This is a genomic window from Salegentibacter salegens (assembly GCF_900142975.1).
Taxonomy (GTDB): Bacteria; Bacteroidota; Bacteroidia; order Flavobacteriales; family Flavobacteriaceae; genus Salegentibacter; species Salegentibacter salegens.
The window spans coordinates 3,515,627-3,573,297 of the sequence record NZ_LT670848.1 but is presented as its reverse complement, the minus strand read 5'-3'; the positions used below and the strand labels follow the sequence as shown (position 1 = coordinate 3,573,297).

Annotated in this window: 53 protein-coding genes (2 of these 53 running past the window's edge); 19 read left to right on the top strand and 34 right to left on the bottom strand. The window is 35.7% G+C overall.

Features of this window, described 5'->3' with window-relative positions; all coding sequences use genetic code 11:
- From B5488_RS15880 to B5488_RS15855, 7 genes are all read left to right on the top strand, one after another.
- Positions 1-17: the final stretch of a T9SS type A sorting domain-containing protein gene (locus B5488_RS15880; protein WP_079736149.1), read on the top strand. It extends 490 nt beyond the left edge of the window; the window shows 17 of its 507 coding nt (coding positions 491-507); the start codon falls outside the window, past its left edge; it ends in the stop codon at positions 15-17.
- Between the two features lie 4 nt (positions 18-21).
- The gene (locus tag B5488_RS15875) at positions 22-720 is read left to right on the top strand and encodes a hypothetical protein (RefSeq protein ID WP_231919755.1); all 699 of its coding nucleotides are present in this window, start codon (positions 22-24) and stop codon (positions 718-720) included.
- A 60-nt stretch (positions 721-780) separates the two neighbouring features.
- Positions 781-2,019: an IS256 family transposase gene (locus tag B5488_RS15870; RefSeq protein WP_079733433.1), complete on the top strand. Its 1,239-nt coding sequence runs from the start codon at positions 781-783 to the stop codon at positions 2,017-2,019.
- Between the two features lie 192 nt (positions 2,020-2,211).
- A complete protein-coding gene (locus tag B5488_RS17910; protein ID WP_154045356.1) occupies positions 2,212-2,385 on the top strand; it encodes a hypothetical protein in 174 nt (57 codons plus the stop codon).
- Positions 2,386-2,539: 154 nt separating this feature from the next.
- The gene (locus tag B5488_RS15865; protein ID WP_079736147.1) at positions 2,540-3,706 is read left to right on the top strand and encodes a heparin lyase I family protein; all 1,167 of its coding nucleotides are present in this window, start codon (positions 2,540-2,542) and stop codon (positions 3,704-3,706) included.
- Between the two features lie 406 nt (positions 3,707-4,112).
- Positions 4,113-4,964: a polysaccharide lyase gene (locus tag B5488_RS15860; RefSeq protein WP_079736146.1), complete on the top strand. Its 852-nt coding sequence runs from the start codon at positions 4,113-4,115 to the stop codon at positions 4,962-4,964.
- A 728-nt stretch (positions 4,965-5,692) separates the two neighbouring features.
- Positions 5,693-6,571 (top strand): glycoside hydrolase family 16 protein, encoded by an 879-nt coding sequence (locus B5488_RS15855; protein ID WP_079736145.1) that lies wholly within the window; start codon positions 5,693-5,695, stop codon positions 6,569-6,571.
- Between the two features lie 255 nt (positions 6,572-6,826).
- On the opposite strand, the gene B5488_RS15850 is transcribed toward B5488_RS15855, so the two are convergent.
- The 11 genes from B5488_RS15850 to B5488_RS15800 form a co-directional block, all read right to left on the bottom strand.
- Complete coding sequence (locus tag B5488_RS15850; RefSeq protein ID WP_079736144.1) at positions 6,827-7,573, bottom strand: formyltransferase family protein; 747 nt, start codon at positions 7,571-7,573, stop codon at positions 6,827-6,829.
- Positions 7,574-7,805: 232 nt separating this feature from the next.
- Complete coding sequence (locus tag B5488_RS15845) at positions 7,806-8,804, bottom strand: glycosyltransferase family 2 protein (protein ID WP_079736649.1); 999 nt, start codon at positions 8,802-8,804, stop codon at positions 7,806-7,808.
- A gap of 129 nt (positions 8,805-8,933) precedes the next feature.
- Positions 8,934-9,728 carry a polysaccharide deacetylase family protein gene (locus tag B5488_RS15840; protein ID WP_170065323.1) on the bottom strand — a complete coding sequence of 265 codons (795 nt, stop codon included), beginning with the start codon at positions 9,726-9,728 and terminating at the stop codon, positions 8,934-8,936.
- A gap of 174 nt (positions 9,729-9,902) precedes the next feature.
- Positions 9,903-10,382: a glycosyltransferase gene (locus B5488_RS15835; protein ID WP_079736142.1), complete on the bottom strand. Its 480-nt coding sequence runs from the start codon at positions 10,380-10,382 to the stop codon at positions 9,903-9,905.
- Positions 10,383-10,403: 21 nt separating this feature from the next.
- Positions 10,404-10,880, bottom strand: coding sequence for a PssD/Cps14F family polysaccharide biosynthesis glycosyltransferase (pssD, locus tag B5488_RS15830; RefSeq protein WP_079736141.1), 477 nt, complete (start codon positions 10,878-10,880; stop codon positions 10,404-10,406).
- A gap of 37 nt (positions 10,881-10,917) precedes the next feature.
- Positions 10,918-12,804, bottom strand: coding sequence for an asparagine synthase (glutamine-hydrolyzing) (gene asnB, locus B5488_RS15825; RefSeq protein ID WP_079736140.1), 1,887 nt, complete (start codon positions 12,802-12,804; stop codon positions 10,918-10,920).
- 12 nt (positions 12,805-12,816) lie between these two features.
- Positions 12,817-13,812: a glycosyltransferase family 4 protein gene (locus B5488_RS15820; protein ID WP_079736139.1), complete on the bottom strand. Its 996-nt coding sequence runs from the start codon at positions 13,810-13,812 to the stop codon at positions 12,817-12,819.
- A 62-nt stretch (positions 13,813-13,874) separates the two neighbouring features.
- A complete protein-coding gene (locus tag B5488_RS15815) occupies positions 13,875-14,765 on the bottom strand; it encodes a polysaccharide deacetylase family protein (RefSeq protein ID WP_170065324.1) in 891 nt (296 codons plus the stop codon).
- Positions 14,766-14,803: 38 nt separating this feature from the next.
- Positions 14,804-15,877, bottom strand: a complete 1,074-nt coding sequence (locus tag B5488_RS15810; RefSeq protein WP_079736137.1) for a glycosyltransferase — start codon at positions 15,875-15,877, stop codon at positions 14,804-14,806.
- A gap of 40 nt (positions 15,878-15,917) precedes the next feature.
- Positions 15,918-17,171 carry a hypothetical protein gene (locus tag B5488_RS15805; protein WP_079736136.1) on the bottom strand — a complete coding sequence of 418 codons (1,254 nt, stop codon included), beginning with the start codon at positions 17,169-17,171 and terminating at the stop codon, positions 15,918-15,920.
- Positions 17,168-18,571: an oligosaccharide flippase family protein gene (locus B5488_RS15800; protein WP_106197170.1), complete on the bottom strand. Its 1,404-nt coding sequence runs from the start codon at positions 18,569-18,571 to the stop codon at positions 17,168-17,170. The genes B5488_RS15805 and B5488_RS15800 overlap by 4 nt, the downstream gene beginning before the upstream one ends.
- Positions 18,572-18,988: 417 nt before the next feature.
- Here B5488_RS15800 and B5488_RS15790 point away from each other — a divergent pair, with 417 nt between their 5' ends.
- Positions 18,989-20,227, top strand: a complete 1,239-nt coding sequence (locus B5488_RS15790) for an IS256 family transposase (protein ID WP_079733433.1) — start codon at positions 18,989-18,991, stop codon at positions 20,225-20,227.
- Positions 20,228-20,288: 61 nt separating this feature from the next.
- Here B5488_RS15790 and B5488_RS15785 read toward each other — a convergent pair whose 3' ends face one another.
- The 6 genes from B5488_RS15785 to B5488_RS18430 all read right to left on the bottom strand — a co-directional run bounded on the left by B5488_RS15785 (position 20,289) and on the right by B5488_RS18430 (position 27,160).
- A complete protein-coding gene (locus tag B5488_RS15785; protein WP_079736133.1) occupies positions 20,289-22,340 on the bottom strand; it encodes a GumC family protein in 2,052 nt (683 codons plus the stop codon).
- Between the two features lie 15 nt (positions 22,341-22,355).
- On the bottom strand, positions 22,356-23,180 hold the full coding sequence (locus B5488_RS15780; protein WP_079736132.1) for a polysaccharide biosynthesis/export family protein: 825 nt from the start codon (positions 23,178-23,180) through the stop codon (positions 22,356-22,358).
- A 37-nt stretch (positions 23,181-23,217) separates the two neighbouring features.
- On the bottom strand, positions 23,218-24,516 hold the full coding sequence (locus tag B5488_RS15775) for an exopolysaccharide biosynthesis polyprenyl glycosylphosphotransferase (protein ID WP_231919754.1): 1,299 nt from the start codon (positions 24,514-24,516) through the stop codon (positions 23,218-23,220).
- Between the two features lie 699 nt (positions 24,517-25,215).
- Entirely contained in the window at positions 25,216-25,902 is a 687-nt protein-coding gene (locus B5488_RS15770; RefSeq protein ID WP_170065304.1) for an MCP four helix bundle domain-containing protein, read from the bottom strand.
- A gap of 135 nt (positions 25,903-26,037) precedes the next feature.
- Entirely contained in the window at positions 26,038-26,724 is a 687-nt protein-coding gene (locus tag B5488_RS15765; protein WP_079736129.1) for an outer membrane beta-barrel protein, read from the bottom strand.
- Positions 26,725-26,989: 265 nt separating this feature from the next.
- Positions 26,990-27,160 (bottom strand): Hsp20/alpha crystallin family protein, encoded by a 171-nt coding sequence (locus tag B5488_RS18430; RefSeq protein WP_407690221.1) that lies wholly within the window; start codon positions 27,158-27,160, stop codon positions 26,990-26,992.
- A 26-nt stretch (positions 27,161-27,186) separates the two neighbouring features.
- Here B5488_RS18430 and B5488_RS15760 point away from each other — a divergent pair, with 26 nt between their 5' ends.
- Both B5488_RS15760 and B5488_RS15755 read left to right on the top strand, forming a co-directional pair.
- Positions 27,187-28,476, top strand: coding sequence for a DUF2254 domain-containing protein (locus B5488_RS15760; protein ID WP_079736128.1), 1,290 nt, complete (start codon positions 27,187-27,189; stop codon positions 28,474-28,476).
- Positions 28,477-28,509: 33 nt separating this feature from the next.
- Positions 28,510-28,767, top strand: a complete 258-nt coding sequence (locus tag B5488_RS15755) for a DUF1456 family protein (protein WP_079736127.1) — start codon at positions 28,510-28,512, stop codon at positions 28,765-28,767.
- 167 nt (positions 28,768-28,934) lie between these two features.
- Here the strand turns inward: B5488_RS15755 and ettA are convergent, their stop codons facing one another.
- The 3 genes from ettA to B5488_RS15740 form a co-directional block, all read right to left on the bottom strand.
- On the bottom strand, positions 28,935-30,626 hold the full coding sequence (gene ettA, locus B5488_RS15750; RefSeq protein WP_079736126.1) for an energy-dependent translational throttle protein EttA: 1,692 nt from the start codon (positions 30,624-30,626) through the stop codon (positions 28,935-28,937).
- A gap of 65 nt (positions 30,627-30,691) precedes the next feature.
- Positions 30,692-31,165 carry a DinB family protein gene (locus tag B5488_RS15745; protein ID WP_079736125.1) on the bottom strand — a complete coding sequence of 158 codons (474 nt, stop codon included), beginning with the start codon at positions 31,163-31,165 and terminating at the stop codon, positions 30,692-30,694.
- Positions 31,166-31,174: 9 nt separating this feature from the next.
- The gene (locus B5488_RS15740; RefSeq protein ID WP_075326058.1) at positions 31,175-31,354 is read right to left on the bottom strand and encodes a CAL67264 family membrane protein; all 180 of its coding nucleotides are present in this window, start codon (positions 31,352-31,354) and stop codon (positions 31,175-31,177) included.
- A 177-nt stretch (positions 31,355-31,531) separates the two neighbouring features.
- On the opposite strand from B5488_RS15740, the gene B5488_RS15735 reads away from it, so the two are divergent.
- Positions 31,532-33,160: an acyl-CoA carboxylase subunit beta gene (locus B5488_RS15735; protein WP_079736124.1), complete on the top strand. Its 1,629-nt coding sequence runs from the start codon at positions 31,532-31,534 to the stop codon at positions 33,158-33,160.
- 14 nt (positions 33,161-33,174) lie between these two features.
- On the top strand, positions 33,175-34,812 hold the full coding sequence (locus B5488_RS15730; protein ID WP_079736123.1) for a M1 family metallopeptidase: 1,638 nt from the start codon (positions 33,175-33,177) through the stop codon (positions 34,810-34,812).
- A gap of 92 nt (positions 34,813-34,904) precedes the next feature.
- On the opposite strand, the gene B5488_RS15725 is transcribed toward B5488_RS15730, so the two are convergent.
- The 7 genes from B5488_RS15725 to holA form a co-directional block, all read right to left on the bottom strand.
- Positions 34,905-36,224: a M24 family metallopeptidase gene (locus tag B5488_RS15725; protein WP_079736122.1), complete on the bottom strand. Its 1,320-nt coding sequence runs from the start codon at positions 36,222-36,224 to the stop codon at positions 34,905-34,907.
- 8 nt (positions 36,225-36,232) lie between these two features.
- Positions 36,233-37,330: an AMP-binding protein gene (locus B5488_RS15720; protein ID WP_079736121.1), complete on the bottom strand. Its 1,098-nt coding sequence runs from the start codon at positions 37,328-37,330 to the stop codon at positions 36,233-36,235.
- A 61-nt stretch (positions 37,331-37,391) separates the two neighbouring features.
- The gene (locus tag B5488_RS15715) at positions 37,392-38,333 is read right to left on the bottom strand and encodes a CPBP family intramembrane glutamic endopeptidase (protein WP_079736120.1); all 942 of its coding nucleotides are present in this window, start codon (positions 38,331-38,333) and stop codon (positions 37,392-37,394) included.
- A 3-nt stretch (positions 38,334-38,336) separates the two neighbouring features.
- Complete coding sequence (locus B5488_RS15710) at positions 38,337-39,371, bottom strand: o-succinylbenzoate synthase (protein ID WP_079736119.1); 1,035 nt, start codon at positions 39,369-39,371, stop codon at positions 38,337-38,339.
- Between the two features lie 27 nt (positions 39,372-39,398).
- Complete coding sequence (locus B5488_RS15705; protein WP_079736118.1) at positions 39,399-40,079, bottom strand: metal-dependent hydrolase; 681 nt, start codon at positions 40,077-40,079, stop codon at positions 39,399-39,401.
- Positions 40,080-40,163: 84 nt separating this feature from the next.
- Positions 40,164-41,066, bottom strand: coding sequence for a 1,4-dihydroxy-2-naphthoate polyprenyltransferase (locus tag B5488_RS15700; protein ID WP_079736117.1), 903 nt, complete (start codon positions 41,064-41,066; stop codon positions 40,164-40,166).
- The gene (gene holA / locus B5488_RS15695; protein WP_079736116.1) at positions 41,067-42,071 is read right to left on the bottom strand and encodes a DNA polymerase III subunit delta; all 1,005 of its coding nucleotides are present in this window, start codon (positions 42,069-42,071) and stop codon (positions 41,067-41,069) included. It lies immediately after the preceding gene.
- Between the two features lie 71 nt (positions 42,072-42,142).
- On the opposite strand from holA, the gene B5488_RS15690 reads away from it, so the two are divergent.
- The 3 genes from B5488_RS15690 to B5488_RS15680 all read left to right on the top strand — a co-directional run bounded on the left by B5488_RS15690 (position 42,143) and on the right by B5488_RS15680 (position 44,527).
- Complete coding sequence (locus B5488_RS15690; protein WP_079736648.1) at positions 42,143-42,610, top strand: type I restriction enzyme HsdR N-terminal domain-containing protein; 468 nt, start codon at positions 42,143-42,145, stop codon at positions 42,608-42,610.
- Positions 42,607-43,602: a glycosyltransferase family 2 protein gene (locus B5488_RS15685; protein ID WP_079736115.1), complete on the top strand. Its 996-nt coding sequence runs from the start codon at positions 42,607-42,609 to the stop codon at positions 43,600-43,602. The genes B5488_RS15690 and B5488_RS15685 overlap by 4 nt, the downstream gene beginning before the upstream one ends.
- A 91-nt stretch (positions 43,603-43,693) precedes the next feature.
- Positions 43,694-44,527 (top strand): OmpA/MotB family protein, encoded by an 834-nt coding sequence (locus B5488_RS15680; protein ID WP_079736114.1) that lies wholly within the window; start codon positions 43,694-43,696, stop codon positions 44,525-44,527.
- Positions 44,528-44,600: 73 nt separating this feature from the next.
- On the opposite strand, the gene B5488_RS15675 is transcribed toward B5488_RS15680, so the two are convergent.
- The 4 genes from B5488_RS15675 to B5488_RS15660 form a co-directional block, all read right to left on the bottom strand.
- On the bottom strand, positions 44,601-45,437 hold the full coding sequence (locus B5488_RS15675; RefSeq protein WP_079736113.1) for an alpha/beta fold hydrolase: 837 nt from the start codon (positions 45,435-45,437) through the stop codon (positions 44,601-44,603).
- Between the two features lie 100 nt (positions 45,438-45,537).
- Positions 45,538-46,158, bottom strand: a complete 621-nt coding sequence (locus B5488_RS15670) for an L-threonylcarbamoyladenylate synthase (protein ID WP_079736112.1) — start codon at positions 46,156-46,158, stop codon at positions 45,538-45,540.
- Between the two features lie 64 nt (positions 46,159-46,222).
- A complete protein-coding gene (locus B5488_RS15665; protein WP_079736111.1) occupies positions 46,223-46,435 on the bottom strand; it encodes a hypervirulence associated TUDOR domain-containing protein in 213 nt (70 codons plus the stop codon).
- Between the two features lie 66 nt (positions 46,436-46,501).
- Positions 46,502-48,823 carry an ATP-dependent helicase gene (locus tag B5488_RS15660; RefSeq protein ID WP_079736110.1) on the bottom strand — a complete coding sequence of 774 codons (2,322 nt, stop codon included), beginning with the start codon at positions 48,821-48,823 and terminating at the stop codon, positions 46,502-46,504.
- A 164-nt stretch (positions 48,824-48,987) separates the two neighbouring features.
- On the opposite strand from B5488_RS15660, the gene B5488_RS15655 reads away from it, so the two are divergent.
- The 3 genes from B5488_RS15655 to B5488_RS15645 are packed head-to-tail and all read left to right on the top strand — an operon-like array spanning position 48,988 to position 52,411.
- The gene (locus B5488_RS15655) at positions 48,988-50,268 is read left to right on the top strand and encodes an amidohydrolase (protein WP_079736109.1); all 1,281 of its coding nucleotides are present in this window, start codon (positions 48,988-48,990) and stop codon (positions 50,266-50,268) included.
- 2 nt (positions 50,269-50,270) lie between these two features.
- Entirely contained in the window at positions 50,271-51,893 is a 1,623-nt protein-coding gene (locus B5488_RS15650) for an FMN-binding glutamate synthase family protein (protein ID WP_079736108.1), read from the top strand.
- Positions 51,890-52,411 carry a DUF7935 family protein gene (locus B5488_RS15645; protein WP_079736107.1) on the top strand — a complete coding sequence of 174 codons (522 nt, stop codon included), beginning with the start codon at positions 51,890-51,892 and terminating at the stop codon, positions 52,409-52,411. The genes B5488_RS15650 and B5488_RS15645 overlap by 4 nt, the downstream gene beginning before the upstream one ends.
- Here the strand turns inward: B5488_RS15645 and B5488_RS15640 are convergent.
- The 3 genes from B5488_RS15640 to B5488_RS15630 are packed head-to-tail and all read right to left on the bottom strand — an operon-like array spanning position 52,408 to position 56,350.
- Positions 52,408-53,331, bottom strand: coding sequence for a patatin-like phospholipase family protein (locus B5488_RS15640; RefSeq protein ID WP_079736106.1), 924 nt, complete (start codon positions 53,329-53,331; stop codon positions 52,408-52,410). The genes B5488_RS15645 and B5488_RS15640 overlap by 4 nt on opposite strands.
- Positions 53,331-54,233, bottom strand: a complete 903-nt coding sequence (locus B5488_RS15635) for a patatin-like phospholipase family protein (RefSeq protein WP_079736105.1) — start codon at positions 54,231-54,233, stop codon at positions 53,331-53,333. The genes B5488_RS15640 and B5488_RS15635 overlap by 1 nt, the downstream gene beginning before the upstream one ends.
- A complete protein-coding gene (locus B5488_RS15630) occupies positions 54,233-56,350 on the bottom strand; it encodes a M1 family metallopeptidase (RefSeq protein WP_079736104.1) in 2,118 nt (705 codons plus the stop codon). The genes B5488_RS15635 and B5488_RS15630 overlap by 1 nt, the downstream gene beginning before the upstream one ends.
- A 118-nt stretch (positions 56,351-56,468) precedes the next feature.
- Here B5488_RS15630 and recG point away from each other — a divergent pair, with 118 nt between their 5' ends.
- Positions 56,469-57,671 carry the 5' portion of an ATP-dependent DNA helicase RecG gene (gene recG / locus B5488_RS15625; protein ID WP_079736103.1) on the top strand. It continues 897 nt past the right edge of the window, so 1,203 of the gene's 2,100 nt are visible here — the first part of the coding sequence; it begins with the start codon at positions 56,469-56,471; its stop codon lies beyond the right edge, outside the window.

Genomic DNA, 57,671 nt, shown 5'->3' with positions numbered 1-57,671 from the left:
AAATTATAAAAAGGTAATAGAATGAAGTGGTTATTTAAATGCTTGCTCTTAACATTAATTCATGTCAGCGTGTTTGGACAAACTCCAGAAAAGATGAGTTATCAGGCTGTAATTAGAGATGAGTCGGGAGCTCTGCTTAAGAATTCTAATGTAGATTTAAAAATTATTATTAGAAAAGGTACTATTAAAGGTTCCAGCGTGTATGAAGAAACTCACCAGGCAATAACTAATAAGAATGGTCTTTTATCTTTGGAAATTGGTACAGGATCTATAGATAAAGGTTTCTTTAATGAAATCAATTGGTCTCAAGGTCTCTTCTTCATAGAAACGCTCGCAGACCTTAATGGCAATTCAAATTACAAAATTAATGGCATTAGTCAAATGCTAAGCGTGCCTTATGCACTACACGCAAAATCTGCCGATTCGTTTACTGGTATAATTACGCCATCCCAAATGCCAGACTTTTATACTGCAGATCAAGTTGATGATATTTTAAAAGAGATCAATACGGTTGAAGGTGTTACTCAATCTTTAAATTCAAATAAAAACTCCCTGACCATAACCGGCGGAAATTCTGTTTCGTTTGAAGGCTGGGATACCAATGCCGCTGATGATTTTGATGGTGATTATTCGAGTCTAACCGGTGCTCCCAAAGTTTACACCCAGGATGAGGTAGATGCTTTTAAAACAGAAATTATGAAAGATGTCGAAGCAAATTGAGGGTGTAATCTCAAGTCTGTCTAGACTTTGAAAATTAAATTAAAATTTTTAGACTAGATTATGACACAAGAAGAGATTAAGGAATTAAAGGAAAAAGCATTAAAACAATTTTTATCAGGAGAATCCCTAACCGGCAAAAACGGCGCTTTTGCTCCAATGCTTAGGGAGTTTATGGAAGAGGCCCTGGAAGCAGAAATGTCTTCGCACCTTTCCGATGAAGAAAAAGGCTCAAAAGCAGGTAATAAGCGTAATGGCAAAGGCAAAAAGACCCTAAAGAGCAGCCAAGGGGACGTCACCATTAACACGCCCCAGGATCGTAACAGTACCTTTGAGCCGGAGATCGTAGCGAAACGCCAGCGTATCCTGGCCGATAATTTAGAAAAGCAGATTATAGGCATGTACGGGATGGGCAATAGCCTGCGGGATATCTCAGCTCATATAGAGGAAATGTATGATTCCAAGATATCCACACACGTTCTAAGTGATATTACGGACCGGGTGATTCCCAAGGTTAAGGAATGGCAGGATCGCCCCTTGGAGCCGGTATATTGCATCCTATGGCTCGACGCGATGCACTTCAAGGTACGCGAAGAAGGCAAAGTAAAGCACAAGGCCTTGTATAATATTTTAGGAATAAATAAAGCTGGAAGAAAGGAAGTGCTGGGTATGTATATCTCGGAAAGTGAAGGGGCCAATTTTTGGCTTCAGGTGCTGACCCAATTAAACAACCGTGGCTTAAAAGATATTCTGATTGCCTGTACGGATAATCTTACGGGCTTTAGTGAAGCCATTCATTCTGTTTATCCCAAGACTGATATTCAGCTATGTATTGTCCACCAGATCCGCAATAGTATGAAGTATGTGGCCAGTAAGGATCAAAAAGATTTTATGAAAGACCTTAAACTGGTGTACAAGGCTGACACCAAAGACCAGGCTGAATCGGCTTTACTGGATCTGGAAGAAAAATGGGGCAAAAGATATCCCATAGTGATCCGTTCCTGGAATGATAACTGGGACCGATTGAGTGCTTATTTTGAATATACCGCACCCATTAGAAAACTCATATACACCACAAATGCCGTAGAGGCTTTTCACCGGCAGGTAAGAAAAGTAACCAAGACCAAAGGCGCTTTTACCAATGATATGGCACTATTGAAGCTGGTTTACCTAGCTACCAGAAGAATTGAAAAGAAATGGAACGCCCCACTGCAGAACTGGGGTTTGGTAGTTCAACAATTAGCTATTAAATTTGAAGGTCGGCTAGAGTTGGACTTAGCCACCAATGAAACGAAAAACTAAAATTTTCTTCTCCCGGGGGTACCCCCGGGAGAAGAAGCAGACAGAGTTGAGCTAACACTCCCAGCAAATTATACAGAAAAGGCTGAAGTAATATCTTTTACATCTTCAAGAAGTGTTAACCCTAATGTTGTTGGAAATATAATTGCCTGTTTTTACTCATCTACCTTCCCCATATATTTTGGATTTTCAGCAATGCAAGTTGGAGAGATCAATTTGGAGGCACAAGGTACTACCTTAACAGTAAACGGAAATTCAGGTGTTGTAATTAACGGTAATTCGGGTGGTTATAGCAGCATTGGAAACGACGAAGTTTATACCGGTGGTATTATTAGAAAAATAGCTAACAATTCTTATATCATATTATAATGAAAACATTCCTTTACATATTACTTTTCACAAAATCTCCACGTTCCCCGAATAACAACGATACTCTCTTAGCGAAAAAATTCAACACAAACAATGCAGTTTTCACTGCTTATTATTAACAATAATTAACAGCAATAATTTAAATTATATTATAATGAAAAAATTCTTTTATATATTACTTTTAGCAATATTTGCTTGTTCTCCGGATAATGAGGATGCTATATTAGAGCAACAATCTACTTCCTCTGACACCCTGGAATCTATGAATCTAGAATCTGAGCCGGGGTTAAACGGAGATCCAGCTAATTTAATTTACACAGAAACCTTTGAAAATCCCGAGCTTTATAAAAATCCCCAGGCTGGCGATTTTTACCTGGAACATATTACTGCGCCTCATTCCTTTAACCTAAATGAAAATATAAAAAGGTATGGAAATTCTGCTGGACGCTTTGGGATAAAGAAGAATGATCCTAAATTATATGGAGGGTACAGGTCTGAAATGGCTCAAGTTACAAGTACAACACTTGAAGAAGGGTGGTATGGTTTTTCACAATATTTTCCAGATAGTTACATATCTGATGCTACTGAAGAAGTTGTTGGGCAGTGGCATGACCAACCAGATATTGGAGAAACAACGGCCAGGAGTCCTTCTAATGCCATTATTACTGGAAATGATAGAATTAGATGGATGATAAGATGGGATTCCACTCGTATAAAGCAGGATAATAATTCAGAAGGGCTTCACTATATTGATTTAGGAAAAATACCTAAAAACAAGTGGATAGATTGGGTAGTTCATATAAAATACTCCCATACAAATACAGGTATACTTGAAGTTTGGATGGATGGTGTTAAAGTTATTGATAGACAAAATATGCCTAACAGCTATAATGATGAAAAATATCCATATTTTAAATTTGGTGTCTATAAATGGAAATGGGGAACCGCTGCTACTCAGAGAGTAATTTATTATGATGAAGTTAGAATTGGTGATAAAAACAGTAGTTATGAAGAGGTAAAACCTAATGGTTCGGAAGAATTAGCACCTTTAGAATCAAGGATTAACATGATGGTAAACAGCTATACTGTAGGTTGCGTTGGAGAAATAGAAGGCACCTGCCTGCTTGTTCAAGAAGGTGATATGATAGGTACAGAAAACTGGGAAAATTTCTACTTTTCTGACCGTATTGAAGGTTTCAATTATGAACCCGGTTATGTTTATGGGCTCATAGTTAAAAAGACAGAAGTGGAAAACCCTCCTTTAGGTGGCTCTTCCATTAAATACGAGCTGGTGGAAATCGTATCTAAAGAAGCGCAATAACACAATATAAATAATAAACATATTATTATTATGGTTCGCAAAACCGGTAATATCAAAACCCGTACCGGTTTTGCGAACCTAAATACCTCCAATTAAATTTACCAAAAAACATTCATAAATAGTAACCTCGATTATAATTTAGATCTGAGCGAGTCTAGCAAGTATACTGGAAATTTGGATGTATTGCAAAAGATTACCTTTATCCTTTATTTCAAATTTGGATTTTATAACTGGGAATGAAAACCTCAGCTTAACCAAAGACTAATTTCTATGATGAAGTGAGGGCTGGTAATACAAACAGCATTTACTATGAAGTAAAGCCTAATAGTTCTAACAGTATTTAAAACCCTGTTTAAGCTGTTGGTATTATTAAAAATAACTAGTAACAATTCTTATATATATTATAATGAAGCATTTCTTTATTATATTACTTTTTTCAACCTCTGCATTTTCCCAAAACTATCATTATGCTTTGGGAGAGAGGCAGTCACAGCCTTCCCCTCCTGAACCTCCCAAAGAGAGAAATATCAACAATTTATTATTAGTAGAAATCTTTGAAGATAAGAATTTGGATGTAGACCCGGATTCAGGCGATTTCTTTTCTGAATTTACAATGAATCATTCATTTTCACTAAATATTAATATAAAAAGATTCGGAAATTCAGCAGCTCGATTTGAATTGAAAAATAGTGATCCTGAAATTTGGGGAGGATTTAGAGCCGAGATGACTCAAATTCAAACATCAACTCTGGATGAAGGGTGGTATGGATTTTCACAATATTTTCCAGATAGTTACATATCTGATGCTACTGAAGAAGTTGTTGGGCAGTGGCATGACCAACCAGATGTTGGAGAAACAACGGCCAGGAGTCCTTCTAATGCCATTATTACTGGAAATGATAGAATTAGATGGATGATAAGATGGGATTCCACTCGTATAAAGCAGGATAATAATTCAGAAGGGCTTCACTATATAGATTTAGGAAAAATACCTAAAAACAAGTGGATAGATTGGGTAGTTCATATAAAATACTCCCATACAAATACAGGTATACTTGAAGTTTGGATGGATGATGTTAAAGTTATTGATAGACAAAATATGCCTAACAGCTATAATGATGAAAAATATCCATATTTTAAATTTGGTGTCTATAAATGGAAATGGGGAACCGCTGCTACTCAGAGAGTAATTTATTATGACGAAGTTAGAATTGGTGATAAAAACAGTAGTTATGATGAAGTAAAACCGGGTTATTAGACTAATTCTTACTTTTTCAAAATGCTTCGAGTTGATGACATTAAGTACCTACATCTTGCTTTAATCAATAAAATGTTTTTACCATCAGGTTACTAAATGGCCTAAAATTTATTTTGCAAAAGCATCGGTTAGGCCCACGGGACTTTTGTAATTAAATTGAAAATACCCTTTGAGGCTAATCAAAAAATCTATTTTACAATTTTGAAAAAGACATATTCAAAATCTAAAAGGGTATTCCAAATAAACCTTTAAATTGGAAACTATATACCTATGGTACTATAATCTGGCATAAAATACAGGTGAAAATTTGAAAAGCTCGGGAAAAAGTAGATATAGTTAGACTCATTTTAGTGCTATAATTTTGATATAACACAGCTGCCTTATTAATGACTAACCTTTAAAAGGAATATAAAATTATCAGTATAGTCCGTTTAAAGACTAAAGATCGCTTCGTATTCTATGATTAAAAAAAGACTAAATACAACCTACTTAATATCAGTACTCTTTCAGTATAGGTTTTTTAATTTACGAAACTATATATTTATTTGCTAAAAGCAAAGTGTATAAAAGGGAAAACAACCGAAATACCCTTTATTACTCGTATTGTATCTTTCCGGAAAAAATTTATCGAATACCAATATTAAATTACTAATATTTTTACAGATCAACCTGTAATTAATTACTATTTTTAATAATTAAAGTAATTAATCAGCAATAAAAATAAATATATGAAGAAAAATAAATTTTATTTTAATCTAAGCCTTCCAACTTTAATCTTTTGTTTATTTCTTCTAAGTTGTAGCTCTACGGACGATTCCCCGGAAGCAGAAAACGGTTCAAAAAAAGACAAAACCATGGAGATTCCCAATGAGGACAATATAGACTGGGAAGACGTAGTATTGGTGTGGGCTGAAGAATATAATGAGCCAGTATTATCGACCGATATCTGGTTTTTTGAATCTAAAAACACCACAAATCCTGACGTTACAGACCAACTGCAAATTTATCAGGAAGAAAACGCGACATTGGATGAAGGAACTTTAAAGATAAATGCGAGAAAGAATGATGGAGTATATACTTCTGCCCGGTTGAGTAGTCATTATACCTTTAAATACGGTCGGATTGAAATTAGCGCGAAACTTCCCGAACAGGAAAAAAAAGGTATTTGGGCAAAATTCGCTCTATTTGGTGAAAATATAGAAACAGTAGGATGGCCGGAAGCCGGAGAGATTGATATGATGGAGTATTTTAGTCATAAACCGAATGAAACCTACATAAACGTTCATACCGCCATTAATAATACGAAGAATGGCACATTGATAAGTGCAAATAATTATCTGGAAACAGTTGAAGAAGAATTTCATGCCTATGGGATATTATGGACAGATCAATATATTAAGTTTTATGTTGATGATCCGGATAAAGTGATTTACACCTTAAACAAGCCCTCTTCCCCTACCGAAGAGAACTGGCCATTCGATAATTCGTTTTATTTTTTAATCGATATGGTAATAGGGGGTAGATATGGAGGAGCCGAAGGAGTTGATGATTCCTTATTCCCGGCTGTTATGGAAATAGATTACATACGTGTCTATCATCTACAATAGAATAAGAAGCTTATGCACCGGTGAAGCAATATCCTGAAAATGTGAATTTACTTTTTCTGGTTTTATATACTTAGAGTGATTTAAAAAGTAGTAGAGACAGGAGTCTTAATAATGCTATAGCCCCTAATAAACACTAAGCCTTATAGTCAATATTTAAGTAAGGAAATCGTGAATTTGTTTTTCCAATTTTGTCAACATTAAATGAATAATGATTGGTCTAATATCTCCCTCTTTTGTAGACCTGAATTTTTCTACTTAACGCCTCATGGATAATCTAATATTCAATAATATCCATTGTCTTAGATTAGGTAAAGTATAAATTTTTCCGAATTCTTCTATTTTCCGGGATTTATAATCATTATTTTGTAATTTCTGTAAAGCTCTATAAAGCATATTTTCACTTTTTTCGAGTGCTCTGCTTTGAAGTTTTTTTACTGAATCATTTTTTAAAATATCAATTGACATTTCCTCAATTGGAATTCCATTATCCAGGCCTGCAGATAAAATTTGAACTGTGACTCCCATCTCATTTTCATTATTGTATAATTCCCAAAATGCTGGTGGCATTCCCCTATATTTTCTCATATTGCCATGATGGTAAGATAGAACGCCCTTAGGAGTGATTTTAAGCAAAGGCTCTTTTATAATTCCATATCCCCCAACCAGAATTAATAAATCTAAATTATATTTTCTTAAGATTTCTATAGTATCAATAGAATAGGGCTTTTTAGTTTCAATTATTGCAATCTTGTTTTTACTACAAAATTCTTTTGTTTTGATTCCCTTTTCTTTTTCTGCAAATAAATTTTTAAAAGCCATAATAAAGATATAGCCTCCACGCCCCCGTTTAATATTGTTTTTAAGTCTTTGTAGTAAAGATTTTTTTGGGCGGTCATCTATTAATGCTACCCGAATTAAAAAATTATCATCTTTTAAAATTGGGTTTAGTGTTTTTAATCTGAAATCTGTTATAAAATGATCTGTAAGTAAACCAATTTCCATCCTTCTTAAAATGTTATTTTAACTGTAAAAAAATATCCTTCACTAAACAATTAGACGAAAAACAAAAATTTTCCTTATAGGGATTCGTCAATACCCTAAAAACCCGCTTAAGAAGCGTCCTTAATTTTCTGGTTTTTTGATAAGGAGAAATACATAATTAATCACCATAAAATATGATTTTAAAAAAGCATCAACTAAAAGAAGTTGAAAGAAAACTGAAGTAAAGGCAATTTTAAAATTTTTTATGATATAATACACAACGCGCCAAAAGTCTCACCTTAGAAAAAGATTCATCTGTAGGAAATCTTTTTTTGTTCTTTAAATAAAAAAAGAAGGTTCGCGGTCCAATTTGTGAAGCCTTTTTACAAACGAAAAAAAATCTTGAAGCCAATACCCTATTGAAGGAAAATTCATCATACAATTTAACTTCTGCGTTCTTATCTTTTAGAAAAATCAGCCAATCAAAAATTTTAGATAGTTTTTTAAGAGATGAAATTAATTGCGTAGAAGTACAAATATAATGTAAATCAAAATTCCTCTCTAAATCCAAAATATTCATCCTCTTAAAAGCTTTGGAATAGATTATTTTATGAAATTTATACATGGATTCCTGGCGTGCAGAATAAACTTTCATAATACTTGATTCTGAAGCCCGGTAATGATAAAGAACCTCATCAAGATTTTTAATTGGAAAATGAAAACTAGCCTCAAAAAAAAAGTCATAATCTTCCGCCACTGCTAGTCTTGTGTCATAGGTCAAATTTGCTTCTCTTATCAACTCCATGCGATACATCGCGGTGGGAGGACGAATTGCAGGACGAAACAATAAGGCAGCTTTAATCACCTCAGGATCAGAAAATTCTCTGGTAACCCTTGGCTTTCCTTCACCAAATCTATTCTGGGCGGTTCCACAAATCCCGAATTCCGGATGGTCTCTTAAATAATTAATTTGAACTTCGAATCTGTTTGGTTCTATGAGGTCATCACAATCCATCCAGGCCAAAAAATCACCTTTTGCTTCTTTAAGACCCACATTTCTAGAAAAGGAAATTCCTTCATTTTTTACATTTCTAAGTAACCTGATTCTGGGATCTTTAATGGCTTGAATTATTTGGATTGAAGAATCTGTAGATCCATCATCAATTATCAACAATTCATATTCGGTAAATGTTTGTTTCAAAACGCTGATTATAGCATCTTCCAAATATTTTTCACCATTATAAACAGGCATAACCACGGAGAGCATTATTGAATTCATTTTTAACGAAATGAAATTAGTCTAAATTATTTATGATTTTTATTAATCAGAATCCCTAATATTAAGGAAGAAACATTTCTCTCAAAATATTTCAGTGTTTCATTAAGATAATTTAAGGTTATTAACAAAATATCCTGCAGGTTTAATAACGGTATTTTCTTGTTGGTTTAAATATGAAAGAAAATCTTTGTACCCCATTAATATGCTCTTATCAGAATATAATATCCAGGGGTGAAATCCAATTCCAAAAATATCGCCGATTTTTGGTATAAGATAAAGGCTTTTAAAATACTCAAAAACTTCCCTCCTGCTCTTGTTAGCTCCAAAAAGTGGCCAGTCATCTCCTATTGTTACCAGCCTCACAAGAGGATATGTTTTAAAAATTTGAAATTTCATGGGGGTTATTTTTTTTCCTGTTAACGGTAATGAAATAACATCATAGATAAATTTATTTTTTACTAAAAAATTAAACATTTTTGTATTCCATTGCCCATTTGGTGAATGAAAACCCTCAACTGAAAGTTTTTCTGTAGAACAAATTTTTTCAAAATTAACGAAATCGGTTTCCAGATTAATCTTCTTCATAACCTTGGGAGATGTATGCGTAAAAGTATGTGACCCAATCTCATGACCTCTTTCTTTTATCTTAAAAATGGTTTCAGGATATTTTTCTATTACTTTCCCTACTGTAAACCAGGTTGTTTTTAGGTTTATCTCATCTAAGTGGTTTAATAAATGCTCTATATCGCCATCTGAAAGATTAATTTTGTGACCGCTAAATTCTCTTTCATAATCATAATAAATAAAACATTTTTTAAAAGAGCTTTCAACATTATTTTCTTTGATGGGGGATAAGGCTATTAATTCTAAAAACCGATAATAAATTTTTAGTTGCATTTGGTCTAACATATTCTCTGTAATATTAAATACGGTTACTTTGTAAGCAGATTCATTAATTTTATAAATATAGTTCCCAACCTGGTTGCTGATGGATCCTCTAATTGTTTCTTTTTTTGAACGTCGTTTAAGATTTTTTACTTAAAAATAAGAAAGTAAATAACTGGAAAATTGTTATAAAGAATCGATATATTCTTCTAAGTGATCTATTATATTTTGTTTGGTAGATATATAAGAGGCAGGTTTAAAATTATCTATTTTTTCCAGAACATTTTCCAAAGCAACATTCTCGGTCCAGGGTAAAACATAATTCTGCTTTGTAAATTCATTTAGGATTTCTTCCTGATGGTCATCTACTACTTCTCCATATTTTGCCAATCTTGGAATAGAGATAATTTTCTTATTCAACTTCATTCCTTTAATTAGAGAGCCGGTACCTGCCTGGGTAATTACTAAACGTGCTTCTTTATATAGCTCTGTTAATTCATCAGGTGGAATAAAAGGTCTTAATTGCAGCAATTCTGATTCAAATCTAGTATGTCCATTCTGCACAATCACTTTCTCATCTATTATTCCCCTTTTACACAAGCTATGAATCTCCACCAGAGGCCTATTAAATGTGGCCGGGAAGGTTCCTAATAATACTAATATCATGTTTAAATGTTTATTTAACAATTAATAGATTCCACCTAAATACACTGCTTTCTTATAAAACTTCTTCACGCCTGGCCATTGTATTATAAATTTATCGGCAATAGGATATAAAATATCTGCCGAAAATGCTCTGGAATTAACCCGTGCATAAGAGAGTATGTAGATTATTTTAGTCCCTCCCAGTTTCCCAAGTAAACACATGGGAACGGTAGTAGAACTACCTGTGGTTATTATTGCTTTAGGAAAATGCTGTATCAGAATTTTTAGGGAAATAAAAGCATTGAAAAATAAAACGAATATAAAAGCAAGATTTCTTTTTTTCCCTTTAGCCCTTGCCTTTAAAAATTTAATATTATACTTCTCCCTTAACGGTAGCGTAGCAGGAGATTCCTCTGTTACAATAAGGTAATTGTACTTAAGAAACATTTCATTAAGTTCTAGTATTTGTGCAAGGTGTCCCCCATCGGAACTAAGGAGGATAATTTTTTTATTTTCCATATCAAGAGATTAAACCCACACAAATAATTCTTTTTTGTTAAAAAGATTTGTGTTTAGAAGTTTCCATTTCATCGTTGAGATAGAAATTCTTATACCACAGTTCCAATGACAATAACATAAAAAGATGCTTTTTATAATCTTTCTTTTTAGTTTTGTGCATCTTTACCATATTTTTAACAAAATCTATATTGAAATAACTCCGGCTAAAGGAATCTGAACTATCCACGAGTTGAAGTAATGTATCGGAAAGTTCTTTTTTAAACCACTCTCCTACAGGTGTTTCAAAAGCTCGTTTTTTTCTATTAATTATGGAAGCTGGCAACCATTGTTCAGCTGCTTTACGAAGAACAAACTTTGTTAATTGCCCATTTAATTTCATTTTAATGGGCAAGGTTTCTATAAAATTAATTAGATCGATATCTAAATATGGCACCCTGTTTTCTATAGAATTTGCCATTGTAACTTTATCATTAAACAACAAAAGTTGATCTGGTAATAAACTGCGGGTATCCATATAGAGAAGTTTCGATAGGGAATCACCAGATTGATCTGCCTGATTATAAAGTTTCTCAAAAGTCTTTCTCTCGTCTTCCGCGATTAGCGGATGAATACTTTTCTGATATAAATTTTCTTTTAAAGCTGGGGTAAACAGGGTGTAAATTCCAATAAAGCGCTCCAATTCTTCTTTAAATTGTGAAGAATAGATTCCTCTATCCATAATATGATTGGCGGGTAAGAATTTCGATAAGAATGATAAAGGCATAAGGGATAGCAACTTTTGATAATTTGCCAGCAATTTCTCTCCTTTATATCTTTTATAACCAGCCATGGGCTCATCGGCGCCCTGGCCGCTTAATACTACTTTTACCGATTGTGATGCAAGTTTGGAGACGTGGAGTAAAGCGGGAATGGGCGGGGCGGCAATAGGTTCTTCAGTATAATAAAAAGAATTATAATAGTACTCCATATACTCCTCCCGGTTAAGATATATCTCATGATGATCAGCATTGATCCAATTGGCTGTTTCCCGGGCATCATCCAATTCATTAAACCTTCCTTTACCTTCAAATCCCACCGTAAAGGATTGAATGGGGCTGGATGAGTTTTTATTCATTAAATACCCTAAAACAGCAGAGTCAAGCCCTCCACTTAACAATAAACCTACCGGCACATCACTAAGAAGCTGTCTCTTTACAGCCTGCTCCATTAGTCTTTTATACTCAGAGATGGCATCATTTATAGATATATTATAATTTATCTTTTGTTTTTTATCCCAATATTCAACCGAGTGAAGATCGCCATTGTTGCTATATTCCAAATAAGTAGCAGCTTCGAGTTTTTTGATATTCTTAAAAAGAGTTTGGGGGGCAGGATTATAATTTAAAGTAAGAAAGGTATTAAGCGCCGAGGTATCAACTTCTTTGGTATAATCTCTATTATTTTTAATGATTTTTAATTCAGAGCCAAAAATTAATTTATTGCCCTTGCTAAAATAGTATAAAGGTTTAACTCCAAAATGATCCCGCGCCAGGTATAACTTTTCCTTTTTTTTATCTAGAAAAGCAAAAGCAAAAATACCGGTAAACTTCATTACCGCATCAATGCCATATTCTCTAAGATAATACAAGATCGTTTCAGTATCGGAATGTCCTCTAAAGGAAACCCCTTGTATTTGAGCTCTTAAGGTTAAATGATTATAGATTTCTCCATTAAAAACAATAGCATAGTTCCCACAATCTGTAAACATAGGTTGACTCCCAGCTTCTGAGAGTTCTAAAATTGATAAACGTGTATGGCCCAGATCCACCCTATGTGGGCCTAAATTTGTCTTAACACGTGCCCGGGCATCAGGCCCTCTATGATGGATTAGATCAATATGGCCAGATAATAATTCACTATTTACACTTCCTGCTATACCACACATAAAAAAAGAAAATTAATGATAATTAAATTTTTTATTATCGCCTCTTGGAGACAATAAATCTTTATATACTTTATAAATATTGGAACATACACTTTGTTGATCCAGTTCCAAATTCTTTATTTTTTCTTTACCATTTGTTTTTCTTCCTGCCGGCGGTAAAATGAATACTTCCTTTATTTTTTCAACAAAAGGTTCGGGCTTAAAAGAATCTATCACGAAACAGTTCTTTACTCCATTTAATAAAAATTCAACATCACCAACTTTGGTCGTTACTATTGGGACTTCACAAAGCATTGCTTCTTTAATAATTTGGGGAGAGCCTTCGCTGTGAGAGGTCATTAACAGGCAATCAAGTTTACTTAATTGGGAGGCCATTTCCTTTCTGGTAAAATTGATAAATTCTATAACTTCAATATTATATCCCTTATTTGTCAGGGCATCTGTTATAGCTTTAAATAATGGATAGTTTTTTACTTCGCGTTTCCGGTTGGAAGGAAATCCAATTAAAAAACTTTTATTATCTAAATTATTCCGTTCCTGGTCAAAAATTTCAAAATTTATTCCGCAGGGGATTTTCACCGATTTGGCTTGATGCATTTTAAGGATATTGGCCATTTTATCATTTAGGATAATAATTCGGTCTGCATTTGCTGCAGCCATCTTACCTATTTTTTGCAAAAGCCCATCTTTTTTTTTAAAAGATTGTACATCACAGCCATGTAGGGTTAGTACAACAGGCACTTTAATAAATGGCTTGAAGAAGAGAAACATTCCCGACAGACCAAAATGAACATGAATGAGATCAAAATTTCCTTTTGAGTTAATCTTCATAATTTGAAAAATGCTTTTCACATAATTCAAATATTTATTTCCTGAACGCTTAATTAGAAATATTTTATAATCCACGTTATATTTATCATGACAGTATTGCACCTGCTCTTTTATAAATACTCCATCAAAAGGAGTTTCTTTTGTAGGGTACATATTGGTAACGTATAGAATTTTCATAACTGCTAAGTAAAAATTGTTGCCTGAAAGTTAACTTCAATTAGCGGTAAAATAATCTCAAATTATTTAAAAAAGCGCTGCCATACGCCTGTCATTCTGCAAATAGCTTCTGCTTTAGATATATCTTCAAAGACACAGAATCTAGGGAGCTGATAAATTTTTTGAAATCTTTCCTTAGTTAAATAAACTGGTTCTGTAGTATAAGCAGAGGAAAAATTTAATTGCTTTAAATATTCAATTTCCCGGTTCGAGTAATCCCCATTTGGGTATGCAAAAGAGTTTACCGGTATTTTCAACCACTCCTCTATTTGTAATTTAGACTTCTTTATTTCCTGAAAAGCTTCTTCATCTTCACAATTCACTAATATAGGATGATTAGCCGTATGGGCACTTATTTTTATATATTTTGATTTTGAAGCCTTCTTAAGTTGCCCGAGATCTAATGCCTGTTTTTCAATTGAAATCTTTCTTTTAATAATCTTCAATACTTGCTCCCTTTCAATATTGGGAATCTTTTTTAATTCTTCAACAGTTGGGAAAGACATTTTATGTTCCCTGGCCTTTGTAACATAGGGCCACCAATAATTCCCACTTTCTATGGCGCCTGTAGTAACAAATATGGTTACAGGTACTTTTTGTTTCTTTGCTACAGCAATTACATTTTCCTCATTACTTTCCCAGCCATCATCTACCGTTAACAAAACACCTCCCTTAGGAAAGGGAATTTCTTTATTGGCTATTGCAATAATATCATCTTCTGAAAGAAAGCTAAACCTATTTTCACGTAACCATTTAACGCAAAATTCGAAAAGCCATTTATCAGGATTATGAAAATATATAGATAGTATAAAGTCTCCCCGCAGTGCTTTTCGCTTAATTTTTTTTGGAAACCCTAATGCAATCAGCAATCTCCCGATAAGAGATGCATAAATAGTTCTAAACTTTCTTTTCACTTTTCCCCAGATTTTAAACACTAAATAAAAAATTGATTTTAATTACTGGTAAGGTTTTTTATGATAGGGATAAAATGAGATGCAACAGCTTTCTTCCACGTATACTTTGAATATTCTTTTCTTATTCTTTCACTGCAAAAGTCAATTTTTTTACTCTGAAGCTTGGCTATACCTTCACAAAACGCATCGGCATTATCGTTAATAATAACACCAGCCCAGGAGGTTATTAATTTTCGATTCTCATAAGTTCCGGTTGCAATTACTGGTAAGCCTGATATTAAATATTCAAAAGTTTTGGTTGGCGGCTGGTATTCAAAATAAGACTCCATTGGTACAAATGATACGCCTATATTGGCGCTTTTAAAATATGGATTTAGTTCCTTTTGTGGAACGTATCCAATAAGGTGAATGGTTTCCAAAAGGTTATTGGATTTTACATACTGCCTTATTTCTTCAAGTTCATGATTTGGACTATCGCCAATAATTTTAAAAATAACTCCATTTTGTTCAATTTCATACTTAATAAGATATTTGTGAAAGCCCTTAACACAATCTATAATTCTTCTGTTCTCCAGAGTGCCAACATATAATAATTCCAGCTTCTCAAAGGATTTGGGTTCATTATTAAAACACATACCGCCTAAAGGTAGAATTTCATATTTTTTTCTTCCCAAGCGCTTAGCTAGCCCATCACTTATTACTGCAACATTAGAATAGAAAGATACCTCCAACTTTAAAATGGCATCATAAACCCAACGTTTTTTTGCATTTGCCATAACTCCAAAAGTATCTATGTACATTAGAAATCTGGAATTTAAGTTGAGTATTTTAATAAAAGAGATTCCTCTTACATAAGTTAAGAATATAAGATCATACCCATTTTGGATTTCCTTGTGAAAGGTATGAAGTAGTGTGAAATTCCTCTTTAACAAACTGGAATCTCTGCTAATATATTTTACCGTTACAGAGGGCAATTCTATTCTTGGTAAATTATAATCCCAACACAAATAGGTGATTTCAAATTGCTCCAGGCTATACTCACAATATTTGTAGGTAGTTGTTGAGTAACCGAATTGAGCAGAGGATAGAATAAGAATCTTATTTTTAATCATTTTTAAATTTCAAAAAGTACTATGGGTAAAAAAGGTATTTTTATTTCGAATATATTTCCCTGGAATCTTCTTCTGAAGTAAATTCAGTTTTTTTTGATTCCATTTTATTCTCTTCTTGTTTTAAGTAAACCGCTTGATACATGTAGAGAACATACACGTTAACAATTAAAAAATAGTAATGATAAGGTGTATACCAGGTTAAACTGGTTAAAAGCATAAACCATAAATAATATTTTAAATACTGGTATTCTTTGGGTAAAGGAATTATAAAACTTTTTATCCAAATAAGCAGGTATGCTATAATTGCCGGAACTCCAAACATCACATATACTGCAATTATTCCCACATCAGATAAATAAAACTCATAATTAACCCAAAGCATTTCTACGTGAAACCCGTAATTAGATACTCCAAAATGCGGAACCCCATTCCCGAAAAACTGCGTTATTTGGTTTGGAGAAAAGTCAGTTAAAAAATACTCGCCCGCAAGAATTCTAATATAATCACCACCTGAACTTACATCGCTTTGGGTAGCTTCAATAAGCCCCTTAACAACTGAAATATTTGTATTTTGTAAAAAGATTATAGCTGCAAGAAAGGATACCAGGATCAACACTTTTTTTGAAAGACTCAGGTTTCTTATGAAATGATATAAATAAATTAAAAGTATTCCCGCTATAAATTGCCGGGTAACCTGCATTACAGGTATTATTATGCCTGCTAATGCCAGAAGCATCCAGAACCAAATATTTTTTTTTTGGGAAGTTAATTTATTAAGCGCAATAAAAGTTGTTAAAATAAAAACCCCTCCTCCAGGAAAAACAATCCTTATAATGCCTCGAGATTCTAAAAATTCTTCTCCCCAGGATGGCTTTCCAAAAAAAACCGTTGGACTATTGATATATGAGAATAAGTACAACAGAATGTAAATAACTCCGTAAATAACAATTATTCTCTCTAAAACTGCAACTGAAAAATTTATATGTAGCAAATAAAAAAAGAATATAAGTACTAAATAGGGCGCTAAAGCAACAAGGCTTTCCTTCAAACTTTGATCCCAGAATAAACCAGCCATTAATACAGAAATAAGCATGGATGCCAAAAGTAATTGTATGGGAAATACAAATCCTTTATTAGGCGGAATAACATAAGGCACAGATATAATTACTGTGACAATAAGACTTATAAAAAGTAAATAACGAACTATACTCTCATTTAAAAACTGAGCATCAAAAAATTGAAATGAAATAATTACCAGTAGGAAAACAAATGCTATTTCAAGATGTCTTTTCATTCTGTAATCAAAGGCTTATATTTTTTAACAGTATATGGAATTAAAATACCTAAGATACTTACACAGATTATTAGTTTATACACTAAAGAAGTTTCAGATGTTAGGAAATATGATATTATAAATAAGCTTAAAGCAAGTGTCCAAATTGGCAAATCATATTTAATCTTTATATTAAAAGATTTTTTAAATGTAAACCATACATATATGAGACCTATTCCATAAGAAATCACATAACCGTAAGAAATACCAAGTGCACCAAAATTGCTACTATAGAAAAGAACGGGAGTACAGATTAAGAAATAGAAAATACTAAACCTTAAAATAAGTTTTTCACGATTGGCTGCTCCCAGGAAAACTCCTACCAGACTATCAACCGACATAAAAAATAAATACCAAACCTTCATTTGGGATACTTTAATAGCAGATAAATAGCCATCGGGAAATAATAATATTATTATCTCTTTAGAAAAAAGAGTGAATATAAAACAAATTAGCATTGAAGCTATCATATATACACCAAATCCAATAGATATATAATTATGAAATTTCTCTTTATTATTACTCCACATCGCCGATAAATTTGGAAATATAGCACTTAATGACATCCCTACCACCAGGGAAATAGGACCCAACAATCTTTCTGAAAGATTATAGTATCCAATTTCATCATTTGTTGAATTAATGTCTAAAAAGTTATTAGCGAGATCGGTAAGGGGCAAAAGAATGAGAAGCATAGCAAAATATGGCCAACTTTCTTTCATAATTTGCCTGGAAGAAACTTTAAAACTTTGAACACTACCTTTAAATAATCTATAATACTTTATAAAGACCAGATAAAGAATTCCTTTAACTAAAGTAATGGAGATGTAAAGCAAGAATATAAACGTAATACTAGTTCCTCTTTTTAAAATAAAATAAACAATAATGAACCAAATAATACTATATACCAGGTTAATAATTGCTGAGGGTAACATTTTCTGATTACCGTGAAAAATCAGTTCAAATAAATTAGAAAAGCAACTTAGGAATGAAAAAACATAAATTAATATGAGATTATTGAATGATAAACTTCCAAAATTATAATTATAAGCAGAATAAATTGAGAATAGCACGATAAGTGCCAAAATCCTTAATATCGCTCCATTAACCAATAAATCGTTGGTTTGAGAAGGATTTTTGGCTATTGTTCTAATAATTATATTTCTATTTCCTAAGTCTCCAATCCTTATTAAAAGCAGTCCTTGGGCGATAAGGAAGGTAAACAAACCATAATCCTCTGGATCTAAAATATCTGTAATTCTTAGAACCGTAATTAGACTTATAAGTTGAGCTATAACGGTTCCAATTGTTAAATAGGAAAAATTTTTAAAAACTATATTGCCCAGGATTTTTTTTATCATAGATAAACCAAAAGTCAAACTTCTAGTTGTTATTCTGTAAAGGTTTCTTTAATAGAAATATTCAGTATAATTCTATTTTTTTAAATCAATGTTTAGCATATGAAGCCATTCTATGTTTTAAATCATAGCCATAGCCGTAATCGGTCTTTATCATCCCACGGTTTTTTAGACCGTTGAAAACAATAGAAACATTTTTAAGCGATTGTAACCCCGCGGATTCATCAAGTCTTTTGAGCGACTCCTTTGAAGTATGACCATGCCTTATAATTAATAAAGTTTTTTCACTAAACTCTGCAATGAGATTCACTTCCGCTAAAATATTTACCGGAGCTGCATCAATTATAACGTATTCAAAGAGGGTGTAATCTCAAGTCTGTCTAGACTTTGAAAATTAAATTAAAATTTTTAGACTAGATTATGACACAAGAAGAGATTAAGGAATTAAAGGAAAAAGCATTAAAACAATTTTTATCAGGAGAATCCCTAACCGGCAAAAACGGCGCTTTTGCTCCAATGCTTAGGGAGTTTATGGAAGAGGCCCTGGAAGCAGAAATGTCTTCGCACCTTTCCGATGAAGAAAAAGGCTCAAAAGCAGGTAATAAGCGTAATGGCAAAGGCAAAAAGACCCTAAAGAGCAGCCAAGGGGACGTCACCATTAACACGCCCCAGGATCGTAACAGTACCTTTGAGCCGGAGATCGTAGCGAAACGCCAGCGTATCCTGGCCGATAATTTAGAAAAGCAGATTATAGGCATGTACGGGATGGGCAATAGCCTGCGGGATATCTCAGCTCATATAGAGGAAATGTATGATTCCAAGATATCCACACACGTTCTAAGTGATATTACGGACCGGGTGATTCCCAAGGTTAAGGAATGGCAGGATCGCCCCTTGGAGCCGGTATATTGCATCCTATGGCTCGACGCGATGCACTTCAAGGTACGCGAAGAAGGCAAAGTAAAGCACAAGGCCTTGTATAATATTTTAGGAATAAATAAAGCTGGAAGAAAGGAAGTGCTGGGTATGTATATCTCGGAAAGTGAAGGGGCCAATTTTTGGCTTCAGGTGCTGACCCAATTAAACAACCGTGGCTTAAAAGATATTCTGATTGCCTGTACGGATAATCTTACGGGCTTTAGTGAAGCCATTCATTCTGTTTATCCCAAGACTGATATTCAGCTATGTATTGTCCACCAGATCCGCAATAGTATGAAGTATGTGGCCAGTAAGGATCAAAAAGATTTTATGAAAGACCTTAAACTGGTGTACAAGGCTGACACCAAAGACCAGGCTGAATCGGCTTTACTGGATCTGGAAGAAAAATGGGGCAAAAGATATCCCATAGTGATCCGTTCCTGGAATGATAACTGGGACCGATTGAGTGCTTATTTTGAATATACCGCACCCATTAGAAAACTCATATACACCACAAATGCCGTAGAGGCTTTTCACCGGCAGGTAAGAAAAGTAACCAAGACCAAAGGCGCTTTTACCAATGATATGGCACTATTGAAGCTGGTTTACCTAGCTACCAGAAGAATTGAAAAGAAATGGAACGCCCCACTGCAGAACTGGGGTTTGGTAGTTCAACAATTAGCTATTAAATTTGAAGGTCGGCTAGAGTTGGACTTAGCCACCAATGAAACGAAAAACTAAAATTTTCTTCTCCCGGGGGTACCCCCGGGAGAAGAAGCAGACAGAGTTGAGCTAACACTCCCTATTCAAAATCATCTGATAGAGAATCCATTAGGAACTCTAATTTTCCGTTTAATAGCGTTTCCGTATAATCATCTCCTTTGGCTCCGGTGGCTATTACGAATAAATTTGAATTTACTCCAGATGGGTGTATAATCTCATCGTAAGTTACTTCACCCTTTAACAAACCAATAATTCCTTTTGAGCCAGAAAGATTAAATAACTCTGATGTATTATGTTTTCTAAAATCCATGTCTACAAGAACCACTTTCTTCCCTGTTTGTGCCAAACTAAAAGCAAGATTAGAACTCACAAAACTCTTTCCTTCACCTGAAATTCCTGATGTTACTAATATTCTTTTATTCTCAATATCACGTCTGTATAATCCAAGCCTGGCGCCTAATTGCCTAAACTGCTCAATTAACACAAAATCCTGTGGTTTCGTAAATCTCTTGTTCTTTGAATTCTTTGAGTGAAACACTTCCGCAATTACAGGGATACTTGTATATTCCTCAATATCTGATCTATATAAAACTTTCCCGCTAAGAATCTCTTTTCCTTTTACATAGCCAGTACCAATTCCCACAGCAAGTAAAATAGCAATTAGGTATGTGAAAAGTGGTTTAGGACTTACTGGATCAATTGATGCCTCAGCTTTATCGATCATCGCACTATTTTCATTTGTAGGAACATTTGCCAGCGCTGCTTCCTCCCTTTTTTGAAGAAGATAAGAGAACAAATTATTCTTAATTGTCTTTCGTCTATTTATTTCCAGGAGTGTTCTTTCCTTTCCGGGGATATTCCGCAAAGTGGAATTAAACCTCCTATTATTGGAGTTTAAATTACTTAATCTTGACTGTAAATTCTGCCTTTGGCTTTTTACATTCTCTAATATACTTGGCCTAATTTTAGAAATTTGATTGGAAATAGAAGTTAAAATTGGATTGTTTTCTGCCGTCGTTTTCTTCAATCTTTCATACTCTACCTCAAGATTATATAGCTTCTCAATAAGCTGTGATAAAATTGGATCGCTAATTCCGAGTGTTGAAGGAACCATTCCTCCAGCGCTACCTTTTGATATTACATAATTTTCAATATTATTTAATACAGCTAGCTGAAGTTCAAGTTCTGAAATTTGTTTATCATTCTCACCAACATCCTGAAGATATAACCTGCCTTGTTCGCTCAAATCTACAACACCTTGATTAGACTTATAGTCCTGTATTTTATATTCAAGTTCATCTAATTCCTCTTCCACATTTTCAATTCTTTCATCAATAAAGGTCATAGTGCTTAAGGCAAGTTCATTTTGATCATTAATTATCTTTCGGTTATACTCCTGAATTAATCGGTTAAGAATATTTTCAGCTCTTTCAGGCACCTCATCCCTAATAGTTAAATTAACTACAGATGAAAGCTTATTAGAAGTACTTATATCCAATTCATCAATTAATTCAGAAGAAATTATTTTTGGATTGAATAAATAAAAGAACAATGGGTTACTTGCTTTCTTATTTACATTATCATTCTTTACAAACATGATAGTTTGTCCAGATGAAACCTCAAACCACTCATTCAGTGAATATTCCTTGCCAGAGAAAACAACCTTATCTTCGTTAAAATTAGAACTAAAAAAATGCTTTTCTGGTTCTTCATTAGAGATACTAATCCTATTTGGATCTTCAACTATTACCTTGATTGGACTTGAAGTATAAGCCGAAAAAGTTTTAATTTCGGATTCTTCATAAATGGGAGCGTAAAGGTTCAAGTCTCTCACCACAGACTTCATTAAATCTCTGGACTTAAGAACCTCAATTTCATTTTCCACAATTTTTTTTGAATCAAAGGGATTTATACTTTCCATTATTTTAGAATCATCTACTCCCTTTTCCTCATCTTTTATCATGATTGACGCTGAAGCCTCATAAATAGGAGTAGCATATTTTAAATATGCCCACGCCGCTAAAATACAAACCACAACGAGCACTAAGAATAGAGGCCAAAAAGGAAAAAATGTCTTTATGATATACCTAAAAAGATTATCCTCTTTTCCGGTTTTAGAATTGTATTTCATGTCTTTACTATTTGATTATAGGAACCTGTCAAAGGCGATGACAGCTAAAGAAAGAGAACTAATAATAATAGGTAACCATTGATTTACCCTACTTGTAGAAGCAACTTTAGATTTATTAGCTTCAACATAGATAATATCATTAGACTTAAGGTTATAATATGGAGAGGTAAATATTTCTTCTGAAGTTAGATCAAGTCTAACCAGCTTTTTCATATTGTCTTCTTCCCTAATTAATAGAATGTTATCGCGTTTTGCGTATACTGTTAGGTCTCCAGCTAAACCTAAAGCTTCTAATAAGGTTACTTTTTCACTGGGAATGGTCAATACTGACGGATCTTTTACTTCTCCCAGCACAGAAACCCTGTAGTTTAGATATCTAATGTCTACTATTGGTTCTAGTAAGAGCTTTCGGTCTATCAGTTCTTTTGTAATTTCTTCCCTTAATTGTTGTTTGGTTTTCCCGGCTGCTTTTAAGGTGCCTAAGAATGGAAATCGAATGAAACCCTCGTGGTCTACCAGATATCCGGAAGCTTGAGTGGTAGTTCCCGTAGCTGTTGAAGTTTGAGTCACAGAAACATTGGAAACGTTAAAAACTTCTGTAGCTTCTGGGTTTAAACTGCTAACAGAAATACTTAGCAAATCATTTTCCTTAATTACAGATTCCATATTTTCAAATCTCGACCTAAATTCAGAATCGGGAATATCATTGAAATAAGTTGCCTTCTTAACATTAACGCAAGCGCTTAAAGAAATCACTGAGATAAAGGCCAAGATTATTAATCGAATATTTTTAAAACTTCTCTTCGAAGAAAGCAATAAAGGTGTTTTTAAATTTTTCATAGGAGGTGACTAATTTTATAAAAATGATTAGCAAAAATTAATAGGCTTTTTCTTCGCCATAAAAGCAGTTATAAATTGTTTGATATATAATTTTCAGATCTAGCAAGGCTGTCCATTTTTCCAGATAAAGAATGTCCATCCGTGTTCTATTAATAATGTCAGATTTTCTTACAATTTCTCCGCGATAACCCCTTACCTGGGCAAGCCCGGTGATTCCAGGTTTAGCGAAATGCCTTACCAAGTATTTATCTATATTATTTTCATATTCTCTTGTATGGAGTTCCATGTGCGGTCTGGGTCCTACCACACTCATGTCGCCAAGAAAAACGTTTATAAACTGCGGTAATTCATCAATACTGGTCTTTCTTAGAAACTTACCAATTTTAGTTACCCTTAAATCATTCCGGGTGCACATTTGACTATGCGCTGCTGGATTAACTCCCATGGATCTAAACTTGTAGCACCAAAAGATTTTTTTGTCTTTCCCGTGTCTTAATTGTTTAAAAATAACCGGTCCCTTAGATTCAAAAAAGTTCAATAGAAAAAGTAGCGGTATTAACCATGAAATTATAAATACAATCATTAAAGATGAGAAAACCATATCAAAAATACGCTTGCCGTATTTTGCATAATTTTTATCAAGAGGAGATTTTCTTAGATTGAGAATGGGTAGATTTTCAAAGATTTCAAATTCCATTGAATTGGAATAAATATCTTTATTATCTGGAATCAACTTTAATTTCGTAAGATGATTATCAGAAAAAGCCCTGATCCTTAAAAGCTCGGATTTACTAAACTGACTGACTGAACAATAAATTTCATCTACTTCTTGATCCATGATAAAACGGAAACATTCTTCAAAACCACCAAGATATTTCCCTGTGATATGCTTGTTTTTTTTACCCTGGAAATATCCCAGATATCTATAGCCATAATCTGGATCACTAAAAATACGTTCCAGGCGAATTAAATTTCTATCATTACCCAAAATCACCACTTTCAAAGAATTACCGCCTCCATGGCGGTAAAATTTTCGAATTTCGAAAAACCCCCATCTGTAGAAAAGCAGGAACACTAATAGCGCAGATAAAACTAGAATTTGCTTTTGAGGATCGAAGTCCATTTTAACGAAAGCTAATACGCTAAAATATGAAAGTACAAAGACAAAAAAGTGTCTCAGGAATTTATGAAATTTATGTCTAAACTTCTCTTTTCTATCAATGCTGTAAAAATTAAGACCAATCCCAATCAGCAACCAGGATAAATTAATACTTATGGCTACAGTCTCGGTATAAGTCTCCGGTGTGAGCAAATACAGGCTCAGATTGATAATCATTAAATGAATGACTACTGATAATGGAATAATAAAATAGGACCCCTTCACAATTCAAATTTTAGATTAATAATTTAAATTCTCCGATCAAAATCTTTCATAATAAATAATAACCAGGAAAAAAATTGTAGGTCGCAAGTCTTGATCTGGGTGGGGGTGAAACTTAATTTAATAATTATAAATTTTCATGACTTCGTCGCTGTGAGTCCCATTTTCTGTTATAGGAATTCACTTATTTTAAACGAATTCACTTGACGAGTCAAATGAAAATAGAAGTGGGGTCCTCTGTCTTTTTAAAATCAAGAATTTTAAGATAATGGTATACTTACGTTACCATTTTATTGGAATAATTACTTTTAGGGCATCTAAAAATAAATGGTGAATGGGGGTATGGAAAAAGAAGGTGAGGGCGTCTAATCCTATAGTAAATCTACATATAAAATTTAGGCTTAAAGTACTTTTTCGATATAATACCAAAAATTTTGTTAATCCGCAGGTTTATTTGCATTTAAACAAGGATGTATTTGACAAAATCATAGTCTAAATTATAGGAAAAATCCTATTTTATAATCAATAATCAAATTTTGTTTTGAAAAAACACAGTACTTTAATAAAAATAGGTCAAGAATGTAATACTAGAAAAAACCAATTATTTTTTAAAATTAAGGAAAATTCTTACAATATTGTTGAGAGTGGAATTGCTTAATTCAGTTCAAACCGCTGTTTAGGTTGGCGCAGTAACTGCTCTAAACCCAAAAGGCGTAGCACAAAAATTCCTATTAGTATGGTTAGTGCGATTTTGAAATAGTAGAGTAATGAAGTTATTCCAGAACTGGATTTATAATGTGCCATTAATTGTTCTCCAACCTCGGGCTGAATGCTGGCAATATTATGCAAATCGAGATTTAAGATTTTAAAATAATCGTTCGCATTTTTATTGATAAGGTAGATCGCAGTACTAAAATCTTCTTCTTTTAAATTCTCCAGAATAGTGTTTTCCAGAACCAGATACTCCTTATAATGCTTCTTAAAATCTTCAAAATAAACTTCTTCACGCTCTACTAAATAGGTTTGACCATAATCTAGTAATACCTGGTCAATTTGAGAATTATAGGCCTTAATTTCTTTAAGATTAAAGCTTGCATTATATTCACCATTATCCTTAATATCCTCAAAGAGCATTCTTTTTTCATGGAGTAATCCAGAGAGCTCATACATTTGGGAGGCAGGCAGGAGACGGTCTTGGTAAAGAGATGAAAAATCCTGATCTATGCTTTTCAAACTTCTTTTCTCAATAAATTCTGTAATTAATAATAGCGCAAAAAAAGCACTTAACAGTAATATAAGTCGTTTGCGTTTTTTAGGCTTTATGGAATAGAGGTCTTTCATTTCAGTAAATTTAAGCATGCAAATATACCTATCAATTTAATGATTTTAAGCCATTTATATTATGATTATCCTCATAAAAAAAGCCTTAATTGAAAAATTAACAATTAAGGCTTTTAAATTATTTTAAATTTTAGGTTAGAAATAACAACCTCTTCCTCTTCTTCGCCCGGTATTAGATTCGCTATCGCCTATTTTAAAGCTAAGGCTAACTAAAAACTGATTCAATCTTGTGTCAGTAAATTCGGCCCGGTTAACACCGTAATCTCCGTTATTAATATCTACATCTTGAATTTCTGCTGAAGCTAAACTTCTATCATATCTAAAATCAATCTCAAAACGTCCAAACCCTACTTTAATTCCGGCCTGAGCAGCTAATGGAGTATTTTGGGCAACAATGGTTTGATTTATTGGTTCAGTTCCCTCAAGGGTGGCATTCATTATATTTTGATAAGCAGGCCCTGCATAAACATCTACAGGCCCCCATACATTGTAACCGAATAATAAAGGAATACTTAACTTTTCTACAGCATAGGTAGAGTTTTGATCTGGAAACGGGAATTCAGTTTCCATAGAATTATAGATCACCTCGGGACGAACAAAAAATTTCCCAAAGTTTAATTCAAAAAATATTCCGGCATGAAAGCCAAACTGTGACTCAGCATTAAAAGTGTCAGAATTAAAACCTTCTCCTGAATCGAGTCCGGTTAATTCACCTCCCATAACGTAGTTACCACCTCCTTTAACGCCAAAACTATACTCCTGAGCCTGAGTAGTAGAAAGGCAGAAAATGCTAATAATAATCAGTAGAAAATATCTGTTCATAAAAATAGATTTAGTAGGTCTGTTCTTCGCGGGTAAATATATCAATTATCTAAAATAATCATAGAGTTCCCGGTTTCTTTTTAACGCATAAAAATTCAATTACGTATATATCTTCCAGATAAATGTCATTTTTGATTTTCATTTAGACGAATTCTGAGTTCTAAAATATTCTGTATAAAAAAATCCTTAATAGGGGCGCTCTATACAACTAATCAAATTATTAACTCTCCAAATCACGAAATATCAATGATTCGTTTTACCAGTACTATAGCTGCTTCCCGTTTAAACTAAAGGCTCTTTTAAAAGTGCTGTAGCTAATTCTTTTCTGGTATACTTCATTTTTCTCTGAAGTTCTATTCTCTTTTTTACCTTCACAAGTAATGGTTAATACATCATTGTTCAACTCGATCTTAAAATCTTCTTTAGTTTTATCCAGATTTGAGTAACTTTCCCTAAAAATAAATGAAGCATTTTTTTAATCGCATTTATATTCTTCTATTCAACCTGCAAAGTAAAATTGCATTTTATCCCAGTGTTTTTGCAATTTTTGGTTTCCTTATCGCTTTTATACTTATTTATTTTGAAAATAAAGGAGTTTCTAAATACCTGATAGAACATATCCCAATGTTGGTGGTAGACAATGGTGATACCGCACTTAGTATTTTAACTGCATGTATTACGGGACTCATTTCTATGATGGTTTTTAGTTTTTCTATGGTAATGGTTCTTCTAAATCAGGCCGCGAGTAATTATTCCCCGAGATTGCTACCCGGACTTATCTCTGATAAAAATCATCAGGTTATTTTGGGCATTTACCTGGCCACTATACTCTATTGTATTTTCGTCGCGGTTTCTATTCAGCCAGAAGGAGATTCTTATCAAACCCCCGGTTTTTCAGTATTGGTAGGAATTATTTTTACCGTGATTTGTATAGGAGCTTTTATCTATTTTATTCACAATATTTCGCAAAGTATCCAGATTAATAATATTCTGGACCGTATTTTTAGACAGGCAAAAACGCGTTTAAATTTTCTGCTGAAAACTGAAGAAAACGAAAACCAGGAATTCCCGAATACAAAAGATTGGCACGAATACCATTCAGAAAAAAGCGGCTATTTTCAAAATTTATCTTCAGATAATCTTTTAGACATCTGCAGGGAAAAAGAAACACAATTTGAGATTCTACCTGTAAAAGGAATTTTTATTTTAAATGGAATTCCGCTTTTTAAATCGAAAGAAAAATTAGACGATGAGACCGTAAAAAAAGTGCTATCAAACTTTAGCCTTGCCCGCGGGGAGTTGGTAAATACCAATTATATACTCGCATTTAAACAAATTACCGAAGTTATTGTAAAAGCAATGTCCCCCGGCGTTAACGATCCCGGCACTGCCCTGAATGCGCTGGATTATTTAGCCGAACTTCTGGCTTTACGAATGCAAAAACAGGATAGGCAATTTTTAAAAACTGATGATAAAGTTCTAATCAAGATGCGCAGTGTAGATTTTGAAGAACTACTATACCAGGTTTTAGCGCCCATAAGAGCTTATTGCACACACGATATTATCATTATTCAGAAACTGGGGATGCTCTTTTACTACCTGAAATCTCAAAAATCGGTTAACCCAAATTATTATAAAGTATTAGATACCGAAGCCAGAAACCTGATTGCTGATGCGAAATCTGTAATTAAGAATGAAGCAGATATCAAAAAAATAAATGCTATTGAAAAACAATTAAACCTGAAAAGTTAAAATCAAAACTCAGGAAAAAGCTAAATTTGCGTTATGGGATTAACAAACAACGATATTTTTAAGAAACTAAGAGTCGCTCACAAACTGCGGGACGACGATATTGTAAAAATTTGCGCATTGGTAGATTTTAAAGTTACCAAAAGTGAATTAGGCGCAATTTTTAGAGCAGAAGATCATCCGAAATATGTAGAATGCGGCGATCAATTTCTACGGAATTTCCTAAACGGACTTATAATTCACCTCCGCGGCCCAATGCCGCCAAAGAAGGAAAAGAAACCAGAGAAAGATTAATAAGTAACAAAAAAAGACCTCACAGTCCCGATGGCCATCGGGACTGTGAGGTCTTCACTTTTCTCGTCACCCTGAACTGGTTTCAGGGTCTAATTTGAATGAAAATTAAACATCTTAGATTCTGAAATAAATTCAGAATGACGTTTATTACTGCTATATTAATAAAATTATCTCACCAATTTCTTATACTTAATACGTTTCGGCATAATATCGCCACCCAAACGTTTCTTCTTATTTTCTTCGTAATCTGAGAAGCTTCCTTCAAAGAAATACACTTGCGAATCTCCTTCAAAAGCAAGGATATGGGTACAAACCCTATCAAGGAACCAACGGTCGTGGGAAATAACCACACCACACCCGGCAAAGTTTTCCAAACCTTCTTCCAGTGCTCTAAGCGTATTTACATCCAAATCGTTGGTAGGCTCATCGAGTAATAAAACGTTTCCTTCTTCTTTAAGAGTCATCGCTAAATGAAGTCGGTTTCTTTCCCCACCAGAAAGCATATTTACTTTCTTGTTTTGTTCACTTCCGCTAAAATTAAATCGACTTAAATAAGCTCGGGAATTCACCTGGCGGCCGCCCATCATCACCAATTCCTGTTCATCGCTAAAGTTCTGCCAAATGGTTTTTTCAGGATCTATATTAGAATGCGCCTGATCTACATAAGCGATCTTCGCGGTTTCTCCAACCTCAAAACTTCCTTTATCGGGTTGTTCTTCGCCCATTATCATTTTAAAAATGGTAGTTTTACCGGCACCGTTAGGTCCAATAACGCCTACAATCCCAGCCTGCGGAAGTTTAAAATTTAAATCTTCATAAAGCAATTTATCACCAAAAGCTTTACTCACTCCATTAGCTTCAATCACATTGGTTCCTAACCTTGGCCCGTTTGGAATATAAATTTCCAGTTGTTCGTCCATTTGCTTTTGGTCCTGGCTCAACAACTTATCGTAATTATTTAAACGCGCTTTTTGCTTGGCCTGGCGTCCTTTTGGATTCATTTTAGACCATTCCAATTCTCGTTCTAAGGTTTTTTGACGCTTACTGGCTTGTTTTTGTTCCTGCGCCATACGTTTAGACTTCTGGTCTAACCAGGAAGAATAATTTCCTTTCCACGGAATACCTTCGCCCCTGTCCAGTTCTAAAATCCAACCGGCAACGTTATCAAGGAAATAACGGTCGTGTGTTACCGCGATCACGGTTCCTTTATATTGCGCTAAATGATGCTCCAACCAGTGTACCGATTCGGCATCAAGGTGGTTAGTAGGTTCATCTAAAAGTAAAATATCAGGTTCCTGAAGTAACAAACGGCAAAGCGCCACACGTCTTCTTTCTCCGCCAGAAAGTACAGAAATCTTTTTATCGGCTTCCGGAGTTCTTAAAGCGTCCATTGCAATTTCCAGCTTGGTATCAAGTTCCCAGGCATTTGAAGAATCAATTTTATCCTGAAGCGCAGCCTGCTTATCCATAAGTTTCTGCATCTTATCGGCATCTTCATAAACCTCTGGCAAACCAAACTGGTCGTTAATTTTATTGTATTCGTCAAGAATCGCAACCGTTTCGGCCACACCTTCTTTTACCACTTCCAGTACGGTTTTATCTTCATCTACCTTTGGTTCCTGTTCAAGGTAACCAACAGAATATCCCGGAGAAAAAACCACATCACCCTGGTAATTTTTATCTTCGCCGGCAATAATTTTAAGTAAAGTAGATTTACCCGAACCATTTAAACCAAGAATCCCAATTTTTGCACCATAGAAAAAACTAAGGTATATATTTTTCAAAACCGGGGTATTCGCATTTTTATAAGTCTTGGTTACCCCAGACATTGAAAAAATCACTTTTTTATCGTCTGCCATATTTAATTTTTTTAAGCTATTTTAAGATTGCAAATATCTAAAAATAAAGTCAGAATTCGGTTCGATTATTTATAAAGCCCAAGTAAGCGCAAGATGAGTAACATTTGCCCAGTATGATATGCCGTATGCTCAATTACCAGCATAATTTCCCTTAGTAAAGTATGATTTTCAGAGTTTTTAACCGGAAGATTTATTTCATTTTCAGCATCTAAAATAAAAGCTTTAAAATCCTCTCTATCTTTAAAATAATCTTTCTTTAATTTTTCCCAGGCTTCCTCGGTTTGAGGAGCTGAATTCTTTGGCCAGTAATCATCGGGCCATTTTGAGCTTTTATAAGCTTTGGAAGTAGCATATTCCAAAATATCTTTTTGAGCAAAAGAGATATGATAAAAAAGTTCGTAAAAAGAATAGGGTAAATTATGAGGCTTCTCTCCTAATTTTTCAAAAGGAATTTTATCGATAAAGTCTTCTAAAGCCATAAAAGCCTCCCCACCTTCTAAATGCTTAACTAATTGCTCTTTGCTTGTGGAATTTGACATGGTATTATTTTAAATTCTACCTTTTAGCGCATTAAACGCCCAGGAAATAGCAAAAAACCCAATCCCTGTAACCGAGAAACCAATCGCATAATCCCGGTATTTAAGCACTCCCAATAAAATTATAGCGGCGCCAATTATAAATAAAGCAAAAGATGCCCAGGCGAAAATGGTATTTTTATTCATTCCCATATTAAAGATTTTATACAAATATCGGGTATTTTACATTCCTAAACCACAAGTAAAATTCACTCTATTTTGTATTTTAGCCAAAAGACGGCTATAAATTTAAAATTTACTGAAATTTTGATAATTATTCGAGCTATTTAAAAGATATTTCTAATTTCAGGAATTAAAAAATCATAATATATGAATATGAAATTCAATAAAAATGAGGATCATAATAAACTATTGGTTTCTTCATTGAATCATAAACTTAAAAAAGTAAAACTTGGTGGTGGAGAAAAGCGCATCGAGAAACACCACGCCAAAGGGAAAATGACCGCCCGCGAACGAATCGATTTTTTGCTCGACGGCAAATCGAATGCTATAGAAATAGGAGCTTTTGCCGGGGAAGGAATGTACGAAGAACACGGGGGTTGCCCCTCGGGCGGCGTGGTCGTGAAAATTGGTTATGTTTCAGGCAAACAGTGTATTGTTGTGGCTAATGATGCCACCGTAAAAGCAGGCGCCTGGTTTCCCATTACCGGAAAGAAAAACTTACGCGCGCAGGAAATCGCTATAGAAAACAGACTTCCAATCATCTATTTAGTAGACAGCGCCGGGGTGTATTTACCAATGCAAGACGAAATATTTCCGGATAAAGAACACTTCGGAAGAATTTTTAGAAATAATGCCGTGATGAGCAGTATGGGAATCACCCAAATTGCTGCGGTAATGGGCAGTTGTGTAGCCGGTGGTGCTTACCTCCCAATTATGAGTGATGAAGCAATTATTGTTGAAAAAACCGGAAGTATTTTTCTTGCGGGGAGTTATCTCGTAAAAGCTGCGATTGGCGAATCTGTAGATAACGAAACCCTGGGTGGCGCTACTACACATTCTGAAATTAGCGGAGTAACAGATTATAAGGCGAAAGATGATAAAGACGCGCTTACCCGTATAAAAAATATTATGGATAAAATGGGCGATTTTGATAAAGCCGGATTTAGTCATAAAAAAGCCGTAAAACCAAAAGAAAATCAGGAAGATATCTACGGAATTCTTCCTAAAAAACGCAGCGACCAATACGATGTTCGGGAAATTATTTCCCGCCTGGTAGATGGCTCAGAATTTGAAGAATATAAGGAAGGTTATGGCCAAACCATTATCACCGGCTACGCAAGGATAGATGGTTGGGCCGTGGGTATAGTTGCTAATCAGCGTAAAATTGTAAAGACCAAAAAAGGAGAAATGCAGTTTGGCGGAGTGATCTATTCAGATTCGGCTGATAAAGCCACTCGTTTTATTGCAAACTGCAACCAGAAAAAAATTCCGTTGGTTTTTCTTCAGGATGTTACCGGGTTTATGGTAGGCAGTAAAAGCGAACACGGCGGCATTATTAAAGACGGTGCTAAAATGGTTAGCGCAGTTAGCAATTCGGTAGTACCAAAATTCACAATTATTATGGGGAATTCGTACGGCGCGGGAAATTACGCTATGTGCGGAAAAGCTTACGATCCAAGACTTATCGCAGCCTGGCCTAGTGCAGAACTTGCAGTTATGGGTGGCACACAAGCAGCAAAAGTTTTAGCGCAAATAGAAACCGCCGCAATGGAGAAAAAAGGGGAAAAAGTTGATGAGGAAAAAGAAAAAGAAGTTTTTGAGGCGATAAAATCACGTTATGATGAACAAACTTCGCCTTATTACGCTGCAGCCCGTATGTGGACAGACGCTGTAATAGATCCTTTAGACACCAGGAAATGGATATCTATGGGGATTGAAGCTGCCAATCACGCGCCAATTGAAAAAGATTTTAATTTAGGAGTGATCCAAACATAATTTCAGAAATAAATATGAAAAACTTAATTTTAATGCTGGCTGTTTTCCTTACGGCGTCCAATATTTCCTGCGCCCAGGTTTTGAGCAACAAAGAAGGTAACTATACTGAAGCCGATTCCCTTCGAGGATCGCTTAGAGCAGAACGAGCTTACGATGTTCAGAAATATCATTTAAAGCTTAAAGTTGAACCCGAAAAGCAATTTATTTCAGGTTCCAATACTATTAGCTTTATTGCTGAAGAGGAGCTCACTACTATTCAAATAGACCTTTTTGAAAATATGCAGGTAGATTCTATTCTTCAGAATGATGAAGTTTTAGCTTTTGAACGCAAACACAATGCAGTTTTTATCGAATTAAATGATTCAGTAAAAGCTGAAGAAAAAGGAGAAATTCAATTTTATTATTCCGGAAAACCAACCGTGGCTAAAAATGCGCCCTGGGATGGCGGTTTTGTTTGGGATAAAGATGATAATGGAGATCATTGGATAGGAGTTGCCGTGCAGGGCACCGGTGCCAGTCTTTGGTACCCAAATAAAGACCATCAAAGTGACGAGCCGGAAGAAGTTCAGTTAGATATCGCAGTTCCTAACGGATTAATGAATGTTTCTAACGGACAGTTTTTAGGTGAAAAAGATTTAGGAAATGGCTTTACCGAGTGGAGCTGGAAAACCGTAAATCCTATCAACAATTATAATGTGATGATCAACATTGCGAATTATGAGCATTTCTCTGATTCTTATGGTGATCTTAAGCTCGATTATTATGTTTTGCCTTACAACCTGGAAAAAGCTAAAGAGCAATTCAAAGAAGTTAAACCAATGATGGATTGTTTTTATGAAAAATTCGGGGAGTATCCTTTTGTGGAAGATGGATTCAAACTAATTGAAACTCCTTACCTCGGAATGGAACACCAAAGTGCCGTTGCCTATGGAAATGAGTATAAAATGGGTTATCTGGGTAATGATCTTTCCGGGACCGGTATTGGCTTAAAATGGGATTATATTATTATTCATGAATCGGGTCACGAATGGTATGGCAACAGTATTACCGCGAAAGATATTGCAGATATGTGGATTCACGAGGGCTTTACTTCCTATTCTGAAGCTGTCTATGTTGAGTGCCGCTGGGGAAAAGAAGAAGCTTTGGAATATCTTAAAGGAACCCGCCGCGGCCTTGGGAATAACGCAACAATTATTGGCGATTATGGTGTGAATAACGAAGGCTCGGGAGATATGTATTTTAAAGGCGCTAATTTATTAAATACCATTCGCAGTATTTATGACAACGATGAATTATGGTGGAAAACACTGAAAGAATACACCGAAACTTATAAACACCAGATCATCGATACTAAAACCACTGAAAATTTCTTTGATAAAGCTATCGATGTTAACCTCGATCCAATCTTTGATCAATATCTAAGACATACTGATCTACCTAAACTCGAATTTAGAAAAAAAGAAGGAAAAACCCAGGCAAGATGGATCGCTGATGTTGAAGATTTTAAAATGCCGATAGATATTTTGGTTGATGGAAAGGAAATTAGAATCACTCCTACCAATCAATGGCAAGATTTAAAAGAAAACATAGCCCTTGAAAAAATAAAAGTAAACGAACTGGAATTTTATATAACATCCGCTTATATAAGATAAATTAGAAACATGCCTTATCAACCTGCAGAATTAAAACCTCTGCAGGTTTTTTATTTCTAGAAACTGCCCATTTAAAACTTGAGAAAATAAATTTATTTCGATGGGATAAGTATTAATTCTTCCTGCCTGCCGTTTACATATAGAAAACCCTCAGCACCCCAAAATCCAGCTTCTTCTAACATTATTCGAATTTCCTGATTCCATTCTTCCAGGAATACGCTGGTATTGAGTTCTATTGCGTACACTGTGTTTTCATTTAACGGATATTTTCCGCTTCCTGGCACACCTTCCTGTGAATCCCACATCCCTATAGTTGTCCCGGCAGAATGACCGTATAAACCCAAAGGATGAGTATAAATCATAGGTTTTAAGCCTTCTTCCCTGGCCTGATTTAAACTCTCTGAAAGAATTTGGTTTCCAGATTTTCCAGTTTCAAAATTTCCGGTTAAAATATCCTGAAGTTGGTTAGCCTTTTCAAAGGCCTTTTCAAGAAATTGAGGAGCTTCGGTTTCACCTTGTTTAAGCACATACGCCATTTGCTGGCAGTCTGTATTCAATCTTAAATAAGTAATTCCAAAATCACAGTGAACCAAATCTCCCCGGTAAATCACCTTTCCTTCTTTGTTTGAGGAAAATGCCAAAATATGATCTTCCAGAGCTTCTTCGTCCCGCTGAATAGAAACGCTTGGATGAAACCAGGTTTCCAAGCCAAGTTCGGTAACTTTTTGCCGCATCCACCACACCACATCCTCGGTGGTGGTTTCCCCCGGAATAATTACCTTTTCACTGAAAGCTTCCCTGATAATATTTTTAGTTATTTCAACCAACTGAGGATAAAGCTCCATTTCCATCTGGGTTCTGGTTTCAATCCATCCTACTGCTAACTCTTCCCCGGAAACAAGTCGGTTTTTATAAGTGCCTGGTAAATAATCCAGGAATTCTTCAGAGTCGGTTTTTACCAATCCATCGGCCAAACCATAATTTTTTGAAAAATTCAGTGCAATTCGTTGCGGATCTCTTGTTTCTATAATATCAATAAGTGCCTTCCACTGTTCAGGTTGTTTTTCTGGATCCCAGGCGGCTTCAATACTTTCTCCCACCTCATAACGAGCCACGGCAAGTCTTTCCAAAGAATCGATTTCTTTATTTCTGTGAAATACAAGAATAGTTCGCCGCCTGGCATTCAACCAGGTGGCTGGTAACATTGTGCGCAATACGGGATCTTCATTGTATTCCCGGGAAATAACAATCCACATATCTATCGCCGCATTGTCCATTAAACCGGGCAGAAGGTTTTCAAATTTGTCGCTAAGAATTTCATTTACAAGCCTGGCTCTTTCACGCTCAGGAAGAATTTGAGCCGAAGTATTTAAAACACTCAGCAGCCCAATTAATAAGAATAGTTGATACATCTATGGAATTAATTCACCTTACTTTTAAAGGTATTTTCTCTGTGAATTTTCCCGGTATGGGTTTCTTCAAATTTTTCTATAAAATAGATTTTTTTGGGCCGTTCATATTTCTCAAGGCTACTTAATTCACTAATCTCTTTCTGCAATTTTTCAAGAAAATCTTCTGAAAACTCATTTTCAATAAACAATACCAGTTTTTCACCGAGAGAATCATCTGGCATTGCTGTTACAAACAAGCGCTGAGCTATAATTTTAGAAAGCTTCTTTTCAATTTGTTCGGGATGAAGTTTTATTCCACCAGAATTGATCACATTATCTATTCTCCCTTTCCATATAAACTTTTTGTAGGTAAGTATTTCAACCACATCATTTGTGGTAATAATTTCGTCTGAAAGTTTAGGAGCTTTAATCACTAAGCAACCCCTCTCGTCCTGTGAAATATTAATATTCGGCAAAACTTTAAAGGGACGTGATTTTTTCTTGTTTTTTGAAGGATTCAATCTTTTTGCGGCAATATGGGTAACGGTTTCAGTCATTCCATAAGTCTCATAAACTTTGGTACTAACTTCCTTTACCATCTTTTGAAGTCTTGGAGAAACCGCTCCTCCTCCAACAATGAGCTTTTTTATGAGATGCAACCGCCCAACCGAATTATCTAACTGAAAAGGCGTCATCGCGCAAAAATCGTATCGTTTAAAAACCTGATCTAAAGGGTTGGAGGATGGAGGAACCATATCTATTTGCCAGCCGAGTATCATTGCCCGAATTAGCATCATTTTTCCGGCAATATAAGTGGCAGGTAAACATAATAGAGCGGTAGTTTTTTCGGGTAATTCAAAGAAACGGGAAGTTGCAATGGCCGAGTTGATCATGTGCTCCTTTTTGATTCTTATAATTTTTGGTTTCCCGGTAGAACCTGAGGTTTTCACCTCAACATATTTAGACGGCTTGATCCAATCTAATAGAAAACTTCCTATTTTTTCTTCAAATGCCTCTCCTTCTTTTATAAAGCTATATGCCACTAAATGAAGTTCGGCATTGGTATAATGTCGTTTATTCAGCCTAAAATCGGGGTGGGTTTCCGGTACTTTATATTTATCTGCCATATTTAAAACCAAATATGTTACTTTTCTCTCTTTTGAAAGTTAGCAAATTGTAATGATAGTTTTAACTTTCTTCTGAAAGTTTTAAGGTTTCAGGCTTTTCTATCTTTCCAAAAAGTTTATTTTTCCAATTGCTCCAACCATATTTTTTAGCCATAATAAAAAGAAAAAGCGGATAAATTATGAATACTGGAATGGCCACATCCCAAAAGCTTGCGATAGGTGCAGAGACGTCTTTAAATATAGATTCGGTTTGAAAGGCAGTCCAGTCGGCAGTAACTAGAAGCGCTGCTACCAAATTATTGGCGGCATGGAAACCAAGTGCCAGTTCGAGACCCTCATCCATAAGGGTCATAATCCCAAGCATAAACCCGGTACCAATATAGTGGATCATAATTATATCCCCCAGTTGACCAACCTCCGGATTAAAATAATGAAGACCACCGAATATAAAGGAAGTGAGGAATAATGGAACCCAGCGATTTTTGGCAAAAACACCTAATCCCTGCATTAAATATCCCCGGAACATATATTCCTCAAAACTAGTTTGTAGAGGAATAAATATAACAGCAATTCCTAATAAAATAAGAAAAGATGTTGGTTCAAAATTTAACTGATAATCTTCGGGGTAGAAGAAATAATATCCCAAAGTGGTAAGAATAGTAAAAACCGCTACCAGCATAAAAGCAAAGAAAAATCTACTCCAATCTATCTTCTTTCGGGTAGTTGTAAGGGTTTTTAATGGTTGTGAATGCAGGTATTTTGCATTGAATAAAACCGCAACAAGACCGGCTGCAAAAGGTAATAATAAGAAAAAGAGCGTAAGGTTTGAATCTAAGACTTTCAATATTCCTGATTGGTCCATAGCGGCATCAAATCCGCCTTCTAAAGTCAAGGCTACAAGAAACGGGATTTGGGCTATAAAAACCGCAATCATGATTATAACTACTCCAATAATATATCTCCATAATTCGTGATGAAACCGGAACGCTTGTGCTATATACATTTACTAAAAATTAAATTCCCAACTTTTGGCTGGATTATATTGAATATTTCCTTTTTCTACCTCTAGAGGACTTTGAATATTATTGGTGTATAAACTTCCTGTGCCAAGTCCCTGCGGCATTTTACTGTTTTTTGTATACGTAAATTGTGAAATGGCATTTAGGCCCAAATTACTTTCCAAAGCACTGGTTATCCACCAGCCAATCTTGCTGTCTTCGGCTAAATCTATCCAATCTTGTGTGCCTTTAAAGCCACCGATTAAACTCGGCTTCAAAATAATATATTGAGGCTTTATTGTTTGTAACAATTCTTTCTTTTTTGTTACATCAAAGATCCCAATCAATTCTTCGTCTAAAGCTATAGGCAGCGGAGTTTCTCTGCATAAATCTGCCATTTCCTTCCACTGTCCCTGTTTTAAAGGTTGCTCTATACTATGTAATTGAAATTCACTTAAACGCTTCAGTTTTTCCAGGGCTTCTTCAGGTTTAAACGCGCCGTTGGCATCTACGCGTAATTCTATTTCTTCAGAAGAAAATTCGGTTCTAATATATTTTAAAAGCTCCAGTTCAGTCTCAAAATCTATGGCGCCAATTTTCATTTTAATACAATCAAAACCCGCTTCAATTTTCTCCTGAATTTGAGATTTCATATAAGACTTTTCTCCCATCCATATCAATCCGTTTATGGGAATTGAAGCTTTTCCGTTAGTAAATTCAGATGGAAATATTTCAAAAGGATTTTTGGCATTTAAAGAGCTAAACGCCATTTCTACCCCAATTTGAATGCTGGGGAATTCTTTTAATTCTTCCCAAAGCATCGTTTCGCCTACATTGATATTGTTACAAACCCACTGCAATTTCTCTTCATAATCTGGCCTGTCATCTACACTAAGACTTCTAAGAATTCCACATTCACCGAAACCAACTTTATCGCCATCGGTGATTTTTAAAAACCAGGTTTCTTTAGTAGTAAGAACGCCCCGCGAAGTTCCGCTGGGGCGTTTAAAATTTAAGATATACTTTTTATAATTTGCCTGCATATATTTTTGTTGCGAAGAAAGCCTAAACTATAATTCCAGGCTCTCTCCTATTTCAAGAAGCATAAGGTCTTTCCCTTCATCAAAGAACTTTCTTTTTGTTTCTTCGTGGTCTATTTCAATATAGCCAAAAGTATCATAATGGCAACCCAAAACCTTGTCACATTCTACAAAGTCACTTGCTATAATCGCATCTTCAACGCCCATTGTAAAATTGTCGCCAATGGGGAGAATGGCCAGATCTAATGTAGTGCGCTGCGGAATCAATTTCATATCCATAGTGAGCGCGGTATCGCCAGCAATATAAATATTTTTGTGTTCTCCTTCAATTACAAATCCGCCGGGTTGGCCGCCGTATTTTCCATCTGGGAAAGAACTGGTATGAATCGCGTTTACGTATTTTACTTTTCCGAATTCAAAGTCCCAGCTTCCGCCGTGGTTCATTGGGTGAACTTCAAGGCCTTTTTCTTCGTAATGGTTAGCAATCTCAAAATTACTCACAATTACGGCACCGGTATTCTTTGCAATTTCTTCGGCATCTAAAGTATGATCCTGGTGTGCGTGAGTAAGTAGAATATAATCGGCTTTAATATCTTTAATATCGATCTTATCCTTAGCGAGTTCATTGCCGGTGATAAACGGATCTACCAAAACGTTGAGGTCTGCTATTTTAATTCCGAAGCAACTTTGTCCGTAATACGTGATTTTCATAACTAAAATTTTATGGTTCGCCCTAATTTAAGGATTCGCTGAAAAAGGTTTGAAAAGACCAAATATATAATTTTGTTAAACTTCTTACCATACCTGGCCTAAACCAAAAAGTACAGCCGTGGCGAAGGTAGAAAGCGCTAAAATTTTAAGTTCAGGATCCAAAAGTGTGGGATTTTCATTTTCCACCACTCTTTTAAGGTGAAGTATTAACGGAATTAATGCCGGGATATAAAGAAAATCGTTTACACTTTCCAGGCTAAGCACGGTGAATATAACCAGGCACAAAATAGCACTAAGAATAAGCGAATAATGATAGTTTTTAGCTTTTTTAGCGCCCAGTTTCACTACCAAAGTATTTTTACCCGCTTTTTCGTCTGAAATTCTATCGCGCATATTATTTAAATTTAGCACTCCTATACTTAGCAAACCAATACTAATTGCGGGAAGTAGCACATACCAATTCCACTGATGCGCATATAAAAAATAAGAACCGTAAACGGCAACCAAACCGAAGAAAATAAACACAAAAACATCGCCCAGTCCACGATAACCGTAGGCCGATTTCCCTACGGTATATTTAATGGCCGCCGCAATTGCACCCACCCCGAGCAGGAAAAAAAATAAAGCATATCCTAAATTTTCTTTTCCGAAAGCCGCATAAATAAGTAAAACAGCAAAAAGCAAAGTAACGATAGCGGTAATAATAATTCCCAGAAACATTTCCTTCTGAGAAATAAGTCCGCTTTGGATGGCGCGTTGCGGTCCTACCCTATCTTCATTATCTGTTCCTTTAACACCATCGCCATAATCGTTAGCAAAATTTGAAAGCACCTGTAAGCCCAAAGTGGTGGCCAGCGCCAAACTAAAAATACTAATATTAAAAAAGCCCTGTTCTACGGCGATGGTAGTGCCTACAATAATTCCTGAAACCGATAATGGTAAAGTTCTTAACCTGGCAGCGCTAATCCACAAATTTATTTTACTCATTTAGTTTAAAATCTTTACCATTAATTCTTTAAGTAAATCGCCGTGAGAAACATTTACGGCGCCAACGCCTTTTCCTTTTACATCACTTTCGTGCAGCAGGCCAATAACCTGACTCACTTTTTTCATCGGGTAATTTTTTGCTGCGGCTATATAATCCCCAACAAAATAAGGATGCACTTTTAGCTGTTTGGCCACGTTAGCTTTAGATTTATCGGGCAGGCCGTGATATTGCATAATTTGTGAGAAATAAGAAAACAAAAGCGAAATAGTCACCACCATTGGGTTGTCTTTCGGGTTTTGCGCGAAGTAATTTACAATGCGGTGCGCCTTTAAAGAATCTCGCATTCCTATGGCTTTTCGCAATTCAAAATTATTGAAATCTTTGCTTATCCCTATATTCTGTTCAATAAGTTCAGGGGTTATCTGAGTCCCTTCTGGAGTGATAAGTTGGAGTTTATTTAACTCATTATCAATTTTTCCAAGATCAATTCCTAAAAATTCTACCAGCATTTGGGCTGCCTTAGGAGAAATAGTATAATTCCTGGCTTTTAGGGTCTTCATAATCCAGTCGGCCACCTGGTTTTCATATAGGCGCTTACTTTCAAATAAAATCCCGTTTTTCTTTAAAACTTTAGAAAGTTTTTTCCGTTTGTCCAGGCTTTTATATTTGTAGCAAAAAACCAAAGTGGTGGTAGGCTGCGGATTTTCGGCATAGGCTACCAGGTTTTCAATTGTTCGGGAAAGATCCTGGGCTTCCTTTACAATAATCACCTGCCTTTCGGCCATCATTGGGTAGCGCTTGGCATTACTAATAATTTCGTCTACGCTGGTATCGCGGCCGTACATTATAATTTGATTAAAGCCTTTTTCCTCTTCTGCCAGTAAATTTTGCGCTATAAAATCTGAGATTCTGTCTATATAATAAGGTTCTTCGCCCATTAAAAAGTAAAGCGGCGAAACACTGCCTTTTTGAATATTGTTCACAATCTCTTTTGCTTCTTCCATTAACCTGAAGGATTTTTTTAAATTTAAACCGAAGCTTGCCGCGCTGTGGTTTTGTTTTTTACTTTTGGGCTATGTTAGCGCTAAATTTTCCAAAGTATAAGTTTCGGTTCAAAAATAGTGAAAATAAAATAGCCGTTTTTGATGAACTCCGGAAAAAATTTGTAGTCTTAACTCCCGAAGAATGGGTGAGACAGCACGTGGTCAAATTCCTTACTTTAGATAAAAATTACCCGAAAAACCATATAAATGTTGAAAAGCAACTCAAACTGGGAAAACTTACCAAACGCTATGATGCCGTGGTTTTTTACCCTGACGGAAAAATAAAGGTGGTGGTAGAATGTAAAGCCCCACATATAAAGATTACCCAGGAGGTTTTTGACCAGATAGCAAGGTATAATTTAAGTTTAAAGGCCGATTTTTTAATGCTTACCAATGGCTTGCAACATTATTATTGCAAACTGGATTATGAAAAGGAGAAATATGATTTTCTACCTGAAATCCCCGACTATATTTCTTCCAAAACTTCTGAAAATTTATGACGACTGCAGTAGTAATTTTAAACTGGAACGGGCGCGATTTACTAGAGCAGTTTTTGCCTTCGGTACTTAGTTTTTCTGAAGAAGCCAATATTTATATAGCCGATAATGCTTCTACCGATGATTCAGTAGCATTTGTAAAAGAGAATTTTCCGCAAGTAAAAATTATTCAGAATAAAGAAAACGGCGGCTTCGCAAAAGGATATAATGATGCGCTCTCAGCATTAAAAGAAGATATTTTTGTGCTTCTTAACAGCGATGTAGAAGTCACCAAAAACTGGTTGAACCCCCTTCTTGAAATTTTTAAAAAGGAACCTAAAACAGCGGTGGTTCAGCCCAAAATCCTCGATTTTAAAAGAAAAAAATACTTTGAATATGCCGGGGCTGCCGGCGGATATATAGATAAATACGGCTATCCATTTTGCCGGGGAAGAATTTTTGAAACTTTAGAAGAAGACCGCGGGCAATATAATGACGATGTTCCAATTTTTTGGGCCAGCGGTGCCTGTTTGGCAATTAGAAAAACGGTTTATTGGGAGACCGGCGCACTAGATGAAGATTTTTTCGCACACCAGGAAGAAATAGATTTATGCTGGCGAATCCATAATTTAGGCTACCAAATAAAATCTTCTGGCATTTCCAGCGTTTATCACGTGGGTGGTGCTACTCTAGATAGTATGAATCCCCGAAAAACTTTTTTCAATTTTAGAAACAGTTTATATATGCTTTTGAAAAACGTTCCGGCTCCAAATGTATATGGTATTTTGATTATAAGAATGATCCTGGATGGAATGGCGGGCATTAAATTTATAGCCGAAGGTAAATTCTCACATTTATATGCTATCCTTCAGGCGCATACCGCTTTTTACCGTAACTTTCGAAGAATATATAGAAAACGGAAAAGAGTTCCAAAAAACCCTCAATATTTTCAGGTGAAATCTATTATTTGGTCTTATTTTTGTTTAGGCAAAAAGGAATTTTCTAAATTAAAATAAAGGTATTCAAACTTATGTTTAAGCATCTTTTTCCGCTTTATATTTTTTTGATACTTTTGAAACATCTAACATTAATAACAATTACAAGATTATGAAACGAATTATGCTTTTATCGGCCACCGCCGTTATTTTGTTCTCCTCTTGCGTATCTAATAAAAAATACGCCGAGTTGGAAGATAAACAAAAACAAACCCAGGATGAACTAAATACCGCGACTATTAAATTAAACGCGTGTTTGGAAGATAAACAAAACCTGAATCAGCAAATTTCAAGGCTTAACAATACCAATGCGGCCTTGTTAAACAACGTAGGTGACCTTGCCACCCTTTCTAAAAAAGAAGCCGAAAACCTTGAACGTTCTCTTGAGAGCATTAAAGAAAAAGATTTGGCTATTAAATCAATGCGTGACGCCATTACCAAAAAAGACTCTGTGACTTTAGCCCTTGTAACAAGTTTAAAAGGTGCTTTAGGAAATATGGCTGACGAAGACATTGAAATAAATGTTGAAAAAGGTGTGGTTTACGTTTCTATTTCTGATAAATTATTATTTGATAGTGGAAGATATAATGTAACTGACCGTGCTAAAGAAGTACTTGGTAAAGTTGCTACTGTAGTTAAAAACAAGCCAGACATCGAATTTATGGTTGAAGGCCATACTGATGATAAAGCCATTAAAACTTCAATGTTTGAGGATAACTGGGATCTTAGTGTGAAAAGAGCTACCTCTGTAGTTAGAATTCTTCAGGACGAATTTGGTGTAGAGCCAGCTAGAATGACTGCCGCTGGTAGAAGTTACTATGTACCTGTATCTTCTAACGATACTGCTGAAGGTCGTGCTAAAAACAGAAGAACAAGAATTGTTGTTCTTCCTAAACTTGACCAGTTCTACGGAATGATCGAAGAAGGAATGAAATCTGCTAAGTAAGCTTTTTAATCCTTTTAAATATAAAAAAACCCCGCAAATGCGGGGTTTTTTAGTTTTAGGTATTTTATCTTTTCTAAGATTTCAGGAAACGCACTAAAATTTCGTTTAATTCATCTTTATGGGTAACGATAAGCCCGTGGGGACCACCTTCTATCACTTCAAAAGTACTATTTTTAATAAGCTCCTTACTTTTCTTTCCAGCGATATCTATGGGTACAATCTCATCATCATCCCCGTGTACCACAAGAGTGGGTACATCAAAGCTTTTAAGATCTTCCCTAAAATCTGTAAGTCCAAATGAATCTATGCAATCCAGGGTTGCCTTTGGGGAAGCACTGCAAGCAATAGCCCAATGATGGTGTTTTAAATCTTTACTTAGCTTGCTGCTATTTTTACTGAAATTATAAAACTTATCTCCAAAACCGGCTAAAAATCCCTGGCGATCTTTTCTAATTTCGTTTTTAAAACCTTCAAAAACCTCATTTTCAAGTCCGTCGGGATTATCATCGGTTTTCAACATAAAAGGTGGCACAGCAGATATTAGGGCTGCTTTCTCAATATTTGCAGTTCCATATTTCCCTATAAAACGGGCAACTTCTCCTCCACCCATAGAAAAACCAACGACCACTACCTTAGAAAGACCAAGTGCAGTAATTACATCGTTTAAATCTGAAGCCAAGGTATCGTAATCATAGCCTTCCCAGGGTTTATCGCTATCTCCAAATCCGCGGCGATCGTAACTTATACATCTAAACCCGGCATCTACAATTTTCTCTACCTGGTATTCCCACATTCTATGACTTAATGGCCAGCCGTGAATTAATATAACCGGTTGCCCTTCGCCATAATCTTCGTAGAAAAGCTTAATTTTTTTTCCTTTTTCCTCGTTTTTAGTTTCTATATAATTCATTACTTATTTTTTTATTAAGGTATATACTATAAATCCCGATAAAAAAGTAAAGCCTGCATTTAGCAGGCTTTTAACGTGTTATCAAAAATTTTATTTAAAACTACATAATCTCAATACTTCCTTTTCCTTCCCTTATTACTTCAGGTTCAGAATTGGTGAGATCTATAACGGTAGATGGAATGTTATCGCCATATCCCCCATCTATTACGAGGTCTACGAGGTGATCCCATTTCTCTTTAATAAGTTCAGGATCTGTGGTATATTCAAGAACCTCATCTTCATCGTAAATAGAAGTGGAAACAATGGGATTCCCTAAAGTTGCCACAATACTTTTACAAATATTATTGTCGGGGACTCTAATCCCTACGGTTTTCTTCTTTTTAAAAACATTTGGAAGGTTATTATTTCCGGGTAAAATAAAAGTGTAGGGGCCGGGAAGATTTCTTTTAAGAATTTTAAAAGTAGCCGAATCTATTTGTTTCACATAATCTGAAAGATTGCTTAAATCTTCGCAAATAAAGGAAAAGTTAGCCTTTTCAAGTTTTACGCCCTTAATTTGAGCGATTTTCTCTAAAGCCGAGGTATTGGTAATGTCACATCCAAGGCCATAAACGGTATCGGTTGGATAAATAATGAGCCCACCGTTTTTTAAGATTTCTACTACTTTATTGATGTGCTTCTGACTTGGATTTTCGTCATAAATTTTAAGTAATTCAGCCATAATTATAAATTTTAGTAATTGAGAATTTACAAATTTTCGAGCAGATATTTTTTAAATGGACTAATTAATCTGATTTAGAAACTTCGCTTTCCAGCTTCAGCACTTTGCTTCCATCTTCCTGTTCTATAAAAAGGGCTTTATTCCCTTCTTCTCCTTTTCGGGTAATTTCGCTTCCAGCTATAGTTTTGGTGATTTCTTCGGTATAAGTTTTAGTTACTTTTCCTTCGGCCTTTCCATTTCCCCATTTCCAACTAACCTTGCTTCCTTCTCTAATCATTTTTTATTTTGAAGGTAAAAAGAAAGCCGCGTGGAGCGGCTTTTAATAACAGAAGTTTAACGAGATTTAGGAGATCAATTTCAATTTTGCAAACCTTAGCAGTAGCTTTTTAATTCCTCCATTCTCAAAATCTATTTCGGCTTTTTTATCCTGTCCCACGCCATCTATGGCCAGTACTTTTCCTTTCCCAAAACGCATATGCTCCACCACATTTCCTGCTTCCAGTTTTATAGCGTTTGTAGCTTTTTCAGGCTCCGGGCTGGCGGGTTTCAGTTTCCTGAGTTTTCTTAACTGCGACTCGCTTGGTTTATGTGCCGGCGGCGGAGTTCCTTTTTTGGGTTTGCTTTGGCGCAATTTACTTTTATCAATATCATCACCAAAAATATCGGTATCTATTAACGGCTTGTATTTATAATCATCCTGCGGAATCATATAATCCATATACTGCTCGTCTACTTCTTCAATAAATCTACTGGGTTCTGCATCTACCAATTTTCCCCAGCGATACCTGGATTGCGTATAAGTTAGATAAGCCTGTTTTTCTGCTCTTGTAAGCGCTACATAGAACAAACGCCGTTCTTCTTCCAATTCGCTTCGGGTATTCATACTCATTCCTGAAGGGAACAGGTCTTCTTCTAAACCAACAATATAAACATACGGAAACTCCAGTCCTTTAGCCAGGTGAATGGTCATTAAAGCCACGCGGTCGTCATCGCCGGTATCTTTATCCATATCTGTAGCAAGCGCCACATCTTCCAGGAATTCAGCTAAAGAACCATCGGCATCTGCCAGTTCTTTTTGGCCTTCCACAAAATCCTTGATCCCGTTTAATAGTTCTTCAATATTTTCAATCCTGGCGATACCTTCCGGAGTACCATCTTTCTTTAATTCCTGAACCAAACCTGTCTTTTTGGTCACGGTATCAGCAACAGTAAAAGCATCGGCGTTTTCAGCAAGAATCGTGAAACTCTTAATCATGTTCACGAAATTATCCAGCTTGGTACGCGTACTCTTATTGATCTTTAAATCTATATGATCTATATTCTCAATAATTTCAAAAATGGTTTTCCCATATTGATTCCCCGCAATGCTCAATTTATCCATCGTTGTTTGTCCAATTCCACGGGCAGGATAATTAATTACTCGTTTTAAAGCTTCCTCATCTTTAGGGTTGATCAACAGGCGTAAATAAGAAAGAACATCCTTAATTTCCTTTCGCTGGTAGAATGAAAGTCCGCCGTAAATTCTATACGGAATTTCCTTTTTTCTCAGGGCGTCTTCCATCGCCCTACTCTGGGCGTTGGTTCGATAAAGAATCGCGAAATCGCCATTATTCATCTGATTTTGCATTCTATTCTCAAAAATAGAACCCGCAACAAAACGTCCTTCTTCCCCATCGGTTAGCAAGCGATTTACCACGATTTTTGGCCCTTCATCATTAGCCGTCCAAACTATTTTTTCAAGTTTGGTTTTATTCTTTTCTATAATCGAGTTAGCTGCGTTTACAATGTTTTTGGTAGAACGGTAATTCTGCTCCAATCGGTACATTTGCACATTATCATAATCTTTCTGGAAATTCAGAATATTATTGATATTCGCTCCGCGGAAAGCATAAATACTTTGCGCATCGTCTCCCACCACGCATATATTCTGAAATTTATCGGAAAGTGCTTTTACTATTAAATACTGCGAATGGTTAGTATCCTGATACTCATCTACCAAAATATAACGGAAACGATTCTGATATTTATGAAGCACTTCCGGAAACCTATTTAAGAGTTCGTTGGTTTTCAGCAAAAGGTCATCAAAATCCATCGCGCCAGCTTTAAAACAACGCTCCACATATTCCTGATAGATTTCACCAAGACGCGGTTTTTTAGACATTGCATCGGCTTCCTTTAATTCCGGATTTTGGAAATAAGCTTTTACCGTAATCAAACTGTTTTTATAGGAAGAAATTCTACTATAAACCTGTTTGTATTTGTATACGTCTTTATCGAGACGCATATCCTTAATAATCGCTCTAATTACACTTTGCGAATCCTGCGTATCATAAATGGTGAAGTTTGAAGGATAACCCAATTTCTCGGCCTCAAAACGTAAAATTTTGGCGAAAATAGAATGGAAAGTTCCCATCCAAAGATTTTTTGCTTCACTGTTACCAACAATTTTAGAAATACGGGTTTTCATTTCCCGTGCAGCTTTATTGGTAAAAGTGAGTGATAAAATATTAAAAGGATCTACACCAAGGCTCATTAAGTAAGCGATACGGTAGGTAAGCACCCGGGTTTTTCCAGATCCTGCTCCTGCAATTACAATCATAGCGCCATCTTTCTGCAGTACAGGAGCGCGCTGTGCGTCATTTAATTCGGCTAAATAAGCTTCCAATCTCTTCAGTTTTTTAAATGCGTGAAATTAACCAAAATGAGACAATTTTTAAACCCGAAACCCACTTTGTTTTAAATTAACTACAATCTGCTTTAAGCAATTGTTTATCTTTTTAATATCTTTAAAATTCTGCCAACCAAATTGAGCGCGAAACAAAACTTACTATGAAAAAAATCATATTCAGCCTGCTTGGGCTTTTCAGCTTTACTTTAACAGCGCAGGAGATCAATTCTGAAATTAATTCGGCTGCCGAAGAAATCGAAGAACAGGTAATTTCCTGGCGAAGGGATTTCCATCAAAATCCCGAACTTTCTAACCGCGAGACTGAAACTGCCAAAAAGATCGCCTCCCATTTAGAAAGCCTCGGTATAGAAACCACCACCGGAATTGCAAAAACCGGCGTGGTAGGAATTTTAAAAGGCGATAATGAAGGAAAAACAGTGGCTTTAAGAGCAGATATTGACGCACTACCAGTAACCGAAAGAAATAATCTCCCATTTAAATCTGAAGTACGAACAGAATTTCTAGGTTCAGAAACCGGGGTAATGCACGCTTGTGGCCACGATACTCATATTGCTATTATGATGGGTGTTGCTGAAGTGCTTTCAAAGAATAAAGATAAAATAAACGGTACGGTAAAGTTTATATTTCAACCGGCAGAAGAAGGTCCGCCACCGGGCGAAGAAGGCGGTGCTTCGCTTATGATCAAAGAGGGTGTTCTTAAAAATCCCGATGTAGACGCGATCTTCGGACTTCATATAAATTCGGAAACCCCAGTGGGTACAATTCGTTATAAACCCGAAGGCACTATGGCTGCGGTAGAACGTTTTGTGATAAATGTTACTGGAAAACAAACCCACGGCTCAGCGCCCTGGAGCGGAACAGATCCTATTCTTATTTCAGCGAAAATTATAGATGGTTTACAAACCATAATCAGCAGGGAATCTAAATTGGTAGATGCCGCGGCAGTAATTACGGTAGGAAAAATAACCAGCGGTGTACGCTTTAATATTATTCCTGAAACTGCAGAAATGATCGGGACGATAAGGACCCTGGATCCAGATATGAAAAAATTAATCCTTAAAAGAATGAATGAAATGGTTCCGGCTATCGCAAAAGCTTATGGCGGTGAAGCTACCGTAGAAATCCAAAATAATACTGCAATTACTTATAACGACCCAGAGCTTACCAGTAAAATGTTACCAACCTTGCAAAACGTGGCAGGTGAAGAAAATGTAGTTTTAACCAAAGCCACCACCGGTGGGGAAGATTTTTCCTTCTTCCAGGAAGAAGTACCCGGTTTTTATTATTTCCTTGGCGGAAAACCTTTAGATTCTAACGAAGCCGCACCGCACCATACCCCCGACTTTTTTATTGATGAAAGCGGAATGTTACTAGGTGTTAAAACTATGTCTCAACTGGCTATAGATTACCTAAATCAATAATTATGGAAAATGTATTTGATTTTTTAGCTTCAATTGAATGGTGGGGATGGATCCTGATTTTTATTGTTCTTATCGCTATTAAAGATATATTCTTCAGCCCGGGACACACCATTAAACACAATTTTCCGGTGGTGGGGCATTTGCGGTATTTCCTGGAAGGAATTGGCCCTGAATTACGGCAGTATATTGTTGCCAGTAATAGGGAAGAATTACCCTTTAATCGGGTAGAACGCGGCTGGATTTATGCTTCAGCCAAAAACGAAAACAATTACGAAGGTTTTGGAACCGACCAGGATATTTTTTCAACGCATTATATCTTTATCAATAATGCCATGATTCCGTATAAACTGGATGAAAAACATCCTAACACAATAGACCCTAATTTTATTGCCTGCGCAAAAGTAATGGGTGAATTTAATAAACGAAAACGCCCATTTAGACCAGCGTCTATAATTAATGTTTCTGCTATGAGTTTTGGTTCACTTTCGGCCAGGGCAATTGCCTCTTTAAATAAGGGATGTAAGGAAGCCGGAGCTTACCATAACACCGGAGAAGGGGGGCTTTCGCAATACCACCAACAAGGAGCCGATGTTGTTTTTCATTTTGGTACCGGATATTTTGGAGTCAGGGATGAAAAAGGAAACTTTTCTATGGATAGGATGGTGGCGCTTGTAAAAGAGAATCCCCAAATTCGCGCTATTGAAATTAAACTTTCACAGGGAGCAAAACCTGGAAAAGGGGGCGTTTTGCCTGCTTCAAAAATCACTAAAGAAATTGCTGAAATTCGTCACGTACCTATGGGTCAGGACGTGCTTTCCCCGCCAAACCATTCAGCTTTTAGCAATATTCCCGAATTAGTAGATTTTATTGAAGAAATTGCTGAAGCGACTGGCCTTCCGGTTGGGATAAAATCGGCGGTGGGAAGGTTAAATCAATGGGAAGAACTCGCTGCGCTTATGGCAAAAACCAAACGAGGCCCCGACTTTATCACTATAGATGGTGGTGAAGGCGGAACCGGAGCCGCGCCGCCAAGTTTTGCCGATCACGTATCCCTTCCCTGGATTTACGCATTTACCGATGTTTACAAAATTTTCCTGAACGAAGGAATTACCGATAGAATTGTATTTATTGGAAGTGGTAAGCTTGGTTTTCCCGCAAAAGCCGCAATGGCCTTTGCATTGGGAGCAGATTGTATAAATGTGGCCCGGGAAGCTATGATGAGTATTGGCTGTATACAGGCACAAGCCTGCCACAATAACACCTGCCCTACTGGCGTTGCTACACAAAACAAATGGTTGCAGGCAGGAATAAATATAGAAGACAAAGCCCGGCGGGTAAATTATTATTTCACCAAGTTTAGAAAAGAGCTTTTAGAAATTACCCATGCCTGCGGTTATGAACATCCGTCACAATTTACTATGGACGATGTAGAGATAAATTTAAGCGATAAGAACCTGGCAAAAACCCTGGCCATCACTTTTGCATATCACAAAGAAAAAGTACCTTTCGACGGTATTCAAAGGCATATGGACAGCCCACACCTGGGTGGTATTCATAAGCAAAAAGAAGTGACAACCAAAGAAGCTGAAACCGAAGAAACTGCGCCACATAATAAAAACGAATGAACCAGATAGAACTTTCCCAAATACTTTTAGCTATTTTACCGGCTTTAATTGTTGGTATAGTAGCCTTTTATTTTTTTAGTTCCTATAACAAAAACGAAGAAAACAGAAGACGGTTTCTATTGCATAGAGAAAATCAAAAAACATCGCTTCCTTTAAAATTACAGGCTTATGAAAGAATGACGCTCTTTTTAGAACGCATCTCCCCCGGAAAAATCTTATTTAGGGTACAGCCAAATTCTGATGATAAAGAAGCTTATGAGCGAGCGTTAATTAATACTATTGAACAGGAATTTGAACACAATCTCGCCCAGCAAATCTATCTTTCGGTTGAATGCTGGGATTATATTAAAACGGCTAAAAACGCTACTATTGGTATTATTAGAAAAGCTAACCAACAGGAAAGTGTTACTGATGCCGATAAATTAAGAGAAATAATTCTAAAAAATTTAATGGAAAAACAATCTCCTACTGAGGCTGCTCTAGCTTACCTAAAAAATGAAGTAAAACGCTTTATTTAAAACAATCCGAAGAAACTTTTTCGTTTAGTTGCCAGAAATTGCAAGTGTTTTTCTTTGGCATGGTCATAACCTTGTTGCCACCATTCTCCCATTAATTTTTTATTAAATACCAGTGAGTTTTCTGTTAGTTTAGTTGGGGTGTAATAAGTATTCAATTTCACTTTTTTATTTAAAGCGGCTAGTTTTCCTTCCACAATATCATGGTATTCTACCTGGTCCAGTAAAAATCCAAAAAGATTGATCATTAACGAAAATGGATTTTTTCCCAGTACCTTGTTATATTCCATATTTTCGGCTTCGAGGATAATCGCATCAACTTCTGTAGCACCACGTTTTATGGCTTCCCGAATAGGCACCACGCAGCCAAGTCCGCCATCGGCATATTCAAATCCGTCTTTATTAGCGAGGCTCATAAACGGAATATAATTACAACTAATCCAGATCCAGTCGCAAAAATTTTCATAAGAAAAATCGTTAATCGACTTATATTCCACGCGGTTTTTAGACAAATTGGAAACTGTAACAATTACATCTTCAACCTGGTTTTTAAGCTGATCAAAATTCTCTTCAGAAAAATTCCGTTTTATATGTTTTCTAAGGTTTTGGCTTTCTCCAAAAGTCCTTTTTTTTCGCACAAATTGCCAGAACATATTAAAGTAATTGATGGTCACATATTCCCGACCTTCTTTTCGTTTGACCACAAAAGGATTAACATTAAAAATCTTGCGCTGGTTTACATTGGTGTAGATCTCGTAAACCTTATCTATATTTCCCATCGCGAGGTGCGGAATAAGCAAGCTCCCAGTTGAAGTGCCCAGAAACAAATCGTATTTCTTGCCTTCCTCCTGAATTAAATATTGAGCAACGCCTCCTGCAAAAGCGCCTTTACTACCCCCGCCAGATATTACCAGTGCACGCATTAAGGTTCAATTTGATTAATTTCCTCGCTTTTTTCTTCGGCAAACTTATAACCGCTTTTCCACCAGGACTTCATTTGCTTTTCATCAAAAATAAGGGAATTGGTAGTTAATACGGTAGGCGTGTAGTAAAAATTTATAGTTACATTTTTATTGGCAGCTGCAAATTTCCCTATTCTAATATTTTGGGATTCGATCCTATCCAGCATAAACCGAAACAAATTTGTAATTAATCCAAATACATTTTTAGATGGCATTCTATTATAAAAAGTAGCTTCAGTTTGTAAAATAATCGCATCAATATGGGTGGCTCCGCGTTTAATTGCTTCTTCAATTGGTACCATAGTCCCAAGGCCACCATCGGCATATTCGCAACCATTTTTTTGCACCAGACTCATAAAAGGCGCGTAATTACACGAAATCCAGATCCATTCACAAAATTCTTCGTATTCAAAATCTTTAATCGATTTATATTCAACCGTATTCAAAGAAATATTAGAAACAGTTACTACAATATCTTTTGTAGCCGCTCGTAAGCTCAAAAATTCTTCTTTGGTTAACGTGGCTAGAATAAGTTTTTTAAGGTTTTTACTTTCGCCAAAAGTCTTTTTGCCTTTAAAAAAATTAAGAAGTACGTTTAAGTGATTTATGCTAATTTGGTCGTAGCCGTGACGCCTTTTTATAAGAAAAGGGCGGTTACTAAAAATACTACTTTGATTTACAGTAGTATAAATGTCCTTTATCTTTTCGCACTTATTTAATGCAAGATGTGAAATAAGCAAACTCCCGGTAGAAGTTCCCAAATAGAGGTCATAATCTCGTTTTAATTCTTCAATTAAATACTGGGCAACTCCACCGGCAAAAGCGCCTTTGCTGCCTCCTCCCGATATTACCAATGCCCGCATTAATTGAGTTTTGTTTGCAAATAATCCTGTTCTTTTTCAGAAAGACTATCCTTTAAAGCTAAGAATTTTTGCTGATATTCTTCGTTTTTAAGGAGCTCGTTTAATAACTGTCGGGAATAATTTCTAAACCGGTAAGTTGGGTGCTGTGTACCGTGCATAAGGTCTAGCAAATTTTGATTGGTAAAACTATTTATCTGGTATAAATAACCAAAAGCATTTTCCCTTACTTCAATTGGAAAATGTACAGCGGTATAGCCTGAAAGTTCATTATATGTTTCCTCCTGTTTTTCTGGCTCATAAGCTGGTGTTACCAGGTTTAAGGTAAGCCAAAGCATTCGCACATTTTTATTGGTAAAACCTTCAATTTCTTTGGTTTTATCTAAATAATTGGAAACCTCCTGGGGGAAATTCATCCATAATTTTAGCAGTGCAGCCTCTTTTGTAATATAGGATTCATCGTTAAGCAAAGATTCAAAATCTAATTTTAATTCCTGCGGAATTCTCTCCATACTGGTTGCGATAGCCTGGCGAACGTAAATATTGTTTGTTTCAAATGCTTTTTTATAAAGTTTTAGAGATATGGCTGAAGTTATACCTTCTAATTGATAGACTACCTCCTGCCCGGTATAATCGCTTACCGGGAAATCTAGTGCTGCACTTAACAATTCTTCCTTTTCTTCTAAAGCCGTTTCCCGAAGTGCCAGAATATTTAAATGATTTTGGATAAATTCTGAATTCTTCAAAGAATTTAAAGCTGCAAAACCCTGAAAAGCGGTTTGGTTTAGCCATTTTGCCATAAAATCGGAAAGGCTAACATTCGCGGCTGCTTCAACCTCAGCAATAAAATTCTCGGTAGTAGCGGTTTTGTATTTGTAGCGTTCTAAATAATTTTTCACTGCTTTTTTAAAGGCTTCATCTCCCACTCGCTCGCGTAAAATATGCAACACCCAAGCTCCTTTTTGATAATAGGTTAAAGAAGTTGCCCCGGCTTTGGTAACCGGCTCACCTTTTCCGTTATCGCTTAATTCCTTAAGTTTTTCTCCAGATTCATAAAGTTGCCAGTAATAGTAATCGTCACCAAAAATCTCGCGCTCGGCAAGTAGTGCGTAATAAGTAGCAAATCCTTCGTGCAGCCAGTGATCGCTATTAGCTTCTGCGGTTACTAAATCCCCGAACCATTGGTGAGCCATTTCATGTGCATTTACACTCACGTAATTTCGGTCATTAAAACCAATCGAATCGGTAATAAAAGCGTGGTCAAAAATAGTAGCAGCGGTATTTTCCATTCCGGAATATAGAAAATCGCGTACCGGTGCTTGCTTATAATTTTGCCACGGATAAGCCACCCCGATTTCATTTTCCAGGAAATCAAAAATGGTTTTGGTATGCCGGTAAGTAGGTTCTAATTTATCTTCTTCAGAAACTGGTAAATAAAATTGTAAAGCAACTCCTGAAGTAGATTCGCTTTCTTCCACAACATAATTTGCCGCTGCAAAAGCCAGTAAATAACTACTCATAGGCTGTTGCATATCAAAATCCCATCTTTTTAAAGAATCATTTACCGATGTACCAGAAAGTTTCCCGTTGGCCATCACTTCCAAATTCTTCGGAAAATGATAGGTAATATCAAATTCTACTTTTTCTCGCTGATCATCAAAAGAAGGCAACCAGTTAGAAGTATATCTTCCCTGTCCCTGCGTCCAGATTTGTTTTGGTGCATTTATAGCATCAGCAATATTCCAATTTATAAAGTATACCGCTTCTTTTGGTTTTACTAAATATTTTAGTTGTAACGAATTGTTTTCTGAAGGGTTTATTTCATTTTTTATCCAAATACGTTGCCCGGTATTTCTAGATGTTACCGGCTCTCCATTCAGCAAAACCTCATCTAAATCAATATTTCGCGCATCTACATAAAACGAATCGATGCTTCTTAGAATTTCAAAATTATATTTTACGGTGCCAGAAACGCGCTCTTCCTGCGGAAGAACCAGGATTTCGGCTTCAGCCTTTTTAAAATCTATGCTATTAATTTGATCCAGCGAATCAGCTATTGGCGACTGGCTATAAGTATTCCAGCAGCAACAAAAAAAGAAGGCGATGAGGGGATATTTCATAATTAAAAACTACGCCTGCAAATTACAAAAACTGAATAAATTTAAACCCGGGAAATTTCAGGTTTAATTTTTAGTTGAAATCCAGCCTAAAAAACCTGATTTTAATATCTTCGTTTGCATGAACGCTAATATTCTGCAAACACCCATAGATTACTTAAAAGGGGTCGGCCCAAACCGCGCCGATCTATTGCGGAAAGAACTCGGCATTCATACTTACCAGGATTTGGTGAATTTCTTTCCTAATCGATACCTCGATAAAACCCGCTTTTATAAAATAAATGAATTACAGCGAAATTCGGCTGAAGTACAGGTGGTGGGGAAAATTACACATATAAAAAGTGTAGATCAAAAACGGGGCAAACGTTTGGTGGCTGATTTTATTGACGAAACCGGAAAAATGGAACTGGTTTGGTTTCGCGGCCAAAAATGGATTCGGGAGAATTTAAAGATTAATACACCTTATGTTATCTTTGGTAAAACCAATTGGTTTAACGGGCTTTTTAGTATGCCACATCCCGAAATGGAATCGGTAGAAGAATATAAAAAGCAACTGCGCACTGCCATGCAGCCTATTTATCCTTCAACTGAAAAACTCGCAAAATCGGGGATTACCAACCGCGTAGTCAATAAATTGATGCAACAGCTTTTTATTGAAACTAAAGGGAAATTTTACGACACCCTTTCTCAAGAATTAACTACTGAATTAAAATTAATCCCAAAGGCAGAAGCGGTATTTAATGTTCATTTTCCGCAGAGCCAGGAGCTTCTTGCTAAAGCACAATTCCGGTTAAAATTTGAAGAGCTTTTTTATATTCAGCTGCAATTGCTGATTAAAAATATGCTTCAGAAGCAAAAAATAAAAGGTTTTATTTTTGAAGAAATCGGACAAAATTTCAGCGAATTCTATAAAAACCATCTCCCGTTTGAACTTACCGGCGCGCAAAAAAGGGTAATCAAAGAAATTAGGGCCGATCTAGGAAGTGGTGCGCAAATGAACCGTTTGCTGCAGGGTGATGTAGGCTCGGGAAAAACCATTGTCGCCTTAATGTCTATGTTTATAGCATTAGATAACGGTTTCCAGGCTTGCTTGATGGCGCCCACCGAAATTCTCGCAATTCAGCACTATAATGGTCTGATAGAACTTTGTGAAAACCTGGACACCAGTATTTATTTACTTACTGGTTCTTCAAAAACAAAAGCGCGACGTGAAATTCACGAAAAGCTTGAAAACGGAGAAATAGATATTCTAATTGGCACCCACGCTTTACTGGAAGACAAGGTGAAATTCAAGAATTTAGGACTCGCCGTTATAGACGAACAA

Coding starts and splice junctions, on each gene's coding strand:
- B5488_RS15820 (WP_079736139.1), bottom strand. CDS start 13,812: ATGAAAATTCTATACGTTACCAATATGTACCCTACAAAAGAAACTCCT.
- B5488_RS15850 (WP_079736144.1), bottom strand. CDS start 7,573: ATGGAAATTGGTTTACTTACAGATCATTTTATAACAGATTTCAGATTA.
- B5488_RS15675 (WP_079736113.1), bottom strand. CDS start 45,437: ATGAATTATATAGAAACTAAAAACGAGGAAAAAGGAAAAAAAATTAAG.
- B5488_RS15645 (WP_079736107.1), top strand. CDS start 51,890: ATGAACCAGATAGAACTTTCCCAAATACTTTTAGCTATTTTACCGGCT.
- B5488_RS15740 (WP_075326058.1), bottom strand. CDS start 31,354: ATGGGAATGAATAAAAATACCATTTTCGCCTGGGCATCTTTTGCTTTA.
- B5488_RS15700 (WP_079736117.1), bottom strand. CDS start 41,066: ATGAGTAAAATAAATTTGTGGATTAGCGCTGCCAGGTTAAGAACTTTA.
- B5488_RS15720 (WP_079736121.1), bottom strand. CDS start 37,330: ATGGCAGATAAATATAAAGTACCGGAAACCCACCCCGATTTTAGGCTG.
- B5488_RS15745 (WP_079736125.1), bottom strand. CDS start 31,165: ATGTCAAATTCCACAAGCAAAGAGCAATTAGTTAAGCATTTAGAAGGT.
- B5488_RS15870 (WP_079733433.1), top strand. CDS start 781: ATGACACAAGAAGAGATTAAGGAATTAAAGGAAAAAGCATTAAAACAA.
- B5488_RS15845 (WP_079736649.1), bottom strand. CDS start 8,804: ATGCCTGTTTATAATGGTGAAAAATATTTGGAAGATGCTATAATCAGC.
- B5488_RS15730 (WP_079736123.1), top strand. CDS start 33,175: ATGAAAAACTTAATTTTAATGCTGGCTGTTTTCCTTACGGCGTCCAAT.
- B5488_RS15780 (WP_079736132.1), bottom strand. CDS start 23,180: ATGAAAAATTTAAAAACACCTTTATTGCTTTCTTCGAAGAGAAGTTTT.
- B5488_RS15765 (WP_079736129.1), bottom strand. CDS start 26,724: ATGAACAGATATTTTCTACTGATTATTATTAGCATTTTCTGCCTTTCT.
- B5488_RS15670 (WP_079736112.1), bottom strand. CDS start 46,158: ATGGCTGAATTACTTAAAATTTATGACGAAAATCCAAGTCAGAAGCAC.
- B5488_RS15775 (WP_231919754.1), bottom strand. CDS start 24,516: ATGATTATCAATCTGAGCCTGTATTTGCTCACACCGGAGACTTATACC.
- B5488_RS15855 (WP_079736145.1), top strand. CDS start 5,693: ATGAAGAAAAATAAATTTTATTTTAATCTAAGCCTTCCAACTTTAATC.
- ettA (WP_079736126.1), bottom strand. CDS start 30,626: ATGGCAGACGATAAAAAAGTGATTTTTTCAATGTCTGGGGTAACCAAG.
- B5488_RS15735 (WP_079736124.1), top strand. CDS start 31,532: ATGAATATGAAATTCAATAAAAATGAGGATCATAATAAACTATTGGTT.
- B5488_RS15785 (WP_079736133.1), bottom strand. CDS start 22,340: ATGAAATACAATTCTAAAACCGGAAAAGAGGATAATCTTTTTAGGTAT.
- B5488_RS15715 (WP_079736120.1), bottom strand. CDS start 38,333: ATGTATATAGCACAAGCGTTCCGGTTTCATCACGAATTATGGAGATAT.
- B5488_RS15685 (WP_079736115.1), top strand. CDS start 42,607: ATGACGACTGCAGTAGTAATTTTAAACTGGAACGGGCGCGATTTACTA.
- B5488_RS15680 (WP_079736114.1), top strand. CDS start 43,694: ATGAAACGAATTATGCTTTTATCGGCCACCGCCGTTATTTTGTTCTCC.
- B5488_RS15710 (WP_079736119.1), bottom strand. CDS start 39,371: ATGCAGGCAAATTATAAAAAGTATATCTTAAATTTTAAACGCCCCAGC.
- B5488_RS15725 (WP_079736122.1), bottom strand. CDS start 36,224: ATGTATCAACTATTCTTATTAATTGGGCTGCTGAGTGTTTTAAATACT.
- B5488_RS15705 (WP_079736118.1), bottom strand. CDS start 40,079: ATGAAAATCACGTATTACGGACAAAGTTGCTTCGGAATTAAAATAGCA.
- B5488_RS15800 (WP_106197170.1), bottom strand. CDS start 18,571: ATGATAAAAAAAATCCTGGGCAATATAGTTTTTAAAAATTTTTCCTAT.
- asnB (WP_079736140.1), bottom strand. CDS start 12,804: ATGTGTGGTATAGCAGGAAGTGTAAATAGTGAATTATTATCTGGCCAT.
- B5488_RS15810 (WP_079736137.1), bottom strand. CDS start 15,877: ATGATTAAAAATAAGATTCTTATTCTATCCTCTGCTCAATTCGGTTAC.
- B5488_RS15755 (WP_079736127.1), top strand. CDS start 28,510: ATGGGATTAACAAACAACGATATTTTTAAGAAACTAAGAGTCGCTCAC.
- pssD (WP_079736141.1), bottom strand. CDS start 10,880: ATGGAAAATAAAAAAATTATCCTCCTTAGTTCCGATGGGGGACACCTT.
- B5488_RS15875 (WP_231919755.1), top strand. CDS start 22: ATGAAGTGGTTATTTAAATGCTTGCTCTTAACATTAATTCATGTCAGC.
- B5488_RS15860 (WP_079736146.1), top strand. CDS start 4,113: ATGAAGCATTTCTTTATTATATTACTTTTTTCAACCTCTGCATTTTCC.
- B5488_RS15655 (WP_079736109.1), top strand. CDS start 48,988: ATGAAAAAAATCATATTCAGCCTGCTTGGGCTTTTCAGCTTTACTTTA.
- B5488_RS15630 (WP_079736104.1), bottom strand. CDS start 56,350: ATGAAATATCCCCTCATCGCCTTCTTTTTTTGTTGCTGCTGGAATACT.
- B5488_RS17910 (WP_154045356.1), top strand. CDS start 2,212: ATGCAAGTTGGAGAGATCAATTTGGAGGCACAAGGTACTACCTTAACA.
- holA (WP_079736116.1), bottom strand. CDS start 42,071: ATGGAAGAAGCAAAAGAGATTGTGAACAATATTCAAAAAGGCAGTGTT.
- B5488_RS15835 (WP_079736142.1), bottom strand. CDS start 10,382: ATGATATTAGTATTATTAGGAACCTTCCCGGCCACATTTAATAGGCCT.
- B5488_RS15760 (WP_079736128.1), top strand. CDS start 27,187: ATGAAGCATTTTTTTAATCGCATTTATATTCTTCTATTCAACCTGCAA.
- B5488_RS15840 (WP_170065323.1), bottom strand. CDS start 9,728: ATGCAACTAAAAATTTATTATCGGTTTTTAGAATTAATAGCCTTATCC.
- B5488_RS15665 (WP_079736111.1), bottom strand. CDS start 46,435: ATGATTAGAGAAGGAAGCAAGGTTAGTTGGAAATGGGGAAATGGAAAG.
- B5488_RS15790 (WP_079733433.1), top strand. CDS start 18,989: ATGACACAAGAAGAGATTAAGGAATTAAAGGAAAAAGCATTAAAACAA.
- B5488_RS15650 (WP_079736108.1), top strand. CDS start 50,271: ATGGAAAATGTATTTGATTTTTTAGCTTCAATTGAATGGTGGGGATGG.
- B5488_RS15770 (WP_170065304.1), bottom strand. CDS start 25,902: ATGAAAGACCTCTATTCCATAAAGCCTAAAAAACGCAAACGACTTATA.
- B5488_RS15635 (WP_079736105.1), bottom strand. CDS start 54,233: ATGCGGGCATTGGTAATATCGGGAGGAGGCAGCAAAGGCGCTTTTGCC.
- B5488_RS15640 (WP_079736106.1), bottom strand. CDS start 53,331: ATGCGTGCACTGGTAATATCTGGCGGGGGTAGTAAAGGCGCTTTTGCA.
- B5488_RS15865 (WP_079736147.1), top strand. CDS start 2,540: ATGAAAAAATTCTTTTATATATTACTTTTAGCAATATTTGCTTGTTCT.
- B5488_RS15805 (WP_079736136.1), bottom strand. CDS start 17,171: ATGAAAAGACATCTTGAAATAGCATTTGTTTTCCTACTGGTAATTATT.
- B5488_RS15690 (WP_079736648.1), top strand. CDS start 42,143: ATGTTAGCGCTAAATTTTCCAAAGTATAAGTTTCGGTTCAAAAATAGT.